The sequence below is a fragment of the Pseudoalteromonas sp. SG43-1 genome (assembly GCF_014164415.1).
GTDB lineage: Bacteria > Pseudomonadota > Gammaproteobacteria > Enterobacterales > Alteromonadaceae > Pseudoalteromonas > Pseudoalteromonas distincta.
The window spans coordinates 173,014-230,684 of record NZ_JACJFD010000001.1; the positions used below are offsets into that span (position 1 = coordinate 173,014).

The following is a 57,671-nucleotide window of genomic DNA, read 5'->3' on the forward strand; positions in this document are numbered from 1 at the left end:
AATATATTGGTGTTAATCAAGAAGACGAAGAGCTTGTTCTTGAAGACAATAAAATACTAACAATTGCTGAAATTTCTAAACGCAAAGCAAAAGAAGCAGAAGACCAAGAACTCAAACCTGAAGATTACGCATTATTTAGCCGCCATAACTTGTTAGCGCCGATTATTGCTAAATTTAAACAGCAAGCATCAGTGCAACAAGCAATGCAATTAGTTGAAATCAGCGGGAATGTAACTTTCCCTGGTATTTATCCACTAATGATTGGTGGTGAGGTAAGTGATTTAATAACAGCAGCCGGTGGTTTGCTGGAGTCTGCCTACGTAAAACAAGCTGAAATTACACGTATTGTAGCCAGCGATGGTTCTAAAATAGAACACTTACGATTTGACCTTGAAAGCGCCATGAAAGGCGACCTTCAAAGTAATATTACATTACAAAGTAAAGACAGCATCAACGTTTTTGCAATTCCAAACTGGCAAGAAAATGTAAAAGTAGAATTAAAAGGCGAGCTTAAATTTCCAGGCACGTACACTATACGCCGTGGTGAAACATTAACGGAATTACTTGATCGTGCGGGTGGTTTTTCACAATTTGCAGAGCAAAAAGCAGCTGTATTTACCCGTACGTCGATTAAAGAACAAGAGGAAAAACAACTCGCACGCTTATCTACAGAGCTTCGCCGTGATATAGCTTCTAAAAGCTTTCAAAATTCGGTAAGTAGTAGCACACTTTCTTATGAAGAAATGAACAAGCTGTTAAACGACCTCGCGAGTGTTGAAGCCGTAGGACGTTTAGTAATTGATTTACCTTTAATTGTAAATAATCAACAAAACTTAGTACTGCAAGATGGTGATACACTTTATGTACCAAGCAAGCGTGATTCAATTAGCGTAATTGGTGAAGTTAACTACTCCACATCACACCTATATAAAACAGGGGTGAGTGTTGATGATTATATTGCTCTAAGTGGTGGCCTTAAAGAGCGTGCCGCTGAAGATCGAATTTACATTATTAAAGCCAATGGTTCAGTGAAAATACCAAGTACAGGTGGCTGGTTTGCAGCAAATAATGCTGACCAGTTAGAACCAGGTGATACAATAGTGATACCAATGGATGCAGGACACATGGATAAGCTAACGCTTTGGAGTACTGCAACGCAGATTCTTTATCAGCTTGGTGTAGCAGTTGCAGCGATTGGTAGTCTTTAGTGGAATTCAGGCTTCCATTTATTAGATAAACTTTAAGAATAAATAGTTCGAGCTGTTTTTAGAATTATGATCAGCGAATAGCTAATTTTATGAGATTGATATGGAAAATGACTTAAATAATTATATGCAGAAAAATGAGCGAGGACACGCTTATCAAAATGCTGATGAACAGATTGATTTAGGAGAGCTATTCAGTGCGATCTGGCAAGGGAAGTGGATTATTATCATTATCACTTTCCTATTTACTGTCGTATCGGTATTTTATGCAATCAATCAACCAAATATTTATAAATCTGAAGCTCTACTGGCTCCTGCAGAGCAAGAGAAAAATGGCGGTTTAGGTGGGCTGGCTGGTCAATTTGGTGGATTAGCTAGCTTAGCTGGAGTTAATTTAGGTGGCATATCAAGTAATAAAAGTGAACTGGCTATCGAAATATTAAAATCTCGTCAGTTTACTAGTGAATTTATTAAAAAACATAATTTATTGCCTTATTTACTCGCTGTAGATTCATGGGAGTTAGAAAGTAATACGTTAAATTTTAATACTGAAATTTATAACCCTGATACGAATACGTGGGTACGTGATGTAAAAGCACCTAAAAAACCAGAGCCCTCAATGCAGGAAGCTTACAAAGAGTTTAGGGATATCATTACATTAAATACAGATAAAGAAACAGGTATGCTAAGGCTGGCTATACAACATAAATCACCAGTCATTGCTCAGCAGTGGGTAAATTGGTTAATAAACGATATTAATTCAGAGATGAAAAAACGTGATGTTGCTGAGGCAAATAAAAGTACTGAATTTTTAACTAAACAATTAGAAAAAACAAAAATAGCCGATATACGTACTATGTTATTTAAATTAATTGAAGAGCAAACAAAAACTATAATGTTTGCAAATGTTAGAGACGAATATGTATTTAAAACTATTGATCCAGCACTAGTACCAGAAGAAAAGTCAGGACCTAAACGAGCCTTGATTTGTATCCTAGGTATGTTTTTAGGTGGCATACTGTCTATAATATTTACATTATTAATGTACTTTTCTAAAAGAAAGTAAGCATAGTGTTTCTGGGTTAATACATACAGTTTATTGTATGTATGAAAAATAAATTTTAAATAACATGTATGTTATTAATTAGATTAATTAGATTAATTGGAATTTATGTTGTTAACGAAAAGTTTTAAATCAAAAAAAGAAGCCTTGAAACAAAGCATAATTTATGTTTTTTGCCCAGATGAGTGCGTTAATAATATTGTGGAAATAATTAATGAGCATTCATTTGATTTAGTAATTAATGATTATTCTATAATTGATTTTACTGAAAAAGTAATTTGTCATTATAGAAGTGCGCATTTGACTAAAGAGCAACGTGAATATTTAGTAAATGCGACAGAGTCTGGTGCCTGGGTAGAGCCATTAGTAAGCTATTTAGATGATAGATTAAAGTATACTGAAGTACGATTATTACATAGTAGTTACTTTTTACATCAAAAGGCATTTTCTATTTTATCGAATAAACGCACACAAATAACAAAACGTACTATAGATATAATAAGCGCTATATTGTTACTAATAATAACGTTACCGCTTTCTGTTCTAGCAGCCTTATTTATAAAGTTAGAAAGTCCTGGAGATATTCTATATAGGCAGAATCGAACAGGGCAATATAACAAGGAATTTAAAGTTTATAAATTTAGATCAATGCGTAATGACGCCGAAAAAAATGGCGCTCAATGGGCTAGTGAAAATGATGCACGCGTAACAAAGATTGGGAAGTTCATTCGCAAAACAAGAATAGATGAAATACCTCAACTTATAAATGTGCTGCAAGGAACTATGTCTATAGTTGGGCCAAGACCAGAGCGTGAAATATTTATAAAAGATTTAGAGAAAGCAATACCTTACTATCGTTTTCGCCATGCAGTTAAGCCCGGTGTTACTGGGCTTGCACAAGTAAGTTATCCGTATGGTGCATCGGTTGAAGATGCAATTTGGAAACACAAGTACGACATACATTATATTAAGCATCATTCCAGTATGTTAGATATAAAAATCTTATTGTTGACAATTAAGACCGTGATGTTTGGGATGGGTCGTTAAGTTTTAACGAAAAAAAGTAGGTAGTATGAAAATTTTAGTAACAGGCGGAGCTGGCTTTATTGGCTCAGCAGTAATTCGCCACATTATAAATAATACGAAAGATGAAGTTATTAACATCGATAAATTGACTTATGCAGGCAACTTAGAGTCACTTGAGGGCGTAAAAGATAGCGAACGTAATATCTTTGAACAAGTTGATATATGTGATCGTTTAGAGCTAGATCGAATTTTTAAAACCTATAAGCCAAATGTTGTAATGCATTTAGCGGCCGAAAGCCATGTTGATCGCTCTATAACTGGTCCCGCTGAGTTCATTCAGACAAATATTGTAGGTACTTACAACTTATTAGAAGCCGCGCGCAATTACTGGAATAATTTAGAAATTGGTGCTAAAGAAGCATTTAGATTCCACCATATTTCAACGGATGAAGTTTATGGAGATTTGCCTCATCCAGATGAGCAGGAAGGAGAGCTGCCATTATTTACCGAGCAAACGGCTTATTCACCAAGTAGCCCGTATTCAGCGAGTAAAGCATCTAGCGACCACTTAGTGCGTGCTTGGCTTCGCACCTATGGCTTTCCTACTATAATTACAAATTGCTCAAATAACTACGGCCCCTTTCATTTTCCTGAGAAGCTAATACCTTTAGTTATTTTAAATGCCCTTGAAGGTAAAAAATTGCCTATATATGGTAAAGGTGATCAAATCCGTGATTGGTTATATGTAGAAGATCATGCACGGGCTCTTTATAAAGTAGTAACCGAAGGTAAAATAGGCGAAACCTATAACATTGGCGGGCATAATGAAAAACAAAATATTGAGGTAGTACAAACTATTTGTAGTATTTTAGATAATCTAGTACCTAAGAAAACAAAATACGCAGAACAAATTACTTTTGTAGGTGACCGCCCTGGCCACGATAGGCGTTATGCAATCGACTCATCAAAAATGCAAAATGAATTAGCTTGGACGCCAGAAGAAACCTTTGAAACTGGTTTACATAAAACGGTCCAATGGTATTTAGATAATAGTTCGTGGTGTGAAAATGTGCAAGATGGTTCATACCAGCGCCAACGCCTTGGTACAATAGAATAATTAGGAGACACACATGAAAGGAATTATCTTAGCTGGGGGTTCTGGTACACGCCTTTATCCATTAACGCGTGGCGTTTCAAAACAGCTATTACCAGTCTATGACAAGCCGATGGTTTACTATCCAATATCAACATTAATGTTAGCAGGCATTCGCGATATATTAATAATTACCACGCCGGAAGATAATGAAAGCTTCAAGCGCTTATTAGGTGACGGTAGTGATTATGGTATAAATCTAAGTTACGCAGTACAGGCGTCACCAGACGGATTAGCTCAAGCATTTTTAATTGGTAAAGAGTTTATCGGTGACGATAGCGTATGTTTAGTACTTGGCGATAATATTTTCTATGGTCAATCTTTTAGTAAAACGCTTAAAAACGCTGCAAGTCGAGATACAGGAGCAACTGTATTTGGTTATCAAGTTAAAGATCCAGAGCGGTTTGGTGTTGTTGAATTCGACAAGGATATGAAGGCAGTATCTATTGAAGAGAAACCAGAAAAGCCGAAGTCTAATTATGCAGTAACTGGGCTTTATTTTTATGATAATCGCGTGGTTGAATTTGCAAAGAAAGTAAAGCCATCACATCGTGGAGAGCTTGAAATAACAACATTAAATGAGATGTACTTAAATGATGGTACTCTAAATGTTGAATTACTAGGGCGTGGTTTTGCATGGCTAGATACAGGCACTCATGAGAGTCTCCATGAGGCCTCGTCATTTGTACAAACTATCGAGAATGTGCAAGGCTTGAAAGTGGCATGTCTTGAAGAAATTGCATGGCGTAATAACTGGTTAAGTACAGAGCAGTTACTTAAAATAGCTAAACCAATGTTGAAAAATGAGTATGGGCAATACCTAAATCGTTTGGCCAAAGAGAAAAAGTAATGAAAGTACTTATTACTGGTAAAAATGGCCAGGTGGGGAGTAGTTTGATTGCACAACTAACCGCTATGCCTGCAATGGACTTTTTAGCATTAGGCCGTAAAGAGTTAGATATCACTAATTCTGAAGAGGTTAATAGGATTGTAACTGAGTTTAGACCAAATGTTATTATTAATGCTGCGGCCTACACAGCAGTAGATAAGGCTGAGTCTGAGCAAAGTATAGCTCATGCGATTAACTGCCAAGGGCCTAAAAACCTAGCTGTAATTGCTAAAGAGATTAATGCTGTAATTATTCATATTTCAACTGATTACGTTTTTTCCGGTGATAAAGAAGGTTTATATACTGAGAGTGATACAGTAAAACCGCAATGCGTTTATGGGCAAACTAAACTTGCAGGAGAGCAAGCTGTAGCAGAAGCCTGCGATGAGCACATTATATTACGTACTGCATGGGTTTTTAGTGAGTACGGCAGTAACTTTGTGAAAACAATGCTTCGTTTAACTCAAACGCGTTTAACATTAGGTGTAGTTGGTGACCAGTTTGGCGGGCCAACTTATGCAGGTGATATAGCTGCTGCAATTATTGATATCGCCGAGCAGCTACAAAAGGGTAGTCATCATTACGGGGTATATAATTACACAGGGTATCCATATGTTAGCTGGCAAGAGTTTGCAGTGCAGATATTCGAGAGTGCTTTAGCTAATAAGATGATTAATTCTCCTATCGCAGTAAACGCGATTACAACTGCAGAGTACCCAACACCAGCCAAACGTCCTGCCAACTCAAAACTTGATTGTTCTAAAATAGCCTCTGACTTTAGTATTATTCAAAGCGATTGGCATGCAGCATTGAAAGCACTCAAAAAATATCAATAGATAGGTTTTTTATGAAAGTAATAGATACAGAAATAGCGGATGTAAAAATTATTGAACCAACGAAGTTTGGAGATGATCGCGGTTTTTTTATGGAAACTTGGAATCAAAAGCAATTTGAAAGTCTAGTGACAAAAAAACCGACACAATTTGTGCAAGATAATCACTCTAAATCAAAACAAGGCATACTTAGAGGTCTACATTTTCAAAGGAAGAACACACAAGGTAAATTAGTACGTGTGATCTCAGGGGAGGTTTTTGATGTTGCAGTAGATATACGTAAAGACTCTGCGACATTCGGAAAATGGGTTGGTATTTATTTAAGCGCTGAAAATAATCGCCAGCTTTGGGTTCCAGAAGGGTTTGCTCATGGTTTTTATGTTACGAGTGAAGAAGCTGAATTTGTATACAAGTGCACAAATTATTATCACCCGGAGTCAGAGGTATCAATTGCGTGGAATGATAAAGTTCTAGATATTAAGTGGCCAATATCGGGGACTCCATTACTATCAGAAAAAGATAGTAATGGGATAGAAATAAATTCTCTGTAATTAAATAATTGTTTTTATTAGTAAGTATAAGTAAAGAACAGACTTATATGATTAGGATATAAAGGACCCAAATGAAAATTCTTGACTGTACATTAAGAGATGGTGGATATTACAATAATTGGGATTTTGAGCCAGAGTTAGTTCAAAGCTACTTACAGGCAGTCGCATTAAGCGGAATCTCATATGTCGAACTTGGCTTGCGTAACTTCCCAAAAAATGAATTTTTAGGTCCATTTGCATATAGCTCTGAAAATTACTTAAAGACTTTAGAATTACCTGATGGGGTAACTTATGGAGTAATGGTTGACGCAAAAACTATTTTATCTAGTCAATTGAGTATAGAAGCTGCTGTAAATGCACTATTTTGCGAAGAGAAAAATAGCTGCGTTAGTCTTGTGCGAATAGCTGCTCACTTTCATGAAGTCGAAGAATCTAAAGAAATAGCAAACCAACTAAAAAGTAAAGGCTATATCGTTGGTTATAATCTTATGCAAGCGGGTGGAAAGCCTGATTTAGAAATAGAAGAAAAAGCTAAAGAAATTAGTCAATGGGGAAGTGTGGATGCTCTTTATTTTGCTGATTCACTAGGGAATATGGATGCCAACGAAGTTCAACGAATCGTTAGGCTAATCCAAAAGCATTGGCTTGGTGACATGGGAATACATACTCATGATAACATGGGGCGTGGTCTTGCAAATAGCTTAACCGCACTTGAAGCTGGAGTTGAATGGCTTGACTCTACTGTTACAGGTATGGGACGAGGTGCAGGTAATACTCAAACAGAAAATTTAATGGCCGTATTAGCTGAAAAATATGTAGAACTGAAGCCAAATAAGATCTATGAGTTAGTCATTCGTTATTTTGAGTCAATGCAAAAACAATATGGCTGGGGAACTAACTTATTATATTTTTTAGGTGCACAGCAGAGTGTTCACCCCACCTATATACAAAACCTGTTATCAAACACACATATAGGGAAAGATGAAGTTGTTGGTGCTTTACAATACTTACTCCAACTAAACGGCACTAGCAAGTATGACGGTTCTGTATTAGAAGCTGCGTTGAGTCTTAACAAGAATACTTCAGAAGTTACAGGAGATGATGTCAGTGGCTTACTTGATGGTAGAGAAGTTCTATTAATCACTAATGCGAATTCTGTAGCTAAGCATAAAAAAGCTCTTGAGTTGTACATTAAAAATAATAAACCAATTGTGATCTCATTGAACATAAACAAAGTGCTAGATGATAGTTTTGTAGATTATATTGCAATCACACATAACCTTAAATTTTTAACTGAAAAAGAGAATTACTCTAATTTAAGTAAGCCAATTATTTATCCTGCTCATCGTTTTCCAGCCCAAGATGTTGAGCTTTTAGCCGATAATGGAAACATCAATTACGGTGTTGATATCGCTGATAATACCTTTAAAGTTGAAAAAACATCTTGCCTAATCCCGTCTGAACTAACAATAGCTTATGGCTTAGCATTTTCGATAGCCGCAGGTGCTAATAAAGTTACCTTTGCTGGCGTTGATGGTTATAATTCAAATGATTCAAGGCACTTAGAGATGATTGAGTTCTTCGATACTATTGAAAATGATCTACAAGACAACCTTGGCTTTATATCAATAACTCCAACAACTTACCCTATTAAAAAGGGAAGCGTATATGCTTATATTTGAGCCATACGATCTGATTATATTTGACTGTGACGGTGTTCTTCTTGATTCTAATAATATGAAAGTGGCTGCTATGAGAGCAGCCTTGTCCCTTTCAAATTACTTTTCAGACACACAGGTGGAAGCATTAGCGTCACAATTCAAAGAGAACTTTGGCATGAGTCGTTACCATCATGTTGCTAGTTTTACAGAAACATTAGATATTGATGGCGCCGAAAAACAAAAGTTAGAAGAGATGCTTTTATTAGCGTATGCAGAGCAAGTTGATAAATTCTATTTAGAAGTACCTGAAGCTTTAGGAATAAAAAGTACACTTTCCTCGCTAAAAGGTAAGCTTATGTACGTGGCTTCAGGGTCAGAGCAGAGTCAGCTAAGAACAGTATTAGAAAAAAGGAATTTTTCTAATTATTTTATTGAAGTTCTAGGCAGTCCAGTATCAAAGTCTCAGAATATTAAAAATATTTTAAATAGTGTGAGCCATATTAGTGCTGTAATGGTCGGTGATGCTCTTGCTGACTATGAAGCGGCTAAGAAAAACAATATAGATTTTATCTTCTATGCACCATTATCAAATGTTAAACAAAGTATGCTTGAGTTAAGTCAAAAACATGACTTTAAAGTTATACATAGTTTTAAGGGTTAACATGTCACTTAGTTACGCAATCGTTATTCCAGCTCGCTACGAGTCTAGCCGCTTCCCGGGTAAACCATTAACTATTATTGATGGCAAACCGATGATACAACATGTATGGGAGCGCTGTTGTCGTGCTGTTGACAAAGAATTAGTGTACATAGCTACTGATAATATTAAAATTGCCAATGCAGTAACAGAGTTTGGAGGCAAGTTTATCATGACTTCCTCACAGTGTTTAACGGGCACAGATCGACTTGCAGAGGCTAATGAAGTACTAAATTGTGATTTCATAATTAATGTACAAGGAGACGAGCCTTTAATCGATCCTAAAGACATAGTAACAGTAATAAATGAATACACCAGGCTGCCAAATAGAGTCATTAATGCTATGTCATTAATTGAGGATGAAGATGAATTTAGATCACCTAACATCCCTAAAGTAGTTGTGAGTAGCTCAAATAGATTAATGTATATGAGTCGTTCGCCAGTACCTATAACAAAGACGGGCGGGTTTGCTTTTGGCTATAAGCAGGTGTGTATTTATGCTTTTTCTAAAGAGCACTTAAGGTTTTTTATGGCTCATGCTGAAAAGTCTAAAGTAGAGGAAGTAGAGGATATTGAAATACTAAGGTTTATAGAGAGTGATATAAGCGTACAAATGGTTGAAGTAGCCAGTTCAAGTATTGCTGTAGATATCCCTGAGGATGTAAATAAGGTCATTTCCAAAATTAAAGCCAATAAAAAACTAGGCTAATTTGCAGAGATGAAAAATACAAAATATCTTATGCTACAAGATGCTTTAAAAAAAGTATTAACTATTGTCTTGTTTATTTTCTTAGTGAGAAACTTTTCTGAAGAGGAGTTTGGTACTTACCAACAAGTATTATTGGTTGTTAGTTTAGCTTCTATTTTATTTAGTGCAGGTGTACCAGTATCATTAACTTACTTTTATGGGCAATACGCTAAGTACTCGCAGCGACAGCAAATATTTAAACGTTTTTTTATTTTCCAACTCCTTTTGCTCTGCTTGGGCGCTATTTTATTAGCTTTATTTGCAAAACCTTTAGCTGAACTTATTAATAATCCTTTGATTGAAAAGTTCATCGTCATTATATTAGTACTTTTTGTGACTACAGCGACATTTGAATATTTTAAAAATTTGAGTGTAATAACAGGAGGTTTAAAAGGGTATTTATATTTAACAACATCAATACAGCTAATTACCGTACTTATAAATATATTTATTGTTATATTCTTAGATAATTTAGCTTATGTACTATTTTTTTCGGCTTTTAGTAATCTACTTTTATTTTTATTTTTACTATATGTAAATAAAAATAGTTTTTTATTGAGGGTTAACAGAGGGTTCGTTTCTTCTGTTGAGATTAAATATATAATAGCGATGGGATCCGTATCTCTAGTTGCTGTTTTAAATGGTTATATTGACCAGCTAATGGTGTCGTTTTTGATGGACGCGAGTAGCTTTGCTACTTTAAAAGTAGGAGCTTTTCAAATCCCATTTATTAGTATTATTACAGGCTCATTATTGACTGCGATGATACCTGTTATTTCTAAATTAATACGCTCAAATGACACTAACGGCGTTATTGCTGTGTGGAAGGAGTCGATAGAAAAAGCGACAGTGTTGCTGGTGCCCATCGTTATATTTTGTTTAATTTACAGTAATGAAATAATTTTAACTTTATTTGGCGAAAAGTACGAAAACTCAGTTATTGTTTTTCAGGTCTATATGTTTCAATGGTTGAGGGCTGTTGTTATTTTTGGTGGTGTAATGGGAGCTATAGGGTTAGAAAAAGCACTGTTTAAAAATACGCTAGTAACAACTACATTGAATGTGGTATTGAATTATTTTTTAATTTCAAAATATGGCGTTATTGGGGCTGCTTTCGCGACTACATTTTTAAACTTTTTTGGTGCTTACTTACTTATAAAACCAATAAATAAAAGGCTTAAGGTTAAATTTTCCTCTTATTTCCCAACCAAAATATATATAACTTCAACTTTATTGTCTGTTGGATTGGCATTCTTATTGAAATCTTATAATTTACTTTTTGAAGTTAATATATTTTCTCTAGGTATTATCGCGATTGTTTTTTATATATTAATGATTATTATCCAAATGAAAGTTTTTTATAAAAAAGTGTCATTACTTCAGTTAAAGGAAATGATTTGAAGAAGCTATTTGATAAGTATAAAACAGTAAAAAAACAATTGGCCTATGACCATAAAGGTTATCCAATTGAGAATATAGTATCTCTTGAATTGATTTCTTTGATTTATAAAAGAGAAAATTTCAATATTCGTCGAAGTTTGGTTTATTTTTTTGCGGTTCGTAAAATTAAAATACCGACGCAGAAAAAAGCACTTTTTTCTATAGGTGATTATAATCGCAAAGATTATTATGAGCTTTTAAAGCATGTTATGACAAGCTACCAAAATGAAAGTGATCTTGTTGATTTATCGAATTCTAAACGAAGTCTCACATTCTCGCTGTCCAATATATTTTCAGCATTTAAGATTGTCTTTTTTAGAAAGCTTGAGTTAAATTTTTTATCGAAAATAACCTTGGCAGCTTCAATCGCACATAACCTTAATAATATTGATTTTTTAGAAAAGCAAACACCGACTAACATTAAGCTTTTTTGTGCATTTTGCAGTAACCTTAATGAAGAAGCTGTACTAAATTACTTTTTCAAAAAAAACAATATACCTACCTATTCTTTACAGCATGGGTTGTGGTTTATTTACGATATCCCGCCGATAGACGCTATTGCTTATGAGAATGTTGTTGCTGATAAGTTACTTTGTTGGGGAGAGTATACCCGTGATGAATTCATAAAATATGGTATGGACGAGCGCAGGCTTGTAGTTGCAGGTTACCCTAAAAAAACAACTCCATTGATTTTACCTAAAAAAAGCCATAAAAAATTAAGAGTGCTCGTGTTGTTGGCTAGGAGTCAATTTGATGAAAATAATCTCAACTTAATCTCCTTGCTTTCTCAGTCGACTTTGAATATAGAGTTTGAATTTAAGCTTCATCCAGCGTTGATAGTAGAGAAGTATTCAGATCAGCTTAAGTCTGAAAGCTTTAATTTTGCGCCTGCAGGTACAGTCCAAGAGTTATTAAATTTAAACCGCTATGACTGTTCTATTTCTTATAATTCTACAGCTTACTATGATAGTTACATAAATAACTGTATCTGTTTAAGGTATCAAGATGCTGACGCAGATAACGCTATTAGCGTGCTTGATGATAGCTTTACTTCGGTCTCTGAATTTGAAAGTAAAATTAACTTAGTGCTTACAGCACAAAGTGACGAAAAGGTTTGGACTGAAATTGAAAAAAACCTTAAATATATATTAGGCTATAGGATCAACAATTATGAAAGTTTTTCTTAAATTTAAAAAGTTGTTATTGTTGCCTGTGTCTCTTAAAAAGCGTTATGTAGCGCATTTGTGGCTATTGGCCAAAGGTGCGTTAATTTATCGCTTTATATTTAGTCATTATGGAAAAGGAAGTATTGTATACAAACCTTTGTTTATAAGCTATGAGGCAGTAAAACTTGGTGAAAACGTATCAATTGGAGAGCATGCCCGAATAGAAGCAATAGATAGCTGGCTCGAAAGAAAATACACGCCCTCTATTTTAATTGAAAGCGGTGTACGCATTGAGCAGCGCTGTCATATTACCGCTGCAGGCCAGCTAGTTATTGGCAAAAACTCGTTAATATCATTCGATGTTATGATTCAAGATACCGATCACGAGTATCAAAATATTGAACTCCCGGTTAGTCAGCAGCCTCTGATCGTGAACAAAACTATAATTGGTGAGAGTTGTTTTATTGGCAGTGGTGCGAAAATAAGTGCCGGGACTACACTTGGAAAACATTGTGTTGTGGGTGCTAATGCGGTGGTTCGTGGTGATTTTCCTGACTATTGCGTTATTGTTGGAATACCTGCAAAGATTGTAAAAAGATATAATTTAGCTACGCAAGCGTGGCAAAAAACAAACTCTTTAGGGGACTTTGTTTAGGTCCTCGGTTGAAACAAAATACTTAAAGGTAAATGGTGGTGTGGTGTTAAATTATACAGTTATTGGTGGTCGTGGCTTTATTGGTAATGAAGTCTCAAAAAAGTTACTTGAAAATAACCATTCTATATATATTCCAGAAAGAAACGATATTGATTTGTTTTCTAAGCCATTAGGCACTGTAATTTTTTGTGCAGGGGCTGGTGATTGTAAAAATGCACCCTTGCAGGTTTTTAAGTCAAATTCATTATTGTTAGCTGAAATATTAGAGAAAGCGTCATTCGATAAACTGATTTATATTTCATCTACTCGCCTTTATATGGGGCAGGACAATACCCAAGAAAATGCAAATTTAGTCGTTTCTCATGGAGATGAAAGGCGTTTATTTAATTTATCTAAGTTAATTTCTGAAGAGCTCTGTTTGTTAAGCTCTAAAAAGGTTGTTATCATTCGACCCTCAAATGTTTATGGCTTGGCATTAAATAGCCCCCTTTTCTTACCTGCAATTACTCGTAACGCAATAAATAATAAACATGTTGATATGTACGTTACACCAGAATATGCAAAAGATTATATTTCTATCACTGATCTTGTTGATGCTATTTATCAACTTGCTGAAAAAGATAATCTAAGTGAAACAGTTTATAATATTGCGTCGGGTATAAATACAAAAGCTAAAGATATAGCTAACGTTCTGGAAAGTGAAACTGGTTGCAATATCAATTGGATAAATGGCTGTGTAGATGAGTATTTTCCAGTTAATGATATCTCTCGACTAAAAAAAGAAATAACATTTAATCCTCGAAATGTATTAGATGATATGAAAATTATGATTGATGATTTTAAAGATAAATTAATTTAGGTATTTCGAAGGTATTAAAATGGATTTTCAAGGTCGCAAAATATTATTTATAGGTATTGGCTTTTATGATTATGACAAATTAATTGTTGAAAAATTAAAGAACAAAGGAGCGGTAGTTAATTATATCTGCCAATCTCATCGTAATAGAGTAATGAACCAATTTGCTAAGTTTAAATCTGCGAGCCATATAGAAAAAAAACACTCAGAAAAGCATCTATTTCTCCAGCTAGATAATCAAACAAACTATGATTATATCTTCGTAATTAAAGGGGATAGGCTTTGCTCCCAACATATTGATATGTTGAAGAAAAACAACCCAGGTGCTACTTTTATCTTATATCATTGGGATAGTATCAGAAGGGTTGAAGGGGGGGCAAAAATTGCGAGCTTATTTGATAGAGTATGTAGCTTTGATCGTTTGGACTGCAATAAATATTCATTTGATTTTATACCCCTTTTCTATAGAAATAGAATTGAACGGAAAGCTACTTATAAATATGACATTTCTTTTGTGGGCTGGTTGCACTTTAACCGTTTAGACTTGCTAAAAGATATTGCATTAAAAATGGATGTTGTAAACAAGAGCTATAAGTTTTACTTGTTTACGAATCCAATAAACTGGTTTAGGTTAAATATTCTAAAAAGAATAACATTTATCCATAGGAAAACATTAGCTTATAGTGAATATTCGGAAATTGTGAGTAATTCTAATGCGATTTTAGATTTCCATCATCCAAAGCAAGATGGACTTACAATGCGAACAATTGAAGCATTAGGTGCAAATAGAAAAATTATTACGACGAATTCAGATATCAGGCATTACGATTTTTATGAATTTAAAAATGTATTTATTTTAGATGATGATGTAGAAATACAGAGCCTTATTAACTTTATTAATGAGGATTTTTCGCCTGTTCCTGAGTCTATTTTATATCAATACTCGATGGATGCATGGCTTGATAAAATATTTTCCTTTTAGCACGTCGCTGTTGGATCTAATGTTGTACGGTGGGCTCTGTCGCTGAGAGCCACGCCATACAAAAGGTGGGTTTTAAAAAATTCATCTTTTTCTATTAAAATAATTTATAAGTAGCTACCAGTGATAAATTCTTTCCTTTTTGTAATCATCACCTTTGTCGTCACTAGAAATCTACCTTTTTCTACCCTTGCACCTATCGCTAACTTTTGCGTCTTGTGCCTTGTCATAATTGGCTTTCTTCATTGGTTCAAAAAAAGAGACAAATATATCGGTTTAGCTTTTTTACTGATTACATTTCTCGCTTCATATAGCTTATTTTTTTTAGAAAATGATCCGTTACTTATTATGCGGTTTTATATAATTTTACTGTCTTTACTATGTGTACATTTCATTCCATTTAATAGCTTAAAATCATTAAATATCGTAATTGGACTGCATATTCTTCAAGGTATTGTTATTATGGCTATATCTTTGTACCTTTATTCGACTTGGGAAGTATCAAGTTATTTACCAATTAGGCATTGGTTTTTAAATAACGGTTTTGGTGATGTGTATACATATGGAAACGGCTTCTTCCGAGTTCAAATTAAAGGAAATGCTCTTATTCCTTTTTTTGCCATGGTATCTAATTTTTTATATTTGAAAACACAACAAAAAAAGTATCGATTTAGTGAAGCCTTCCTTTTGCTTGCAACACTCTTTGCTGGCAACTTTATGTACCTAATTGGTTGCGGCTTTTATTACATTTGTGCTTTCTTGATGCAAACTAACTATTTAAGTAAGGTTAGGGGGTTGAAGAATATAACGTTATTGTTTGCATCTATTTTAATCGTACCGATAGCGGTTACCTCTGCTGTGAATGTGATTGAAAAAAAGTCCACTGGACAAGTCTCATCTATTGGTACTCGTATAGATCAGGCTGAAGTATTGCTTTCTGATATGAGCGATGATGTATTTACTGTACTAGCTGGTAAGGGGCTGGGCAATACGCTCGATGTTACGACAAGTGCGAGAGATTATACTGGTAATATTTATTTTGAACTACAAGGCGTCTATTTTTTAAATCAATTAGGCTTTATCTTTTTAGCATTATATATATTAGCTTTGTTTTATCTCTATAGTAAATTTATATATTTTAACCATTTAGGTTTAATTTATTTATCCTATGTTGGTTATGCTATATCAAACCCGTACATTTTGGATACTAATCATATAATTGTAATTATAACACTCTGTTTATTAAGTAGGTTAATCAGAGCCAATATGTTAGTGACTGGAAAATTCAGTAGGAATGTATATTAAGTAGTTTTAGTGTTTATAAATAGAAAAAATTAAAGTGCGAAATTAACTGGTTTTTTCTTAGATGTTTACTAAGGCAAGTGTTTATTTATATAAATGTGATTGAGTTATAATTATGAATGAAAAAGTTTTTTCTGTATTAGTCTTATATAATGCAACCCAAACTGAAGCTGAAGTAGCTGTCAATAGATTAGTTGAGTTGGGTACACAAGTGGTTGTCTGCAATAATTCAAAATATGATGTTGAAATAAATATAAGCGATTGTGTAAAAGTATTTAATTTTAGGGAAAATTTAGGAATTGCAAAAGCTCAGTCATTAGGAATGGATTGGGCTTTTAATAATGGTGCTGACTTTGTATTGCAGATGGATCAAGACAGTGAGCCTGACAGAAATCTACCTAGTAAATTACTAGAGTGCTATCATGAATTAACACAAAATAATTATTCTGTAGGTTTAGTCGGTTGTCAGGATTATGATAAAGATACGTTAGAAGTCAATGAAGCCAAGGTTTCTAAAGGGCAAAGTGTTTATTGTTCAGAGTATATCTCCGTGTCTAGTGTTTTAAGCTCAGGTAGCCTAATTCCAAAAGAAGTATATTTGCAGGTTGGAGGAATGGATGACGATTTATTTATCGATGCAGTTGATTTTGAATACTGCTGGAGAATCAAAGCTGCCGGCTATTTAGTTATAAAAAATAACAAAGCAAAACTTGCTCATAAATTAGGCGATGGCAATAAGAAGATACTGCTTTTTATTAATGTAGGTGTTTGTAGTCCTATTCGACATTATTACCAATTTAGAAATACTCTACTTTTAATGAAACGTGGTTACGTGCCTATTTATTGGAAAATATCTAGTTTAGCAAAGCTACTTTTTAAACTATTTATTTATCCATTCACATTACCAGACGGGTATGTACGTTTTAAATACATGTTAAAGGGGATTAAAGATAGCTTGATGGGGCGAGTAGGTATAGTTACATGAATTTTTCTGTACTAATGTCAGTATATTGCAAAGAAAATGCATTATTCTTGGATGAAGCGCTAAGGAGTATTTACAATCAAACTTTAAAGCCGACCGAGGTTGTACTCGTTCAAGATGGACCTCTCTCCAGAGAACTATATGCTGTTATTAAGAGCTGGAAATCTAAATTAAACATAGTCGATGTTTTAATGAAAGAGAATGTTGGTTTGGGGGCAGCTCTAAATGAAGGTTTGAAATATTGTCGTTACGATTTTGTAGCCAGAATGGATACTGACGATATTGCCCTTGAAGAACGCTTTGAGCAGCAGCTTTCTATTTTGACATCTTTAAACGTTGATGTTTGTGGCTCGTGGATTAGCGAATTTGACGATGATCCAAGTATCATCTTATCAATAAGAGAGGTTCCCGAAAAACATTGCGATATAGTTAAATTCTCTAAGTCAAAAAATCCAATCAATCATCCATCAGTTATGTTCAAAAAAAGGGTGGTAGAGCAAAGTGGTGGCTATCAGAATGTGTTGTATTTTGAAGATTACTTCTTATGGTTGAATTTAATTAAAGCGGGATTTGTTTTTTACAATATACCTGCAGCGTTAGTGCATATGAGAGCTGGTTTTAATCAATTATCTAGACGAAGTGGTTATTTATACTTCAAGCGAGAGCTGTATTTTTATAAGTGTTGCTATAAAAATAAATTATTGCCTAAAGGGCATATACTAAAAAGCTTAACATTAAGAATGCCTATAAGGCTTCTACCTAAGGTTATTATTGCAAAAATTTATACATTGATTAGAAATAGTAAAACCTAGGAGTAATCCCTTTTTTAAGTAAGTTTTGTAGCATAATGAGTTTTTCGTGGCTTCTATGTTATTTTGATCCTTGTGTTACAGGAAAAATAAGTAATTAAAAATAGAATAAACTTCAGTTTATAACTCACGCTCGTTAAACTCATCAGCAGCTTAGGTAGAATAATTGAATTGCCCTTAATAAAAGAATCTAAGGGCATTAAATGCTTTGTATTTATCCGTTTATTACATCATTGTTAGAAACCACTTACCCTCGAAGTTGAATGTTCTGTTGTATCCTAACTTCGGAAAATAAATATATTCTAGTTTGTATTCGGTAGACTCAGTTGTGATAGATACGGCATTAACTTTTTTATTTATAAGTATTATTTCCGATTTCTATAAATATTTGTTCGTCTAAAACTGCTTTATACCTTGCTGCCAAAGCAGCTTTTGCATCATCATCGCCATGTACAATTTTTATATGGCTTGGCTTTTTATACATACCCGTTACAAACTTAATTAATCCGCTTTGATCGGCATGGGCACTGTACCCGCTAATTGTATGTACTTTTGCGTTTATAGTAATGCGAGCATCATTTATAAAAACATACCCATTACGCGGGCCATATTTTTGAATTTCGCGGCCTAACGTTTTGTTTCCTTGGTAACCTACAAACAATACATCGGTGGTTTTGTCATTTAAAAATCGCTCAAGATAATTAACTATACGCCCACCAGTGCACATACCGCTTGCTGCTAATATTATGGCTGGTGTTGGCCGCGAACTTAAATAGTTGATAATAGCCAAATGCTCTTTGTGTGAATCAACCGTAGTTAGGTTTTTAAAATCGAGCGGGTGCCTACCGTTTGCAACTTTGCGTTTGGCCTCGCTATCCCATAGGTATTTAAACTTTTTGTATTGCTCAGTAAAATTGGCTGCCATAGGGGAGTCGAGTATTACGTGAATGTCTCGCCAATTAGACTTTTTAGATGAGCTATGTATGAGTTGCTCCAGCTCATATAGCAGCTCTTGTGTACGCCCAATACTAAAAGCTGGCACTAACACCACGCCATTATCGCTAACAGCGCGTTCGATAATGTTTTTTAGCGTTTGAGTGCGCTCTTTACGGCCTTGATGATTTTTATCGCCGTAGGTTGATTCAATAACTAGAGTGTCGGCTTTGTAGGGCGGCTTAGGCGAAGGGAGTAACGGGGTATAGGGCGCGCCCAAGTCTCCCGAAAATACAACGCGATGTTTGTTGTTATTGCTATTTGTAATATCAATTTCAACGTAGGCAGAACCTAATATATGCCCAGCACGCTGAAACCGCGCTTTAGCTTTATTGAGCCCTTTGCAAGGTAGTTCAAACCACGCTTTATAGTCAACAGCTACTATACGTTTATTTAATAAGCTTAAGCAGGCAGCTATAATTTTAGGGTCGCGGGTTACACCTACTTTTAAAGCATCTTCTATTACTAAAGGTAATAAACTGGCTGATGCAATACTTGTAAAAATAGGGCCTTTAAAACCGGCAGCTAATAAGTAAGGAATTCTACCAACATGGTCAATATGGCAATGGGTAACAATAAGGGCAGTAACATGGGTAATATTAAACTCAATTGAAAGATCGACTTTAGAGTCTTCGCCTTGAAATAACCCGCAATCAATAAGCACACCTGTTTGCTCGTTAACTACCAGCTCGTGGCACGAACCGGTAACTCCATTAACCGCTCCGTGGTGAAGTATTTGCATTGCGCTTCCTTGTTATCAAGTTGTTACATTGAATTTTAAGGTAGAAGCAAAGCCATAAATATTCAAGGTTATAACGCTTGAGCTAAATTAATAACCCCACCTGCAAATATGAACCAACCTGTAAGTGCGAATTTACTTTGCGATTTTATCATTTTTATCACTTTGCGTTCTTACTTAGATATTAATTTTTAGATCATATTAATTCAGGTTTTTAATAAATTTATTACCTTTTCCTAAACTTTTGTTTAGCTCGTTCTAAACATTGCTTTATAAGCGCTAAACCAGCGTTAAAGCCTTTATTTCTCTTAAATTCAATAACATTGTTTACCAATGTGAGTGGCTATTAACCACTAAGGCTTATTTACATAGGCACTCTATGGTGGTTATAATGCCGCCGTTATTTAGTTTAGCGTTGTGTTTTTTGCAACTTAGTTATGTGTTAAGGACTATTATGGAAAGTTGGTATTTAGTCGTATGCAAACCTAAGCAAGAAGAGAGAGCTAAAACTAACTTGCAAAATCAAGGGATTGAAGCGTTTTACCCCAAATTAACTACCGAAAGGTTGGTTAAAGGTCGGCGTACCGTCAAACAAACCGCTTTATTCCCTAATTATTTATTTGTATGCCTTGAGTCAAAAAACGGTAATTTTTCTGCTGTAAAAAATACACGTGGAATTGGTGGCTTTGTATCCTATGGATCACAGTATCAATTAGTTTCTACACATATAATTAATCAGCTAAAAAATGAGCGTTCACACACCACAGAATCACTAATACCAAAAGCAGGTGATGTAGTAAGTGTGAATAACGATTCATTTAATAATATACAAGCAATATACAAAGAGCCAGACGGCGACCTGCGCAGTATTTTACTAATTAACTTACTCAATCAAAAAATTGAAGTAAGTGTAGATAATAAAGATATTAAGCAATAATAACTAAAAGCGTAACACCGTAAAAAATAGCTATATATCAGTACATAGGAACTGTAACCTAAGGGCGGAAGCGTGCCTAAAACACTGTGGTTAATTACTTGTAGACGCACAGCTTGCTGGCGTGACGAGCAAAGCTCGTAATAGAACTTCTTCACAAAGAGGTCAAGGACACTGCGCTTTAGAGAAGTAAACAGCCATAAAGTACTTGTTTAAATGGCTTCTCATTTACTCCACATTCGCTTCTCTTTGTGCAATCATATTTTAAGTGATTTATTCACAAAGAGGTTAAGAGGGCGCTGCGCTTTAGAGAAGTAAACAGCCATAAAGTACTTATTTAAATGTCTTCTCATTTACTCCTCATTCGCTTCTCTTTGTGCAATCATATTTAAGTGATTTATTCACAAAGAGGTTAAGAGGGCGCTGCGCTTTAGAGAAGTAAACAGCCACAAGTACTTATTTAAATGGCTTCTCATTTACTCCTCATTTGCTTCTCTTTGTGCAATTATCAATAAATGTGTTTCAAAAAGAAGTTATGAGCACGCTGCGCTTTTAACGTTGAAGCCCCGTGGCAAAGTTTAACACCGTGGTTACGGTCACTCGTAGACGAGTAGCTTGCTGGCGTAACGAGCAAAGCTCGTAATAAGGGTTATTCACAAAAGGGTTAAGAGCACGCTGCGCTTTAGAGAAATAAAAAGTCATAAAGCATTCGTTTAAATGGCTTCTCATTTACTCCTCATTCGCTTCTCTTTGTGCAATAAATCTTTAAGTGGTTAATCTGAAGAGGTCGAGGGCGCTGCGCTTTAGAGAAGTAAACAGCTATAAAGCACTTGTTTAAATGGTTCCTGATTCACTTCTCTTTGTGCAATTGGTGATGAATGCGTTAAGTGTTTTACTAAAAACGGCTTTCAATTAAATTTATTCATAAATGCCTTGCGAAAACACTGATATAATTTCAGTGCTAATTAAAAACTTAGTTACAAAGCTTTTACAAAGCAAAGGCTATTGCTTCACAATAGTGCGCATGCTTTAATTAGTCGGCTAAAATACAAGTGCTCACCAAGGTTGGTGAGTAAGTGCAATATTTAAAATAATTTTGGGATTCTACAATGGCGTTAAGCTGTAAATCACTCGCATCAATACTCGCAATACTAAGCATGACCGGCTGTACAATAGTACCAGGCAGTCACTTTGAAGGTATAGACTCAGGCGAGCAAACACAAAACCTCGAACAAGATCTCGAAAAAGTAAACATTCAAATAATCGACTCGCTACTAATAAATAAACAAAATCAAGCGCGTATAGCTGCTAAACCAATTTCAAGCACCGCTGGTTTAAATGTAAGTAACTACGAATACAAACTAGGTGTTGGCGACGTACTAACAATAGGCGTATGGGATCACCCAGAGCTAACAATACCCGCAGCAGTACAACGTACCGCAGAGTTTGACGGCTTCCGTATACAACGAGACGGCACCATTACTTACGCCTACGCACCAAATATACCCGCAGCAGGTAAAACAATAAGCCAAGTACGTAATGAGCTTGTAAAACGCCTAAGTCGAGTAATAGAAGACCCGCAAGTAGATATAAAGATAGTTGGTTTTAAAAGCCAAAAAACATATGTGACGGGTGAGGTAAAACAACCCGGTGTATATCCAATCACAGAGAACCCTCTTACCTTAATTGATGCCCTAAACCAAGCGGGCGGCTTAACTGATGCAGCCGATTGGCGCACAGTAACATTTACCCGTGGCAACAAAACAGAAGTTATAAAACTTGATGACTTTTATGCCCATGGTGACATTTCGCAAAACCGTTTATTGCAACATGGCGACATTGTGCATGTACACCGAAACGATGCACAAAAAATATTTGTATTGGGTGATGTTAAAAAAGCAGGTTCAGTAACGCTTAACCGTTATGGTTTAAACTTGGCCGAAGCGCTAAGCGACTCGGGCGGCTTAAACGAAGCAACAGCCGACGCTAACGGCGTATTTGTACTGCGTAAAAGCAACGTAGAGCAAACCGGTGTTATTGCAAACGTATACCAATTATACGCTAAAAATATAGCGGCAATGGTATTAGCTGAGCAGTTTGAACTACAACCGCGCGATATTGTATATGTAACATCGGCACCGCTTGCCCGTTGGAACCGTGTAATAAGCTTACTGTTACCGTCAATCGCGACTGTAGATAGTGTTGACGATATAACTGCAAACTAAGGGTTTTTTAAAGATGTTTGATTCAGTTTTAGTAGTGTGTGCAGGTAACATTTGCCGCAGCCCAACAGGTGAGTATGTTTTAAAGCAAAAGCTTGAAGGCAAAAATATTAAAGTATCGTCAGCAGGTTTAACCGCGCTTGAAGGCAAACCAGCAGATGCAAAAGCAAAGCAAATAGCACTTGCACATGGTATCAATATGGATACTCACCAAGGGCAACAGCTTACATCAAGCTTAGTTGCGCAAAACAGCGTAATACTCGTAATGGAAGAACGCCATTTAAACGACGTACATGCTCGCTACCCAGAGGCGCGCGGTAAAACGTTTTTACTAGGTAAGTGGATTAATAACGCTGAAATACCAGATCCTTACCGCCAAAGCCAAGAGGCTTTTGAACACGTTTATACATTAATCGACAGCGCGTGTAGCGCTTGGCAAAAGTATTTATAAGGAATGGCTAATTTAATGAATACCCAGCCGAATAACAGCGCTAGTAGCGCGAATAGTAAAAGCACTAATAACACGCAAGAAATTGATTTAATGGCGCTACTAGGCGCATTGCTCGATCGCAAATATTTTATAGTAGCCGTAACTGCGCTGTTTATGTTTGTAGGTGTTATTTATGCTGTATTAAGTACCCCTGTTTACCAAGCAACAGCCATGATACAAGTTGAAGACGGCGGCGCATCAGTCCCTGGTTTTGACGATATGGCAGGCATGTTCGAAAGTACATCGGCCGCAGTAACCGAAATAGAGCTACTAAAGTCGCGCAGTATAATAGGTGAGGCCGTTGATACGTTAAAGCTTGATATAATAGCAGAGCCTAAATTATTTCCGTTTATAGGGAGCCGAGCTTACCGTACTTTTACCCCAATGGAAGATGGCGATTTAGCTGAGCCAAGCTTTGGTGCTAATAGCTACGCATGGGGCGGTGAGAGCATAAATGTATTTAGATTTGACGTACCACGCTTTGCAATCAATAAAGAATTTACAGTTGTAGCACAAGCTAACAATAGTCTTGCACTTTTAAATGAAGACGGTGAGAAAATATTATCGGGTAAAGTAGGCGAGGAGCTTACAAACGGTAAGTTTAACTTAACCATTCGTACTTTAAATGCTCGCCCTGGTACAGAGTTTACAATTACCCGTAAAGATCGCTTAAATACTATTTTAGACCTTCAAACTGCAATTGGTGCAAGCGAAAAAGGTAAAGACTCAGGCATAATTAATTTAAGCTTACAAAGTACTAAGCCAAGCTACGCTGAAAAAGTACTTGATAAAGTAGCGGCTATTTATGTACGCCGCAATGTTGAGCGCAACAGCGCTGAAGCACAAAAGTCGCTTGAGTTTTTAGAAGTACAATTACCTGAAATTAAAAAACAGTTAGAGTTCGCAGAGCAACGCTTTAACGATTACCAAATTAAACGCCAGTCAATAGACATAACGCTTGAGACTCAAGGCGTGCTTGAGCAAGTAGTAAAGCTTGAAACCAAACTACAAGAGCTAAACCTAAAACGTTTAGAGCTTGGCCGTAAATTTAAAAAAGACCACCCAGCATACCAAGGTATAATTGAGCAAATTCAAGCAGTAGAAAGCCAAAAAAATGAGCTAATTGGCGAGGTAGGTAACCTACCCGAAACCCAACAAGAGTTATTGCGCTTAAAGCGCGATGTTGAAGTAAGCAACCAAATTTATACGTTGCTACTAAGCAAAACCCAAGAGCTTGATATAGTACGCGCCGGTACCGTAGGTAATGTACGTGTTATAGACTACGCCGAGGTAAATACCAGTAAACCAGTAAAACCTAAAAAAGCGCTAATAGTAGTAATGGCAACTATGCTAGGTGGCATGCTTGCAGTGGCTATTGTACTTATACAAAAAGCCATGCACAAAGGGGTAGAAGACCCAAGCGAGATTGAAGGCCTAGGCATACCTGTATACGCAAGTGTACCCCACTCAGACTACCAAGATAAACTAACCGGCTTTACAGGGCGCAAAAATAAAGCAGGGAAAGCAAAAAGCTTACTAGCGCTTGATAACCCAGCAGACCTTTCAATAGAGGCACTACGCAGCCTACGTACAAGCTTACACTTTGCGATGATGGAGGCTAAAAACAACATTATTGCTATATCGGGCCCAAGCCCGGGTGTGGGTAAATCGTTTATATCGGTTAACTTAGCGGCAGTACTAGCACAGAGTGGTAAAAAGGTACTAATTATTGATGCCGACATGCGTAAAGGCTACTTACAAACACAGTTTGGTTTAAAGTGGGACGATGGCTTAAGCGATTATCTATCAGGCCGTTTAAACCTAGATCAAGTTACTAAATCAACTAAAGTTGAAGGCTTGAGCGTTATTACGCGCGGACAAATACCGCCAAACCCTTCTGAGCTATTAATGCATAGCAATTTTAGCAAATTAGTTGAAGAAGTAAGCGCCGCTTACGATATTATAATTATTGATACTCCTCCAATACTGGCAGTAACCGACCCGGCTATAGTGAGTGCGCATACAGGCACTACCTTATTAGTAGCGCGTTTTGGCCAAAACCACTTGCGTGAAATAGACCTAACTCGCAACCGTTTTGAACAAAATGGAATAGACGTAAAAGGGCTTGTATTTAACGGTGTAGTTAAAAAAGCGAGTAACGCTTATGGGTATTACGGTTATTACAACTATGAATATAAATCCGATAAATAAAGCCGTTTATTTATATAGATTTTACAGGGTTTATAATGAAAATTAAAATATTACATCATCAAAAGTACTTCGGGCAAAGTTTACCTACATTTAAAAGTATGGATTTAAACTTGTTGGAAACCTCTTTACAAAAACTTGGCTTTAGTACTTCTTTAATTAGTTTTGAAGAGTTGCAAAGTGAGGTTCCATCAAATGATACGTTTTACTTATGTGGCAGTCATCAAAATTTGGATGTGAAAAGCTACTTGGACGATGTGCTGGATTTAGAGTGTTTTGAAAATAAAATTATACCTAACAGGCGATTAGTAAAGGCGCATGAAAATAAAGGTTTTCAAGGGGTGCTAGCAAAAGCATTAGGGCTTCCCTATGAGGAACAGTTGTACTTTATTGAACCTCAGAGTTTAAATGAAACAAAGGTTATTAAACTAGTTAATGGTGCAGGTAGCGGCGGCGTTAAGCTATGTAATAATAACAAAGAGTTAAAGGCGTTTTTATTTAAAGCCTTAGCATTAAAGCTAGGGGTAAAAAGGTTGGCGTACTTTTTAAGGGCCAAGTTTAATAGCGTACGCAAAATTAATTATCATAAAGAAGCGCTTTCATATTACACCCCTAAAGAAAAATATATTACTCAAGATTTTGTAGCTGGTCTAACCTGTGATTTTAAAGTGCTGGTTTTCATGAATAAGCTATTTGTGCTCAAAAGAAATACAAAAAAAGGGGATTTTAGAGCAAGTGGTAGTGGCTTGTTTGACTTTATAGATGCGCCGAATGATATGCTCGAATTTGCTTTTCAATTTCGTAAAGAGTTAGATACACCTTACGTTTCTATGGATATTATAGAAAAAGGTAATGGTTATAGTTGTATAGAATATCAGTGCGTTCACTTTGGGCCTTATACACAAATGGAGGCAGAGCATTACTATTTATTTGACAATAACACTTGGCTAAAAAAGCATAATAACACCAAACTTGAGCCACTTATTGCGGATTCCCTATACTTATTTTTAAAGTGCAAAAAAGTTGTTTAAAAAAACTCTGGGCTTAAGCAGTGCGCTGGCGGTAAGCCAGTTAATTAATTTTATAGCTATGACTCTAGGCTCTAAATTATTTGGGCCTGATGTTTTTGGTCAATATATGTTTGTTAACTCTATTTCGCTAACATTTGCTGTACTTGTTTGCCTGAGGGGCGATCATTTTATTTTAGCCAAAAATGACATAAGCTTAGAAAAAACCATAAACACTTTTTTATCAATATCTATACTTATTTTAATCATATGTATTTCTATTGTTGTAGTTTATTGGGTTACAGTTGGTGCTAATTATGCGCAAGTTTCACTCATACTAGCTGGTATTTTACTGGCTGGCGCTAACGCTAACTTCCAATTACTAGGTAGTGCGCTAATCAAAACTGAAAAACTTAAAGTATTCAGTTACTCATCAATAATAAAACCAACCATAATGTGTTTAGGTCAAATATTCATTTTTATGCTTGCGCCATTATTGGCATTTGCGATGATTTTACCTAGGCTGCTTGGAGATATATCTGCTTTTTTAATCAGGTTTCGTACCATAAAAAATACTCCTTTTGTCTTCGACAAAGATCAAGTGGCATTTATTAAAAGTAATTATAAATATTGCGTTGTCGGTACAATAGCTAGTTTTTTGAATGTTTTATCTCAACAGATGCCGATGTTACTCTTACCAATATTATTTGGTTATGCGGCATTAGGCTATTTTTCATTAGCGTTTTCTTTGGTTGTGATACCTGTAACACTTTTGCTTTCACCTTTGAGAAGCTTATTAATTAAAGAGTATGCAAGTCACAATTCAAAGAATAAAGTCTTTAATAAGTTTACATTACTACTCATGCCAATAAGCATAGTGGGAGTTTTATTTGCCTTTTTTGCTTCTGAGCCTATTGTTTTAGCAATTTGGGGAAAAGAGTGGTTGCAAACAGCTTTATATATAAAATTAATTAGTATTTGGGCTGCCAGTGGTTTGTTAAATGCGCCTAGTTTTGCCTATATTATTGCCACAGAAAAACAGGAATACCTTTTATATTTAGAAGTGTTATTTATTTTTATAAAAATTGCTATTTTAGGTGGTGCTTATTTTTTAGGTACGGGCTTGGTGTTTACATGCATTTATATTGTTTTAAGTGGTGTTTTTTATAACCTAATTTTAATTATTTTTGCAAAGGTTAAAGTTTATAATGAATGTAATAAAAGAAATACAGCTTGACCTTAAAGTCAATAAAGGTAATGGTTTTTTCACAAAATTAATTTTTATAACATATAGGCTTGGCAAGGCTTGTCCCTATAGAATATTGCGCATTTTTATTACTGTTTTTCATAAGTTATTTTGCTTGATAGTAGGTTGTTCTATTCCTTATGGTTGTGATATTGGGTCATCTGTGTGCTTTAAGCATGGCTTTTTCGGGGTATTCATTTCTAAGGGCGCGCGTATTGGGAATGGTTGCATAATTCTTCATCATGTAACCATAGGATCGCAATACTTGGATGGTATGAGTGCACCAACTTTAAGAGAGCAAGTTCAAGTTGGTGCTGGTGCTGTTATTATTGGGGATATTGAAGTGGCTTCGTTGACTAAAGTATCGCCGAATGCATTCTTAAATAAGAGTACAAAGGTTAATTCTAAAGTTTTTGCTGTAAGCCAAGAAAAATGAAAAGTTTAAAAAATATTATCTACTTTATATTAATTTCAAGAGTTTTTTATTGCCTTTTTGCCATTTTTGTTTATTCAAAATTTTCTCAGTTAGGTGACACATCTGGATATTTAGAAGGTGCTTATCTCTATAGAAATGATTTTACCAGTACCGCATACTTAATGTCCTTGATAGGTTCGACTCTTGGTAATTTTGGGAGTGCTTTGCTATCTATTCTAATTTCTACCTTTTCAATTGTATTTCTTTACCTAAAGTTGGAACCTTATTTGAGTAGTAATGGGAGGCGGTTTTTTCTTTTTATTACTATAACTCCTTCTTTTGGTATGTGGACATCAGTGTATTCTAAAGAGTGTATTTTACTGCTTTTTTTTTCTTTGGCAGTGGGGTTGTTGATAGATTTATGTGAAAGGAAAAAAATTAGCTTAATAAGATTAGTTATAGTTTTTGCAATTGTAACATTCATGAAACCACATTATTCTATTAGTCTTTATTTAACATTGCTTGTCATTTATTTAGATAGATCGGGAGTTGAAGGTTTATATTTACTAGTCTTAACTATTATATGTAGTGCCCTAGCTTGTTTTTTTGCTTGGTATCTATCCGATACTGTATATGAATATACACAGCTTTTGAGTAATAGTTACTTCGTTAATGGCGCCAGTACTAGAGAAAATGACTTTTGGCTAGAGCAATATGACTTTTTTCTTTATGCCCCAGTAGGTATCGTAAAGTCTTTTATAGGCCCTACACTTTTTGAAGCCGTGAATCGAATTATGTTTATGCCATATTTTTTAGAAGGGCTTTTTATATTTACTTCGTTGGTAGTGTTTTCTTACAAAAGCGTATTTTATAAAAATAAACTTAATGTATTTCATTTAGCTATTTTCTTATCATTTACTCTAGTTTTAATATTTTCACATTATCCTGTTGGAATAATGAATCCAGGCTCATCAATTAGGTACCGCTCTGGATTTGTATTCCCAATGATTTGTTTCATTTTATTTATAGCAAGTAACAAGTATAGATGCATAGCTGGGAGGAAGGATTGAAAAAAATTATTTTCATAAATAATTTAGGGTTAGGGGGGGCTGAGCGAGTTGTATCCAGGTTGTTTGTAAATGATGATGTTCGTAACTCTACAATTCTTTGGACTTTATTTCCTGACTCATTCTATGATGTAGGTAGAACAGCAAGAGTAAACTTACAGCAGGGAAAATTTTCGCTTTTTTACACGATTAAAAATCTTTTAGAGTTAGACAAAGGAACTATAGTACAAGCTCATTTAAACCTTCCAATAATGTATAGTGCTTTTGCAAAGTTCTTAGGTGCTAAATTTGAATTTCAAGCTGTGCATTGCTTTGCATACAGTAGCTTTTATAAGCGCAGAGGTTTTAAAGGCAAAATACACAGGCTTGCCTTTGGGTTACTTTTAAAAAACGTGCACACTCACATTTTCAAAGCAAAAGAAATGGTGGATGATTTTGAAGATGTATTTGGGTGGCAGCCTTCTCGCTATTCTGTAATTTACAACCCTTACGATATTGAAAAAATAACCTTAAGTGCTCAACAACCACTACTGACTAATGAGCAATTGGATAATAACAAAATGAATGTTGCAGTGGTGGGGCGATTAAATGAGTCGAAACGTGTTTTCGATATTATTAATATAGCCAATGAAACAGCTAGCTTTGCGGTATATCACTTTTTTGGCGATGGCCCATTGCGAGAGGAATTAACAGCAAAAATAAAAGCGAAGGGTATAAATAATATTGTATTGCATGGAATGGTGAGTAACCCATTTAAGTATGTAAGGCAGTGCGGGGTTTATTTGTCTTTATCTGAGTCTGAAGGGTTTCCTAATGCGTTAGTTGAGGCGATGATTTGTGGTGCAATCCCCATACATTCTGATTGTAAAACTGGCCCTAAAGAAATTTTATGCGATGACTTTGAGTCGTTTAACTTAAAAAAGGGTGATTTTAATATTGCAGACAGAGGATTACTGTTTGGTGTTGGTGATAAATCTGCAGCACTAAAGGCTATTACCCATGTTTACAATAACCGTATTGAACTAAATGAGTTATTTAGACAACCGCATCTAGAATACATTCAAAGTGTTGCACTTGATACTATTTTAAATAAGTACTCAAAAATATTAAAAATTACTGATTAAGTCTGGTCGTTAATATGAACAAAAAAATAAAATACTTTATACGTGATTTAATAAGATTAATATTAAGGCCCAAAGGTTATACTTTTATGCGTTTTTTAAAGACTCATAAGTACATTCCTAACTTTAATGCCCCTCAAACCTTTTCAGAAAAGTTAATTGTTAGAAAGTTTAGTATCGAGCCAAATCAGCTTTCTAAATATGTTGATAAGTTTACTGTTAGGGAGCATGTTAAGCGTACTATTGGTGAGCAGTATTTAATTCCTCTTATTAAAAGTGTTACTCATTTAACTGTTAATGACTTTGAAAATTTACCTAAAAGCTTTGTGATAAAAACAAGTAACGGTGGTGGAGGTGAAAACGTTTTAATTGTTGAAGATAAAACAGAGCTTGATTTAGATAAAATATGTAAACAGTTTAACGCTTACTTAAAAATTAAAGTGGGTAAAATAGTTGACGAGCACTTTTACGATGTAGAAACACCAAGAATAATTTTCGAAAAGTTAATTAAATTAGGTGATGGTGGTTACCCGTCAGATTTTAAATTACACATATTTCAAGGCGAATCTAATAATAGTGAAAAAGTAATAGTGCAGGTGGATGCTGATCGATTTGAAAATCATAAAAGGTCTCTTTATAACGAGGATTTAGAGTTACTTGATTATAATATTCAGCCTAAATATGACACTTTAGGTGGTAGTTACCACTTCCCAAGCAATATGCAAGATTTAATATCGCTTGCTAAAAAGCTAGCGAGCCCATTTAAGTATGTAAGAGTAGATATGTACAATGTTGATGGTGTTATATATTTTGGTGAGTTAACATTTTGTCATGGAAGTGGCTGGGAACCAATGAGTTCTAAAAGTGTTGACCAGTTATGGGGTAGTTATTGGCATGAATTTAAGTAGTTTGGAGAGATTTTGAAAACTATAGCAATTAGTGCTAATACTAGCTGGTACTTATATAATTTTAGAAAAAACACAATTTTAGCTATGCTAGCTGAAGGCTATAAAGTTCATGCTATTGCACCTGAAGATGGTTACTCTAAAAAGCTTAAAGAGTTAGGCTGCAATTTTATTAATATTAGGATTGATAGTGGTGGCACAAACCCAGTAAACGACCTAAAAACCTTTCATGACTTTTATAAAATCTACAGTCATAACAACATTAATACGGTTTTAAACTTTACGCCTAAAAATAATATTTATAGTACCTTAGCTGCAAGGTTAGCTGGGGTTAAAACTATTAATAATATTGCGGGTTTAGGTACTTTATTTATTAACGAAAGCATCCCCTCTAAAGTAGCTAGGGTTTTGTACAAATATAGCCAAAGCAAAGCTGATTTTATTTTTTTCCAAAATGAAGACGACAGAGCTTTATTTAAGCAACATAAAATTGCACAAAATGTTACAAGTGATCGCTTACCTGGTTCGGGAGCTGACTTATCGCGTTTTACTGTAACTCCGGCTCCTGACGATGGTGTAATACGTTTTTTACTTATAGCGCGTATGCTTTTTGATAAAGGGATTGCACAATACGTTGAAGCGGCAAGAATACTTAAAAACACATACGGCAATACTGTTGAATTTAGGTTGCTAGGTTTTTTAGATGTTGATAATCCTTCAGCTGTTTCAAAAGCACAAATGAGTGATTGGGTAGATGAAGGCATAGTTAATTATTTAGGTACATCAGATTTTGTTGAGGCTGAGATAGCACAGGTAGACTGTATGGTTTTGCCATCTTATTACCGTGAAGGCGTTCCTAAGTCGTTACTTGAAGCAGGAGCTATGGGCAAACCTATAGTAACAACTGATAATGTTGGTTGTAGAGAAACTATTGATAATGGCGTTAATGGTTTTATTTGCGAACCCCGAAGCACTAAAAGCCTAACTGATGCTCTAGATAAAATAATAACCATGTCACATTCTGAACGCCTTAAACTTGGTATTAATAGCCGCCGTAAAATGGAAAATGAATTTGATGAAAAAATAGTGATAAAAAAATACCTACTTGCTTTAAATAGTCTCTAGCATTTTGTTGTCAATTTTAGTAAGTAATTGCCTACCTCTATATCGGAATTCTATATGTTTTTAGATCTCTCGTTTACCTTTTTTATTGCTTTTGCCAGTTTGTTTTTAATGAGAAAAGCAGCTCGAAAAATAGGTTTAGTCGACAAGCCATCTGGCCGTAAAATGCACACAGGCAATATACCTCTTGTTGGGGGGGTGGCTATATGTATTACCATAGTACAATACATATACTCACACCCAGGGATGATTAACCACGCTAATTTGTATATGTGCTGTATTGTGGGTTTAACGGCTGTTGGTGCATTAGACGATAGGTATGACTTAAGTGTAAAAATACGCATGTTGGTACAAACTCTTATATCTATAGCAATGATTTATTTTGCCAAAGCAGAGTTGGTTACACTTGGAGATATATTAGGGTTTGGTGATATTAGCTTGAGCTATGGTTACGTAGGTGGCTTAATTACTATATTAGCTGTTATTGGCTGTATAAATGCCTTTAATATGGTTGATGGTATTGATGGACTATTAGGTGGCCTTTCGGTAGTTACATTTGGTGCAATTGGTATTTTGCTAAGTATAAGTAACGAGCAAAGTTTAAGTTATTTATGCCTCTTACTCGTTGTATGTATGATCCCTTATATAGTTATGAACCTAGGCCTAATAGGTCGTGAGCGTAAAGTATTTATGGGTGATGCCGGCAGTATGATGATTGGATTTACTGTTATTTGGCTATTAATTGGTGCAAGCCAAACCGCAGGGAACCCTATGATACGCCCAGTAACCGCATTGTGGCTTATTGCATTACCTTTAATGGATATGGTTGCAATAATGGTACGCCGTGTTAAACAGGGTAAATCTCCATTTAAGCCCGATCGAGAGCATTTACACCATATATGCCAACGCTTAGGCTGCTCGCCTACACAAACACTTATTTTAATATGTTCAATTGCATCTGTATTTGCTGTTATTGGTATAATTGGCGAGATTTTTGTTATACCAGAATTTTTAATGTTTTATAGTTTTATATTTGTATTTACAGCTTACCTGCTTGTACTAATTAATTACTGTAAAATTATAAACTTTTTTAGGCGTAAGTTAGACCTACCAGAAAAACAATACTCTGCGAGTAAGTAAAACTATTAGAGCGCGAAGTAAATTCGCACCTACAGGTGACATATATCGTAGGTGAGGTTTTATACCTCGCTTTTTATAATGTTAAATTACATAACCGCGCAGTAAATTAGAGAGTATTGATTGGTGTATATTCCAATATTTTCATCTCTTTCTAATTTTTATTATTCTGTAAAAACCTTTAGTAATATCATTTGATATTACATTTTGGCTAAAGTCTTTTAGCTAGAGCCTAATTTATAACTCTGGTAGAATCATTACATTAATTATTAACTAATCTTAAAGGATTAATATGAAAATTGCCGTAGTAGGTACAGGCTATGTAGGCCTTTCTAACGCTATGTTGCTAGCACAACACAATGAAGTGGTCGCATTAGATATAGACGAAAAAAAAATCGCATTTTTAAATGACAAAAAATCACCAATTGTTGATACCGAAATTAGTGAGTTTTTAACACGTAGTGATTTAAACTTCACAGCAACTACCGACAAAGTAGCAGCATACAAAAACGCAGACTTTGTAATTATTGCTACACCAACTGATTACGATGTAGAAAACAATTACTTTAATACAAGCTCTGTAGAGGCTGTAATTAAAGATGCGATAGCGCATAACCCAAATGCAGTTATGGTTATTAAGTCGACTATACCCGTTGGTTTTACGCAAGGTATTAAAGAGACGTTAGGTGTTAGTAACTTAATATTTTCGCCAGAGTTTTTACGTGAAGGTAAAGCGCTACACGATAACCTTTACCCATCGCGTATTGTTGTTGGTGAGCAAAGTGAGCGCGCGAGTGTATTTGCAAGCTTACTTAAGCAAGGCGCTATCAAAGAAGATATTGAAGTACTTTTTACTGACTCAACAGAAGCCGAAGCTATTAAGTTGTTCTCAAACACTTATTTAGCAATGCGTGTAGCTTACTTTAATGAGCTTGATAGCTACGCTGAAGCGCATGGCTTAAACTCTAAGCAAATTATACAGGGCGTTAGCTTAGACCCGCGTATTGGTGATCATTACAATAATCCATCGTTTGGATATGGCGGCTATTGCTTACCAAAAGATACTAAGCAACTACGTGCAAATTATGCAAATGTACCAAACAACATTATTGGTGCGATTGTTGATGCTAACACGACGCGTAAAGACTTTATTGCCGACTCAATAATTAAGCGTAGCCCAAAAGTGGTTGGTGTATATCGTTTAGTAATGAAAACAGGGTCTGATAACTTCAGAGCTTCTGCTATTCAAGGCATTATGAAGCGTATTAAAGCTAAAGGTATTGAGGTAGTAGTTTACGAACCAGTACTAGAAGAAAGCGAATTTTACCACTCTCGCGTAATTAAAGACCTAAATGAATTTAAGCAAATATCTGACGTTGTTGTATCTAACCGTATGGTTGAAGAGCTTAGTGATATTGCAGACAAAGTTTATACACGCGATTTATTTGGTAGTGATTAATAAACAAAGTTTAAAGGCTAAAGGCAAAGGTTAAAGGCTTATAGTTGAAATTAGTGTTTTTTGTGCGTGAGCAAGCTTCACGCCTACGACTCAGCCGTATAATTGCGATGTTATTGTTGTAGGCGCCTTGCTTGCTGGCTCGTTTAGGCTTTTTTCGTGCGTGCGCAAACTTTACGCCTACGACTCAGTCGTATAATTACGATGTTATTGTTGCTGGCGCGTTAGCAAATAAGCATAGCTTTAAAAAGTTAAAGGCATTGAGGTAAAAGTACGGACCTGAATAGAAGAGTCTAGGCAGTTATCAAAAATGATATCTGCCTTAATGAAAACTATTGAAACTTGGGATTAGGCTTTTAGTCTTCAACTTTCAACTTTCAACTTTCAACTTTATCAGCTTAAAGATTAGGAAATTATGAAATATTTAGTAACGGGTGCTGCTGGTTTTATTGGCGCGGCAACATGTCAAAAATTGTTAGCGGCTGGCCATGTAGTAGTCGGTATTGATAACCTTAACGATTATTACGATGTAAATTTAAAACTAGCTCGTTTAGCGCAGTTTGAAAGCCATGAAGCGTTTACATTTATTAAGCTTGATATAAGTGAACGCCCAGCAATGAGCGAGTTATTTAAAACACAGCAGTTTGATAAAGTAATACATTTAGCGGCGCAAGCCGGTGTTAGGTATTCAATAGAAAACCCTGATGCTTATGCAGACTCTAATTTAGTAGGGCACTTAAATGTGCTTGAAGGATGTCGTAATACTAAAGTTAAGCACTTGGTTTATGCTTCATCTAGCTCTGTATATGGCTTAAACGAAAAAACACCGTTTGAAACAACCGACAGTGTTGATCACCCAGTGTCGTTTTATGCTGCAACTAAAAAAGCGAATGAACTAATGGCGCATAGCTATTCTCATTTATATAGCCTACCTACAACAGGCTTACGCTTTTTTACCGTTTATGGCCCATGGGGTCGCCCAGATATGGCACCGTATATTTTTACTAAAAAAATACTTGCCGGCGACACTATTGATATAAATAACAACGGCGATATGTGGCGTGACTTTACTTACATTGATGACATTGTCGAAGGTGTTGTTCGTGCTGCTGATGTTATACCAGTTGCAAATCCAGGTTGGAGAGTTGAAAACGGTTCGCCAGCTTCTAGCTCTGCTCCGTATGCGGTTTATAATATTGGCCACGGTAGCCCAATAAACCTAATGAAGTTTATTGAAGCCATTGAGGCTGAGTTAGGTACTGAAGCTAAAAAGAACTTCCGTGAAATGCAAGCCGGCGATGTTTATAAAACTTATGCTGATACTACGGATTTATTTAATGCAACAGGCTATAAAGCGCAAGTTGGTGTTAAGCAAGGCGTTAGTGAGCTTATTAAGTGGTATAAAAGCTTTTATAAATAAAGGTTATAATTTGTAAGTCATTTAAAAACACTGTTTTCATTTGAGACAGTGTTTTTTATTGGCTTTTAATAAAGTTAGGTTAGCTGAGCGCGAAGTAAATTCGCACCTACAAGGTGTTAAAAATTGGCAAATACACCTAACCTAGCAAACGTTTCCCCGTATACATCCTTTCCTTGATACAGCTCAGCTCCCCAACTTTTAGCGCCCATTATTGGTTTGCTTAATTTCCGCGTATAGGCTGTTTGTAACTCATAACTTGTTTTATAACCATCACGTTTATTTTCAAGCATACGAATAGTGGTATTTAAGCTTTCTATTTTACTTAATTGCCAATGCCAATTTACGCTCATAGATTTAGCTGGTGTGTAATCGGTGTAGTCATGCTCATCACCTAGCCAATGGCCAATAACATTACCTGAATTACGGTTGCCATCAAGGTAAAGACGGTTGTTATACCAACCTTTTTGTAAGTTACTATGCTCAAAACGTAGGCTGTGGTTATTAGCAATAAAAGGTAAGTAGAGTCCAAAACTGTAGGCATTATTACGAGATCCACCTAACGTGTCTTCAAGCGCAACCTCGCCATAAAACTCATAAGGAAGTGCGTAAATACTATTGTTGTAGGCAAATGTTATGGATCCTAGTTGATCTCCAAGCTCAAAGTTTTCTCCAAACTCATCGGCATCATCACGACCAACATTGTCTTTGCTGCCAGGGCTAAAAAATCCCTCAGTAAAATCTTTTAAAGTAACGCTTCGCGGACCGCCACCAAACTGCATCAAACGGCTTAAGCCTATTGTTAAATTATCGGTTGCTGCAAAGCTAGTGTGTAAGCCAAATAAATAAGGCTTGCCTGGCTCATACACATTAGCGACTCCTGTTTGTCTTCCTTCTTTTAAAATTCCGCTTTGCTCTGTCATTTTACTAATAAACATATCGTAACGAATTTTAAAGCTGGTTATTGGCTCTACATTACTTAGGGTTATTGAAGGGGTTGTTTTAGCTTGTGTACTTAATAGCATCGCGCTGTCGTTAAAAGGTGAATACCAATGTTCTCGGTAGCCTACATCTAACTGCGCATATTTATTACCAAGGTAAAAAAAGCTTTGTGTAGGTAATATTTCGTCTTCATTGGCTATGCCGGCAACACTTACACCAAAGTAACGCCCGAAGTTAGCATAAGCACCACCTTCAACAATTAAGTTGGTTTTAGTGGTTTGGCCGCGTTGGTTTGGCAGTGTTTTATCTTTTGTGCCAGCAGCAAGTGTTACTTTGGCAAATGTACCTGCATCGCTTTGAATATAGGGGCTAAGTTGGTACGAAAGTGTTTGATATAACTCTGGATAAGTATGCCTTACTGTTTGCAGCACTCTATAAATATCGTGCGCTTTATAAGGCTTACTCATAATATGTGTATTTTTACTTACGGCTAAAAGTCGTTGTACTTGGTGCTCAAGTTCTGGGGCTTGATTTAAAGGTAAATAAGGTGATACGCCACCTTTAGCAACAGCATTTGCACTGATTGCCATCCCGATAAACAGTGATATTTTTTTGAGCATAATTATTCCGTTAGCAAAATTTGTTTAAGTAAAAACGTTAACGCGAGGTTAGCAATAAACGCCTAAGTAAGGAAGAAAAAAGCGATATATTAGTGGGGATATATAGGAGTAAGCTATCATTCGCAGGTGATAGACTATTCGTTAAATTCGAGCGCATTCTTGCATGTAGTGTTTTGCTATAAAGCAGGCGGTGAACGCATTTAATAAGTTATACCTACAAAAAATAGATTTATAAGTTATTTATTCACAAAGAGGTTAAGAGGGCGCTGCGCTTTAGAGAAGTAAAAATACATAATTACTATTATTTTAATGTCTTCTCATTTACTCCTCTTTTGCTTCTCTTTGTGCAATAGGGTTTTAAGTAATTTATTCACAAAGAGGTTAAGAGGGCGCTGCACTTTAGTGAAGGCAAAAGTAGGTAATATAAATGTTTAAAATTGCGTTTTTACGTGAGTAAGAGCGGCGCTTACCGGTAAGGTTTTATACCTCACTTTAAAGTCCTGATAAATAAAAACCCCGATGGTACATAGTACCATCGGGGTTTTTTAATCGTTTTAGTAAACTTAAACTTTAAATTCGTCTACCGACAAGCGAAGCTCTTCAGCAAGTTTTGCTACTTCTGAACTTGAAATATTAGTTTGATTTGCGCCTTCGGCTGTTTGCTCTGCAATGGCTACAATCGACTCAAGGCGTTCGCTAATTTCTTGTGCTACTTGTTGTTGCTCAAGTGCGGCAGTCGAAATCTCTTCACTTACGTCGTGGGCTTGCGAAACCGCAAATGTAATCGAATCAAGTGCGCTACTTGCTAGGTCGGTTTGCTCAACACACGATACAGCGCGTTGCTTACCTTTGCTCATTGCCGTTACGGCAGCTTCAGCGCCTGTTTGTAGCGATTCAATCATTGATTGTATCTCTTGGGTCGACTCTTGAGTTTTACTTGCTAGAGAGCGTACTTCGTCAGCTACAACAGCAAAGCCTCGGCCGTATTCACCTGCACGTGCAGCTTCAATTGCGGCATTTAGTGCAAGTAGGTTAGTTTGATCCGCTATTCCGCGTATTACATCTAAAATGCTGCCTATTGATGCGCTATCTTGATGCAGTTTATTAATGACTTGTGAGGCGTCGTCTACTTCACGCGCTAGCTGTTCAATCGTTGCTTTATTGTTATTCGAAATACCTTTAACGCGTTCAGCTTCTTTATCAGCATTTTTAATTTCGCTAAGCGCTTGTTGAGCGCTGTTACTAACTGTTTGCGATGTACTGCTCATTTCGGTTGTTGCAGTAGCTGCTTGTTCAACTTGTGCTTGTTGGTTACGAATTGCTTGGCTTGATTCTGAGGTAATGGCCGATGTTTGCTCTGATGCTGCTGCAAGCTGAGTAGAGCGCGAAATAATACCTTTAATTAGGCTGCGTAGGCTGTCAATTAGTGTATTACAACTTTTAGATAGTTCGCCAAACTCGTCTTGAGCACTGTCGTCTAAACGTTGTGTCATGTCGCCACTGGCAACAATATCTAAAATGCGATTAACTTCTGCAAGTGGTTTAGTAATGCGGCTAACAGTAATAATGGCAATCACAATTGCTAAAAGAGTGGCTATAACCATGCCAACCCACGTCCATAAATTAGCTGAGTCAACGTCGCTGCGCACACCTTGTTGTAATTTAAACGCAACGTCACTCGCTTGATTAACTAGTTCGTCAATTTGGTTAAGTGCCATTTTGGTGGCTTGCTCTGACTGCGCAAGCTCTGATTGCGTAAGCGTAATCGAATCAATTAAACGTTTTTTGTTTGCTGCTAAGCTGTTACTGCCCTTTATGTTATTTTCTAAAATATCAACATATTCTTTTAGGCTTGAATATAAGTCGCTATGCGTTTGCTCTATTGCTGGCTTAATTAAATCAACGGTGCGTACTACTTCTTCAAGGTAATACGTTTGCTCGTTTTTAACAATATCGAGAGTGTTAAGCGTTTTAACAGTTAGCATGTCGGTGCTGTTACTAACTACCGACATAAAGTTGTTTTCTAAATTATTTGCAGCTTGATAAGCGCGAGGGTGGTTTTGTTCAAACCCATCAATGTCGGTAATGTCGAGTACAACAGAGTTAGCATCTTCTGCACTTAGTTCTATATTTTCTAATTGTGCTTTTAATGTTTTATTTAATGCTAGCTGCTTGCCTTTGTCTTCTAATAAATTTTCAACGGTGCTTAAAAAGCTTAAATAGGTTTTTTCTACATTTTGGCTGCTTTGATTAAGTGCAGCATCGTTTTTTACTACGTCTTGAAGCTCACGGTGCAGCGTGTTGAATTGCTGTTTTTGTTCAAGGACTTGTGCTTTTATTGGCGCAAGCTCATTGGCTGATGTCGTGTAAAAGCTCGCTTGTGCGGCTTTACTCATTAAAATAAATTCGGCTTGTAGCTCAGAGCTTTTATTTAATGCTGGGAGTGATAGTTGGTTCACTTTTTGAGTGGAACGGTCAATATTTGCAATTTTTATTAAGGAATTACCACCAATTATTAGTAATAATAGTGTGATAAATATAAAACCACCCCAAATACGCTGGCTTACTGTCAGGTTCATAAGATTTCCACTCAAAAAGTACTTCAATTAAGACTTATCGGCGTTTGTACCAATAAGTTAAGTAATTAAAATCAATTACTTTAATTAATTTTAACTATTAATTGATAAATCTAACAGATGTATTGTTTTTTTTCAGTTTATTTAGACGAAAGGTGGGAATTTTCTACAATTACTTTTTTAGTACTCAGCTCCATTAGGCTCATGGTGTTACCCCATACGCAGCCTGTATCTAGGGCGTGAACCCGTGAATTACCTGTTCTACCTTCAAGTGCGGCCCAGTGGCCAAAAATAATATCGTGTTTAGATTTAGCTATATTGGGGTGGTTAAACCAAGGAGTGAGAGTTTCGCTGTCGGTTATTGCACCCTTTGCATTAAGCTCGAGTTTGTTATCACTTGTTAAAAAACGCATGCGGGTAAAGTAATTAACTATGTATCTAAACTTTGCAAAGTCATCAAGGGTGTTAGACCACCTAGCGGGGTGAGCCTGGTACATGTGTTCAAAAAACGCTTTTGCGTTACTTGATTGATAACAGCTTTGTGTAAATTGAGCTTGTTTTAGCGCATCTTCAACAGACCAATCGGGATTTAACCCCGCGTGAGATATAAAGCAGTTATGTTTTTTAAGCTCTAAAGCCAAAGGCTGGGTTTGTAAAAAAGCGATGTAGTTAGCCAATTTAGGGCTTTCAAATATTGAGTTTAATTTATCTTTTGGATTAGTGGGTTTGTTAAGAAAGTAGCAGGCAACCATGTGAAGGTCGTGATTGCCTAAAGTGATGGTCATGCTATTTTGATGTTGATAAATATAGTCTAAGCAGGCTAGGGAGTCTGGCCCGCGAGCAACTATGTCGCCAACTAAATATAGGTGATCTTTACTTGGGTTAAAATCAACCCGTTGTAAAAGGGTATTAAATTCACTAAAACACCCTTGTAAATCACCTATCGCATAATCTGCCATCTAAGTGCTTAATGCAAAATGTTAGGGCAAGCCAAACGAAACACATTAATAGGCGCCTGAAACTCAGAGCCAAACTCGTTGCGTAACGTGTAATGGCCTTGCATAGTGCCTACAGGTGTATCTAAAATTGCACCGCTGGTGTATTTATAGCTTTCGCCTGGGCCAATATCTGGCATTTCGCCAACAACGCCTTCGCCTTCAACTTCTACTTGTTTGCCATTTGCATCGGTAATTAACCAATAGCGGCTCAGTAATTTTGCACTGCATAAACTATGGTTTTTAATTGTTACCGAGTAAGCAAATACGTATTTTTCAAGCTCAGGTTGAGATTGGCCTTCTACGTAAAATGTTTCTACAGATACCTTTACAGGCGATCCAATGTTACTGCTTGTTGTCATAAATCCAGTTAGCTATATCAATAAATTGTTGTAAAGATAAGCGCTCAGCACGCAGCGTTATATCAATGCCAATGCTAGTTAGTTCTTCTGCGGTAAGTAAGTTACCTAAACTATTTCGTAGCGTTTTACGGCGCTGGTTAAATGCTTCTAAACACACGGTGTTTAAAATTTTAACGCTTTTTGCTGTACGTTGCTCTGGCTTTTTAGGTATTAAACGAATAACAGCAGAGTCAACTTTTGGCGCTGGTTTAAAGCACTCAGGTGGTACTTCAACAACCGGCATTGCATTACAGTAGTATTGAGTCATTACGCTTAAGCGACCAAATGTTTTACTACCTGGGCCTGCTACCATGCGTTTTACTACTTCTTTTTGAAGCATAAAGTGCATGTGCTCAATATGATCTGAAAATTCAAAAAGGTGAAACAATAACGGTGTCGAAATATTGTAAGGTAAGTTACCAAACACTTTTAATTTTTTGTCATCGCGAACCAAGCTTGCAAAGTCAAACGTCATTGCATCGCCTTGGTTAACGGTTAATTTAGGACCCAAAAATGGGTGTTCAATTAATCGTTGTGCTAAGTCTTTATCTAATTCAACAACCGTTAAATGGCCGCTTAAGTCGGCTACTGGCTCAGTAATTGCGCCAAGGCCTGGGCCAATTTCTACTAAGTTGTCTTCTGGTTTAGGATCAATCGCAGAGACTATTTTATCGATGATAGATTCATCAAATAAAAAGTTTTGCCCAAAACGCTTACGAGCGCGGTGTCCTAAATGTACTTTATCGGTCATTGATTTTGTGCTTTTTCTTGGGCGAGCTTAATTGCTTCGCGGATCGCTAATTCAAAACTGCCAACGTCAGCTGTACCAGTCCCTGCTAAATCGAGAGCAGTACCGTGGTCAACTGAGGTGCGGATAAATGGTAAGCCAAGGGTAATATTTACCGATTTACCAAATCCTTTGTATTTTAGCACAGGTAATCCCTGATCGTGATACATAGCAAGTACTGCATCTGCTTCAGATAGGTATTTATGTTGAAATAAGGTATCGGCCGGTAGTGGGCCAATTAAATTCATCCCTTCGCTTCTAAGTATTTCAAGCGTTGGGGTGATTGTTTCTATTTCTTCACGGCCTAAATGGCCATCTTCACCTGCATGTGGGTTTAAGCCACACACTAAAATACGTGGTTTTTCTATCCCAAACTTAGTTTGTAAGTCGTGATTTAAAATACCCGCTACTTTAGTTAAGCGCTCAGGAGTAATGGCACGCGACACATACGCAAGTGGAATATGCGTGGTTACAAGTGCAACGCGTAAACCTTCAGTTGCAAGCATCATAACTACATCTGCAGTATTTGATTGCTGCGCAAAATACTCAGTATGTCCGCTAAATGAAATGCCCGCTTTGTTAATAATGCCTTTGTGAACAGGGCCCGTAACAACTGCATCGAACGTGCCATCCATGTTTTTTTCGCTTGCTATACGCAAGGTATCTAACACGTATTGGCCGTTACCGTCGTTTAGTACGCCAAGCTCTACATCCGCACCTAAATCAACCTGATGAATATACAAACTGCCCGCAGGTGCTGCTATGGCGGGGGCATTATCATCAAATTCAATTAAATTTATTGTTAAGCCTAAATGCTTTGCACGCTCTTTTAATAGTTTGCCATCAGCAATCGCTATAAGTTGAGCGTCCCACGCTTGCTGAGCAAGCGTGAGTAGCAGATCTGGGCCAATACCGGCTGGTTCACCCGGTGTAATAGCAATTCTTAGAGTCATATTTATTGGTCTATAGGGAAAATTTCAACGTGAGCTTGCTCGCGCATTTCTTGCTGCCAGTTAAAACTTTCTTCCTTAAATTTACGGTTAAACAACATGCCATGAGCACGGTTACGTTTAGCTAGTTCAGTTTTATCAGCTACACGTTTGCCAAGTAACTGCACAATATGCCAACCAAACTGTGTTCTAAACGGTTCGCTTATTTCATTTTCTTTAAGAGAAAGTAATGTATCTTTAAACGCAGGTACGTAGGTAGTTGGATCTGTCCAATCGTACTCGCCACCTTTAAGTGCAGAGCCAGGATCTTCTGAGTACTCTTTAGCAAGTTCACCAAAGTCGGCTGTTCCTGCGCGTAAGTCTTTTGCAAAGCCTGCAAGCATTGAGCGTGCTTTTTCTTCACTTAAAATAATTGAAGGTTTAATAAGTATATGGCGTGAACGTACTTCAGTTGTTTCTACAACTTGTAGACCACGAACGTCTTGTACTTTAATGATATGAAAACCAGCACCAGAACGAAGTGGGCCAACAATAGCGCCTTTCTTTTGGCCTTTTACTGCTTCAGCAAAAAGCGATGGCATTTCGTTAATGCCCATGTAACCAAGTTGTCCACCTTCAAGTGCTTTAGAGCCGCTTGATGATGAAATAGCAATACGCTTAAACTCTTGGCCATCGTTTAATAGCTCAATAACCTTATCTGCACGTGTTTTTGCATCAGCAATTTCGTCAGCTGTCGCATCGTTAGGGATATCTATTAAAATATGACCAATGTCGTACTCTTCAGCACTTTGACCTTGGGTTTCCATAATTTTTAAAAGGTTATCAACTTCTTGTTCGCTAATATAAATACGACGATCAACGCTTGCACGTGTTACTTGCTGCGTTGTGATTTCTTTACGAATTTCTTCACGGTAAGCTTGAAAGCTTTCGCCCGAACCTTCAATAGTGCGGCGTAAGTCGGCGATTGTTCCGCCTTGCTCTTTTGCCATGTTAGCGAGAGTTTGATCGAGTTGGCTGTCTGAGATTTGTAACCCCATACGCTCAGCCATTTGCATCATAAGCGCTTGATTAACTAAACGCTCTACAGCTTGTACACGAAGTGTTTCATCTTTTGGTAATTGCTGGCCTTGTTCTTGTGCTTGCTTTTTAACACGATCAATTATGGTGTCTACTTCGCTTTTTAAAATTACGCCTTGGTTTACAACGCCAATAACTTTATCTATTTCTACTGGTGCAGCCATTACACTTTGACAAAGGCTGGCACTTAAAACTGCTGATGTTAATAATTTTTTTAAATTCATATTCTTTTTACTACTCTTGCTGATAGTACTCTAGTTACTAAGAAAATACGGTCTACGATAGCCAAAAATACCTTGTTGTAATAATTTTTGTGCATCATAACGGCTTTTACTGCCAAGTCCTTTTAATACAAAATTCAAACTAATACCTGAATCAAAAGTTGCTTGTTCTTGTCCTATTGACTGATTTAAATCAGTTTCAATTTGGCGATGGCCAGTAATTTGGATAGCCCAACAGCATGATTCATACTGTAATCCGCTCAATACTTCGATACTTCTGTTGTTTTCAAGATCTCGATGATAGCTCGCAATAAATTGCCATTCGTCGCTAATAGGAATACTTGTAAATACACCTGCTTGCTCGATTGTATTTCCTGAGACATCATTTGCATAGCGATGGTTCAATTGTACTAGCTGATTATTATCACCTTTATAATCAAGCGTTACATTTGACTGTACCATTTGCTTGCCATCTGTATCATATTGAATACCTCCAGCGAGGTACCAACGGCGGTGCCAATGTAACATGGTTTGAGCTGCAAATAGTGCATTATAATTAGTGTCTGAGTTTAAGCCTTGCTCTGTTGGCTTGGCATCGTCACTTAAATAAAATATTTGGCCCGCACTAAAGTTAAACACTTCTTCTTGTTTTTTATCAAATAAGCGCGTTGTAGCACCTAAAGTAAACTGATTAGCAGCTGCTATACGGTCAACACCCGAAAAGCGCACGTCTCTAAATAAACCATAATAATCATCTTGCAGTTTGGTTGTATCAAACAAGCCAATGTCTGACTGATCTTTATTAGGTGTATATAAATACTGAATTTGCGGCTCTAGTGTTTGTATACCATCTTCAAAAAAGTAAGATGCGTCACGCTCAAAGTTAAGCTGAGAGTACAAACGTACTTTTGGGATAGTACGCGATGCGGTATCGCTATATTGCGTGCCGGTTAAGTTTCCGCTTTGCTTATAATTTGTTTGTAATAAGCTCACTTCAGACAAAAAAGACCACGCATGCGTAGCGTAGTTGTAGCGTGCTTTTGGCTCTACGTGTACACGAGTTGCGCTGTCTATGGCCACTTCTGATGAATCATTAGTAAAATGACTAATCTCGCCCGACACACTAAAGTCAAAATTATCAAAACGCCAAGGCGCTGTTTGCGTAAAATTAACTTGTGGTATTGCAGTGTATGACTCTAAGTGATCGCCGAGTACTTCAAAGTTTTGCACTTTAATATCGGTGCGCCATGTATCACCTAAATGGGTAAGTGAACCAGTACGATACAATTGAGTATCGGTTTTACTTGCGTAGTTTGAAGTTAAGTCGGTGATGTAGTTATCATCGCTCACATTGGTTACATCAACGTTTGCGCGCCAGTTTTCACCTAGGTAGCTTTGCTGTTGCCAATGAAACATGTAGCGTTCATTCAAATCAGGCTCAGAATCATCACTATCTAAGTATTCAATCCCTACTAAGCCTTCGTGTTGCTCTGTTAGGTATCTAAATTCTGTTTGTAATTGCAGCCCTTTGTTAGACATATAACGAGGCGTAATAGTGGCATCAAAATTAGGTGCAATATTTAAATAATACGGTGTAATTGTTTCAAGGCCGTATTTGTCAGAGCTTGAAATAGTCGGGGTAAGTAGGCCCGATTTACGGCGTTCATCTAGCGGGAATGTAAAATAAGGTAAATATAAAACCGGTGTATCTAAAATACGCAATACGGCGTTATATGTTTCGCCCCAACCTTCTTCGCGTGAAAGGTTTATTTCGTCAGCTTCAATTTCCCATGCTGGGGTGTCACTTGGGCAAGTAGTAAAGCTTGCATTCATGAGTAATAGGCCAGACTGATTAACAGTGAGCTTTTCAGCGCCGCCTTTACCTTGTTGTTCGGTTAGGCTGTAGTCGGCGCCTAACAAACTGACTTCTGAATTATTTAAATCGGCATTTAATCCGGTGCTGTTTACTTTACTTACGTAGTCTTGATAAGTAATTGGCCCCGTTGCATTTAATAAACCACGCTGTTTGTCTATCAACGCAGTTTGTGCGGACAAACTCATCTTAAGGGTGTTAATATCAACATTGCCGGTAAATTCAGCGCTTTGAGTGCCAAGTAGCTCAACATCATCAGCTTGGATATCAACTTCACCAAGGTTAAGGCCTTCAAGTGGTTGCCAAGCTCTGGTTTGCATTGAAATGCCACAAAGGTTGTGTGCCAGTTCAGTTTCGGCAAGCGATGGTGCGCTAACTACGCTTAGCATCAATATGCCCCAGGTTTTGCTCATTTATCGACCTTAATACTTTGTGTTTAATATAATATACACATAATAAAGGAAAATAATGGCAATTACAGTAATTGACCTATAAAAATAGATATCTAATAAAATGACACGCTTTGAGAATTTACAACAATTTATAAACACACACCTTAATGCCAAGTCGCATACTTTAAACGCGATCACGGGGGATGCTAGCTTTCGCCGTTATTATCGTTTAAATCACGATAATAAACATTTAATAGTGATGGACTCAGATCCAAAAAAAGTGAATAACGAACCTTACCTTTCGCTAAACCAGGTGTTTGTTGAGCAAGGTTTTTTACTTCCCACTATTATTGCAAGCGATGAGAAACAGGGCTTTTTTATTCTCAGTGACTTAGGCTGTACGCACCTAGCTGACATGCTTGATGATGCAAACCGCACCGAGCATTACCAAGCATTAATTAGTTTAAGTGCTCAGTGGGCAAAAACGCCCACAGCTTCTGCTATGCAAGCGTATAACGAAGATTTTATAAAGCTAGAGCTTGATATATTTAGCCAGTGGTTAGTAAGCGACTTTATTAATGAGTCACTCAGTGCAGAACAAAAAATAATGTGGCAAACAAGTTCAGAGCTATTAATAAAGGCGATGCTTGAGCAACCTACGGTTACCGTTCATCGTGATTACCATAGCCGTAACATTATGAACAGTAACGGCCAGTGGGCCATTATAGATTATCAAGATGCTGTACGCGGGCCGCTTTGCTACGATTTAGTATCGCTACTGCGCGATTGTTACTTTAAATTGCCAGAGCAAGAATTAACAAGTTTACTTGATTTTGCTTATCAAGAATTTACAGTTCAAAATTTACTGACTAACACTTCATTCGATGAGTTTAAATATTGGTTTGATTTAACCGGATTACAGCGCCACTTAAAGGCTGCGGGTATATTTTGTCGATTGTATTTACGCGATGGTAAAACAGGTTATTTAGATAATATATTACCGACGCTTGATTACATTATTGAAGTAGCAGCAATTTACCCAGAGCTTAAAGCATTGAGTGAGTGGACAAAAAATACCATAGTGCCAAAAGTGACTGAAAAGTTGGCAAAGGAGCACTCATGAAAGCGATGATTTTAGCTGCAGGGCGCGGGCAAAGAATGATGCCGCTTACGCAAAATATGCCAAAGCCAATGTTAAAAGTGGCAGAAAAACCACTTATTGAGCATCATATAAATAACCTTAAAGCAGCCGGCATTACCGATATTGTAATAAACCTTGCGTGGCAGGGTGATAAAATAAAAGATTACTTTAAAGATGGCAGTCAATTTGGCGTAAATATACTTTATAGCCAAGAAGTTGAAGGTGGCCTTGAAACAGCCGGCGGTATTATTGAAGCGTTACCGTTGTTGGGCGACTCGTTCATTGTAATAAATGGCGATGTATACACCGACTATGATGTAAGTGCGCTAATGCAACTTCATTTGCAACCCGGTGAGGCGCACATAGTGCTTATAGAAAACCCGCCACACAATCCTGATGGCGACTTTGCATTGAGCCATTTGTCGGCCGAGAGTCAAAAATATACCTTTTCGGGGATTGGCCGCTATCAGGCTGATTTTTTTAAAGGATTAACGCAAGGTATTCGCCCTTTAGGGCCTATTTTACGTGAAAAGCTAAATGAACATTTAGTCTCTACTGAGCTCTATATAGGGCAATGGGATGACATTGGTACACCAGAGCGTTTAAACCAATTAAACACGCGCCTTGAGGCGTAACAACTCAATTTTTAAGAAGGCAGTATTATAGATGTGGGGAAAAATTCTCGGTTTTTGTTTTGGCTTTATGTTTGGCAAAATATTTGGTGCTATTTTAGGTTTATACCTAGGTCATTTATTTGATAAAAGCTTAAAAAATAACTTTGATAAAGCAGGCGGTTTTTCTAGCTTATTTAGTGGTGACGATGTTCACGAGCGCCAAGCTTTATTCTTTTCAAGTTGCTTTGCTGTCATGGGGCACATTGCAAAATCGAATGGCCGAGTGAGCGAAATACACATAAAAGCGGCTAACTTGTTCATGGACGAAATGGGCTTAAAGGGCGAAGAACGCCGCGAAGCACAACATGCATTTCAGTCAGGTAAAGAGGGCGACTTTTCACTTAAAGAAACCGTACACGATTTTAAAGAACGCTTTGCTAAACGAAACGATCTAATACAGTTGTTTTTAGAAATACAAATACAAATGGCGTTTTCTGACGGGGTATTAGCCGAACAAGAAAAGCAATTATTAGCAGAAGTAAGTAAACAGCTAGGCATTTCTAAAACACACTTTGCATTTGTATTAAAACGTTATCAAGCTGAGTTTAACTTTAGAAAGCAACAACAGCGCTTTAATCAGCAGCAACAAAGCCAAGGTCAAAGCAGTAGTTACCGTGAGGGGTCTGGCCACCATGTACCGCCAAATAATAATATGAACCGTGCGCAAGCATTGGCGTTATTAGGCTTAAATAGCGATGCAACGCAACGTGACATAAAAGTAGCGTACCGTAAACTTATGTCGCAACATCATCCAGATAAATTAGTATCGCAAGGTTTACCAAAGCACATGATGGAATTGGCTGTTAAAAAGAGCCAAGATATTCAAGCCGCTTATGAGTATTTAAAAAAGTCGGCGTAAAAAACCGTCTATTTCTTTTGTTAGGCGTGCGTGTTGACCAGGTTGATCGCGCAGGCCAAACAATTGGCGTTGGCGGTAATCAAATTTTGCATTTCGGTTAACCCAGCGCTGACGATTTTTAAGGCTCATTAAAATGTCTGTGCTGTCATTTGCGTAGTAAATATCAAGCAAGGCGGGTGTAACAAGTGACGCTGTTTGGCTCAAACTTTCGTTACGCTTAGTATTAGGTAAGTAACTGCTTAAACTTATAAACGCATCTAGTTTCTCATCTGGAAAATCTGCATAGTACTCCAACAACACACCCGCACTTGTACCTTGTGCAATAACCACTATATTACTCGAATCTTCCATAGCGGTTTGATACAGTGCATTAAACCGAGAAATGAGATTTATTTTATAGTCATCAAGTATGTCGTCAGTTACTTTTTCAATTGCATTAACGTAATGAGGTTCTTCTTTTATTTTTGCAGGCTGTGATTGTGAGTTTGTTGCTGTGTCGGGTGATGCAGGTTCATCGGCTTTACTAGGCGCTGTATCTTCTTCGTTAGGCGTAGCTTTGGCCATTTTACTTGCTTGCCAATCAATGTCGGGCACTGTCATTGCGTAGGTGCTGTAGCCTAAATTATTAAGCTCTTTACGCAAGTAGCCCATACCGGAGTTATTGGTAGGTGAAGAATGCCAGTCGGGTATAAGTATTACGATACCTCTAAAATTACTACTCATATATTCGCTGTAAAGGCTTAAAAATTCTGTTTCACCCGCTAATATTGGCTTTATTTCATCACTTGGAAGTAGTCGCTCAATGTCGCTATTTTCAATGCTTGATAAACTAGGTGGGGCAATATGTTCAGCCGCGCAGGCAGGGTTAGCTAAAAGTAGCGCACAGCTCAGCTGTATATAAAAAGCTGCTTTTAAAAACCGTGAAAATAGCATAACGCACCTAACTAATGACAATTAGTTAGGTATCGGCAAGGTTATCTAAAAGTTTAATAATTTACGAAGTATTTGCGCCGGTTAAAATTCTGGCTCAGCTTCAAAAGTAAGTACTTGCTCAGTTTTAGGGTGCTTTAATTGCAGCATTTGTGCATGTAACTGTAAGCGAGGAGCCTCAGCAAGTGCCTCTTTATGGGCGTAAAGCCTGTCACCTAAGATAGGATGACCCAGGCTTAGCATATGCACACGTAGTTGATGCGAGCGACCAGTGATGGGGGTTAGCTCTACACGGGTTGCATTTTCTTCACGCTCAAGTATTTTAAAATGCGTAAGTGAAGGTTTACCTCTGTCGTGATCAACCATTTGTTTAGGGCGATTAGGCCAATCACAAATAAGGGGTAAATCTACTGATCCTGTTTCAGCTTCAAGTTGTCCGTATACACGTGCTATGTAACGTTTAGCTGTTTCGCGCTCTTGAAACTGCATACTTAAATGTCTGTGCGCTGCTTTATTCATGGCAAGGCACAGTATGCCAGAAGTCGCCATATCTAAGCGGTGCACTATTCTTGCTGTTGGAAAAACACGATTAACACGATTAATTAAGCTGTCGGCATGTTTAGGATCTTTACCTGGGACAGTTAATAACTCACTTGGTTTATTAACTATCAGTAAATCGTCATCCTGAAAAAGTATCGTTAAATACGGACTCATGGGGGGATTGTAGTTAACTAACACGGCCGACCTTAGTAATTTTGAAGGGCGCTATTTTAGTAGAGCAAGCCAACAGGCTCAAGTAAAAGTTTGGCTATATTGTTTTAGTTAGGGCGTGTTGAACGTTGGTGGTTGAATTTGCAGTAGTATGTTTGGTTTTTAGGCAAGGCAGAGCCTATGTAGTGTGGTTATTCCCCATAATTAGGCGATAACGCAGCATAAATGCCAAACATGCTCTGCCCTTTGGGTTCTTTCTAGGGGCGATTAACTCTTTGTTGCTCGATTTTTACTTAGCCCACTAGGTTACAAACCTCGCGCCGCGATTAAATCGCCCCTAGATTGAACAAATTTCAATCCACAAAGCTCAACACGCCCTAGTATATCCAAACTTAGGCTCCTTTAAAGCGCTTTTATAACTTAATTTCTTCGGGTGTTAATAATCGATATTCACCACTGGCCAAGTTTTCATCTAGGGTAATCCCCGCAATCTGCTCGCGATGTAACTCAACCACTTTGTTATCTACCGCGTAAAGCATACGCTTAACTTGATGATACTTTCCTTCACTTATTGATAAACGCAGTCCGTAATTAGCAAGTCGTTCGGCAATAGCTGGGCGGGTTAAATCTTTTTCGTTATGCAGCATGACACCTATGCGTAATTGCTCAAGTGCTTCATCGGTAATAGGCTCTTGCGTTTCGACTAGGTAGGTTTTAAATTTATTGCTTTTAGGTGACGTGATTTTATGTGACCAATCGCCATCATTAGTAATAATAACTAACCCTGTAGTATCTATATCAAGGCGACCTGCCACGTGAAAGTCGCTCATATTTGGCTCATCAAGTAAGTCAAAAACAGTTTTATGTAGCTCGTCACTGTTAGCACATACATAGCCAACAGGTTTATTTAGCATGTAATAGCGCTTACCTAAAAATACCAAAGGCGTACCTTGGTGCAGTACTTCATCTTGCTGGGCTAGCTGAAAATTATGTGATGTGATTACTTCGCCATTAACGCTTACTTCTTTTCGCTTAATACTGGCGCGAGCTTGCGTGCGCGGTATTTCAGCTAAGTGGCTAATAAATTTATCTAAGCGGCAAGGGAATTTCATTTTGGTTCACATTTTTAGTCGGCTACAATGGGCGCGATTATAGCCGATAGTGAAATACCATGACAGTGCACAGCACACAAATTTTAAGCCTTTACCAAGCAAAAATAGACACAGGTGAACTGTGTTTTGATGCTGCGCAGCAAAATGCGGTGGAAGCTTTAAATACGCTAAGCGAGCAACTTCAAGCTCACACATCATGGTGGCAAAAAGCGCCCTTAATAAAAGGCGTTTACTTATATGGACCCGTAGGGCGCGGTAAATCCATGTTAATGGATTTATTTTATAAAAACCTACCTACTGAGCAAAAGCAGCGGCTGCATTTTCATCATTTTATAGCGCAAGTGCATGCCCAACTTACGCAGCTACAAGGTCAAAAAAATCCATTAACTCTGATTGCAAAACAGTGGGCTAAAAATATTCGAGTACTGTGTTTTGACGAGTTTTTTGTGAGCGACATTGGCGATGCTATGATCATGGCGAGATTGTTCAATGCGTTGTTTGAACAAGGTGTTGTGCTGGTGGCCACATCGAACGCAAAGCCAGAGCAGCTTTATTACAACGGCCTACAACGAGCGCGGTTTTTACCTACTATTGATTTAATTAATAACCATTGTCATATAATTAACGTGGCAGGGGAGGACGATCACCGCTTTAGATATGGTAAAAACAGCCGTCACTATTTTATTAATTTATCAAATCACGATTATAAAAATGAGTTTTTAGCTTCGTATCCAGTAGTAACATGCAACAATACAATTACTGTGCATGGGCGCAATTTACCTTATTTATTAAGAGCCGATAATGCCTTGATGATTGATTTTATGGCGCTATGTTCAGGCCCACGCAGTGCTAACGATTATATGTATTTAGCAACGCAATTTAATGTGTTATATGTATCGAACGTGCCGCAAATGGGTGTTAAAGCAACGGGTAAAGTTATTGTTCACGGTATAGAAGATAGCTACCAACGCGAAAAACAAACGCTTGATGAGCACACATTTGACGACGAAGCACGGCGCTTCATTGCCTTAGTCGATGAATTTTACGATTGCCATAAATTGCTAGTAATAAATGCGCAAACCGACATTGAACATTTATATAAAGGTAAAAAGTTGAGCTTTGAATATGCGCGCACGCAATCACGCATAGTCGAAATGCAAAATTGGTAACGCTTTAATATATATTGCAAACGAGCTTGCTCACGCGAAAAGCGTAGCTTTTAATATTTATAGCTGATTACTTTGCTACTAATTGGTTTCTCTAAAGCGCAGCGCCCTCTAAACCTCTTTGTGAATAAATCACTTAAGATCTTATTGCACAAAGAGGGGTAAATGAGAAAACATCAAAGCATAGAAATTACGAGCTTTGCTCGTCACAGCCAGCAAGCTGTGCTTATACAAGTAAATTTAACCACGGCGTTAAACTTACCCTTCTTGGCGCACTATATTCTCAAGGGCGCGAATATTAGTAATTAAGTCCTGGCGTTGTGGGTTGGCTTGTAATGCTTTTCTAAGATGCTTTAGCGCACTCGGGTAGTCTTTAGAATCAATCGCTATTTGCGATAATCCAAGCCACGCCGATAGTTGGTAATCAGGCAGAGCTTGTGCACGAACGTACATAAGTTTTGCTTGGGTAAGTTGGCCTTTACTACGATATATACTCGCTAAACTAAGTAGGGCATCACCTAAATTCGGGTTTATTTTAAGTGCATTATTTAAGCTTCTAAGAGCACGTTTAGTATTACCTTGTTGCATAGCAATTTGTGCGCTGTATACAGAAAACTGCGCTTGTTCATCACGGGGTAGCTGCTTAGTTAATCTTTTTGCGCTGCCTATTAGCTCTTTAGCTAAATCCCATTTTTGTTGAGATACAAGCCAGCCTAAAGTTTGCATCGTGGTATTAATAACCTCAACTTGCTGCTGTTTAGTGGCGTGTTTTAAACCTTGCTTTAATAAACTCACAGCGCGTTCAGTGCTGCCTTCACTTAAATGCAGCTGGGCTGCTAAAAGCTGGTTACTGGTATCTTTAGGGTTGAGTTTTAAGGCCACTTCAATAGCAGCAAGCGCTTGCTTTTTTTGATCAAGCTGTAATGCTATTTGTGCACGTTGCAGCCAAAGTTCAGCTTTATCAGGGCTTTTATTAAGTAATTCTTTTAGTAATGCACTTGCCTGACTTAAATCACCCGATTCAATTAACGCAAACAATAGACCTTGTTGATATTGGCTTGTTTCTGGCGCTAGCATAAGCGCTTGGCGGTAGGCCGCTACTGCGCTCCAAGGTTGGTTGTGCTGTACGTGTATATAAGCAAGTTGCGCATAACTTTGTGCATCAGCTTGGCCAAGTTCAATACTGTGAACTAGATGTGTTTGCGCTTTATCATACTTTGCTTGTTGCATGTATAAAAGGCTCAAACCTTGGTGAGCTTTTACTAAATCAGGTGATGCTTTTAAACATGCTAAATAAGCGGCTTCTGCTTTATCAAAATCTTTTGTTGAAAGCAGTACTTGTGCACGTAATAAGTTTAAAGCAGTGCTATCTTGGCTTATATCTCGGCCTTTAAATAGCGCCGCAACTTCACTGTAATTACCGGTTTGTAATAGTGGTTGTACTTGGCGAGCAAAACCGCGCTCGGTAGGCTCAATAAGAACCTCTGTAGGGCCTAGTAATTTATTATTTATAGCCAACTGCCATGTTGGATCGCTAGGCGATAACGTTACTTTTAGTGGCGCACTTTTTAATGTCGTACTAGCAGCGCTTGCATGCACGCTACTTACACCTAATAAAGGGAGTGAGCACATTAAAGTAGTGATAACTGCGCGAGTTAATGGTTTTAGCGTTTTAAATATATTCATATTTTTCATTTTAATAGGCTTAAGGTTTAAATTCGATTGGCCAAATAAAGCGAGCGCGTACGGTTTCACCTTCTTTTTTAGGTGCACTAAAGCGGCTTTGTTTAATAATTTTGTCGATAGCTGGTTTAAGTTCAGGGTATGGGTTTTGTACTACCTCAATTAAACTTAACTTGCCACTTTCATCAATAAATACATCGAGTTTTACAGTAAATACATCAACACCTCGGCGGGTTAAGCTTTTTGGTAAAACGGCCTTGACGGGAGTAAGTAAAGTGGGGAGACCATCGAGTTGATTTAAGCTAAATGCATCCCAATTTACACTCATTGATTGCCATTGTGGCGCGCTTACTTTTACGTTGGGTGTATCGGGTTTTACAATACTTAAATCACTCTTTATCTTAATTTTTACGGCTTGAATTGACGCGCCTGCACCTTCTACCGCTAAGCTTTGCATTGGCTCACTTGTTTGCTGTTGTGATATTGATGGAGGTGGCGGAGGTGGCAGTGCCACCATGGCAATCTCACGTACAACCACTTTGTCTTGTATATGGTGTTCAGCAAGTTGCCCAAGCCATAAAAGCAGTAATGCAGCACTAAGCACAATGAGGCTAAGGCCAAATGCAAACAGCGGATGGCGATTGTTTTTTGTTTTTTGAAGCGAGTTAATCGTGTGCATACTATTGCTTGGTCGCTAAGTTAACTTGCGCCGCGCCTGCCAGCTTTGCTTCGTCAATTACTTGAACAAGTAACTCAGTAGGTACTGTTTTATCAGCTTGAATAACCACAGGACGTTGTTGCTGTTTTAACATTTGCTCGACACTACTACGCACACCAGCAACACCAATTTGGCTGCCATCAAAAAATACTTGTTGGTTGTCGGTTATTGCTAAAAATATAACTTGCTGCTCAAGAAGACTAGCCGATACGGCTTGTGGTTTATCAACCTCAACGCCGCTTTCGCGTACAAATACGGTTGTAACAATAAAAAATATTAGCAATATAAATACCACATCAAGTAGCGGCGACATATCGATATGTTGCCCCGCTTCTTGCTCTAGCTTGTGCTTTAAACGTGATTGCATAGTGTTACCCTAACTGCTTACTTAACGTATGTAATTTAGGATTACGCTGCGAATACGCTAAATACGCTTGCATTAACCACGCAGGAATAGCGCACACAAGACCCAATTGAGTTGTTAGTAATGCGTCACCAATGGCGTCACTCATTAACTCGTTATGGCCCAGCGCCATTACTTTAAATGTATCAAGCAAACCAACAATGGTGCCTAATAAACCAAGTAGCGGAAGCGCTGCAGTTAAAATAGAGCTAACTTCTTGCCAATAACCTTTGCGCTGCGCTTGGTATTGTTTAAGGTGCAGTAAGTCATGAAAAATCAGCTGGTATACAAATAAAGCGAGTAAAAGAATACACCAGCAAATAGGGTTACTAACGATTTTCTCAAACATTGGTTTCTCCTTTCTCTAGTTGACTTAGCTGTAATGCAAAGCCTTCTAGTTGGCTGTAATACGCTTTTGCTTTACGCGATAACAGTGCATTTAAAACGAGTGCAGGTATAGCAACAACTAAACCTAACTCGGTAGTTATAAGTGCTTGTGCAATACCGCCCGATACAACTTCTGGATCGCCTGAGCCAAACAAGGTCATCATTTTAAATGTTTCGATCATGCCGCTAACAGTGCCTAATAACCCAAGTAGTGGGGCTACTGCTGCAGTAACGGCAATAGCGCCAATAAAGTTATCGAGTTTATGCTTATCATGAATTAACTGATTAAATAATTGATCGTCTCGTACTTGTCCTTTTTCGCTTTGCAGCGTTAAGTTAAATAGCTGCTGCTGCATGCCTGCAAATTCACTGCTATTTTCAGCTTTAAAAAGTTGCTGTAATTGCATTTGAGAGTGCATTTTAATTTTACTTAAACGTAGTAGCTGTGCGGCTTTTAATAGCGCAATGGTAAGTGCAAAGCAGGCAAATAAAATAATAGGGATAGCCCATAAACCGCCTTTTTCTAGGTGTTCAAGCGGACTTTCTTGTTGGGCTTGGC

The 57,671-nt window shown here is 37.1% G+C and carries 54 protein-coding genes (2 of these 54 only partly in view); 36 read left to right on the forward strand and 18 right to left on the reverse strand.

Annotation, left to right across the window (positions count from 1 at the left end):
* From H5159_RS00695 to H5159_RS00780, 18 genes are all read left to right on the forward strand, one after another.
* Positions 1-1,208, forward strand: the 3' portion of a protein-coding gene (locus H5159_RS00695; RefSeq protein ID WP_182779510.1) for an SLBB domain-containing protein. Its footprint begins 1,471 nt before the window's first position; only the last 1,208 of its 2,679 coding nucleotides appear in the window; its start codon lies beyond the left edge, outside the window; it ends in the stop codon at positions 1,206-1,208.
* A gap of 100 nt (positions 1,209-1,308) precedes the next feature.
* Positions 1,309-2,271, forward strand: a complete 963-nt coding sequence (locus H5159_RS00700; protein WP_182779511.1) for a Wzz/FepE/Etk N-terminal domain-containing protein — start codon at positions 1,309-1,311, stop codon at positions 2,269-2,271.
* 105 nt (positions 2,272-2,376) lie between these two features.
* The gene (locus H5159_RS00705) at positions 2,377-3,315 is read left to right on the forward strand and encodes an exopolysaccharide biosynthesis polyprenyl glycosylphosphotransferase (RefSeq protein ID WP_182779512.1); all 939 of its coding nucleotides are present in this window, start codon (positions 2,377-2,379) and stop codon (positions 3,313-3,315) included.
* 25 nt (positions 3,316-3,340) lie between these two features.
* Positions 3,341-4,411, forward strand: a complete 1,071-nt coding sequence (gene rfbB, locus H5159_RS00710) for a dTDP-glucose 4,6-dehydratase (RefSeq protein ID WP_182779513.1) — start codon at positions 3,341-3,343, stop codon at positions 4,409-4,411.
* A 13-nt stretch (positions 4,412-4,424) separates the two neighbouring features.
* Positions 4,425-5,297, forward strand: coding sequence for a glucose-1-phosphate thymidylyltransferase RfbA (gene rfbA / locus H5159_RS00715; RefSeq protein ID WP_096792415.1), 873 nt, complete (start codon positions 4,425-4,427; stop codon positions 5,295-5,297).
* Positions 5,297-6,172 (forward strand): dTDP-4-dehydrorhamnose reductase, encoded by an 876-nt coding sequence (gene rfbD, locus H5159_RS00720; protein WP_182779514.1) that lies wholly within the window; start codon positions 5,297-5,299, stop codon positions 6,170-6,172. Before rfbA ends, rfbD begins: the two co-directional genes overlap by 1 nt.
* Positions 6,173-6,183: 11 nt before the next feature.
* Positions 6,184-6,720 carry a dTDP-4-dehydrorhamnose 3,5-epimerase gene (gene rfbC, locus H5159_RS00725; protein ID WP_096792417.1) on the forward strand — a complete coding sequence of 179 codons (537 nt, stop codon included), beginning with the start codon at positions 6,184-6,186 and terminating at the stop codon, positions 6,718-6,720.
* A gap of 71 nt (positions 6,721-6,791) precedes the next feature.
* The gene (locus tag H5159_RS00730; RefSeq protein ID WP_182754148.1) at positions 6,792-8,402 is read left to right on the forward strand and encodes an aldolase catalytic domain-containing protein; all 1,611 of its coding nucleotides are present in this window, start codon (positions 6,792-6,794) and stop codon (positions 8,400-8,402) included.
* Complete coding sequence (locus H5159_RS00735; protein ID WP_182779515.1) at positions 8,389-9,042, forward strand: HAD family hydrolase; 654 nt, start codon at positions 8,389-8,391, stop codon at positions 9,040-9,042. The genes H5159_RS00730 and H5159_RS00735 overlap by 14 nt, the downstream gene beginning before the upstream one ends.
* Position 9,043: 1 nt before the next feature.
* Complete coding sequence (gene kdsB, locus H5159_RS00740; protein WP_165728155.1) at positions 9,044-9,787, forward strand: 3-deoxy-manno-octulosonate cytidylyltransferase; 744 nt, start codon at positions 9,044-9,046, stop codon at positions 9,785-9,787.
* A gap of 9 nt (positions 9,788-9,796) precedes the next feature.
* On the forward strand, positions 9,797-11,227 hold the full coding sequence (locus H5159_RS00745) for an oligosaccharide flippase family protein (RefSeq protein ID WP_096792421.1): 1,431 nt from the start codon (positions 9,797-9,799) through the stop codon (positions 11,225-11,227).
* Positions 11,224-12,453, forward strand: a complete 1,230-nt coding sequence (locus tag H5159_RS00750) for a hypothetical protein (RefSeq protein WP_182779516.1) — start codon at positions 11,224-11,226, stop codon at positions 12,451-12,453. The genes H5159_RS00745 and H5159_RS00750 overlap by 4 nt, the downstream gene beginning before the upstream one ends.
* Positions 12,437-13,087 carry an acyltransferase gene (locus H5159_RS00755; RefSeq protein ID WP_096792423.1) on the forward strand — a complete coding sequence of 217 codons (651 nt, stop codon included), beginning with the start codon at positions 12,437-12,439 and terminating at the stop codon, positions 13,085-13,087. Before H5159_RS00750 ends, H5159_RS00755 begins: the two co-directional genes overlap by 17 nt.
* Before the next feature lie 43 nt (positions 13,088-13,130).
* The gene (locus H5159_RS00760; RefSeq protein ID WP_165728158.1) at positions 13,131-13,946 is read left to right on the forward strand and encodes an NAD(P)-dependent oxidoreductase; all 816 of its coding nucleotides are present in this window, start codon (positions 13,131-13,133) and stop codon (positions 13,944-13,946) included.
* Positions 13,947-13,965: 19 nt separating this feature from the next.
* Positions 13,966-14,925, forward strand: coding sequence for a hypothetical protein (locus tag H5159_RS00765; protein WP_096792424.1), 960 nt, complete (start codon positions 13,966-13,968; stop codon positions 14,923-14,925).
* 459 nt (positions 14,926-15,384) lie between these two features.
* Entirely contained in the window at positions 15,385-16,227 is an 843-nt protein-coding gene (locus H5159_RS00770) for a hypothetical protein (protein WP_182779517.1), read from the forward strand.
* A gap of 112 nt (positions 16,228-16,339) precedes the next feature.
* Entirely contained in the window at positions 16,340-17,209 is an 870-nt protein-coding gene (locus tag H5159_RS00775) for a glycosyltransferase family 2 protein (RefSeq protein WP_096792426.1), read from the forward strand.
* Positions 17,206-18,018 (forward strand): glycosyltransferase, encoded by an 813-nt coding sequence (locus tag H5159_RS00780; protein ID WP_182754162.1) that lies wholly within the window; start codon positions 17,206-17,208, stop codon positions 18,016-18,018. Before H5159_RS00775 ends, H5159_RS00780 begins: the two co-directional genes overlap by 4 nt.
* 349 nt (positions 18,019-18,367) lie before the next feature.
* Here the strand turns inward: H5159_RS00780 and H5159_RS00785 are convergent, their stop codons facing one another.
* Positions 18,368-19,750 (reverse strand): MBL fold metallo-hydrolase RNA specificity domain-containing protein, encoded by a 1,383-nt coding sequence (locus H5159_RS00785; protein ID WP_182779518.1) that lies wholly within the window; start codon positions 19,748-19,750, stop codon positions 18,368-18,370.
* Between the two features lie 451 nt (positions 19,751-20,201).
* Between H5159_RS00785 and rfaH the strand changes: the two genes are divergently transcribed.
* Positions 20,202-20,684, forward strand: a complete 483-nt coding sequence (gene rfaH / locus H5159_RS00790) for a transcription/translation regulatory transformer protein RfaH (protein ID WP_182754168.1) — start codon at positions 20,202-20,204, stop codon at positions 20,682-20,684.
* A 549-nt stretch (positions 20,685-21,233) separates the two neighbouring features.
* Here rfaH and H5159_RS00795 read toward each other — a convergent pair.
* Positions 21,234-21,383 (reverse strand): hypothetical protein, encoded by a 150-nt coding sequence (locus H5159_RS00795; RefSeq protein WP_182779519.1) that lies wholly within the window; start codon positions 21,381-21,383, stop codon positions 21,234-21,236.
* A gap of 407 nt (positions 21,384-21,790) precedes the next feature.
* On the opposite strand from H5159_RS00795, the gene H5159_RS00800 reads away from it, so the two are divergent.
* The 13 genes from H5159_RS00800 to H5159_RS00860 all read left to right on the forward strand — a co-directional run bounded on the left by H5159_RS00800 (position 21,791) and on the right by H5159_RS00860 (position 36,497).
* Complete coding sequence (locus H5159_RS00800; RefSeq protein ID WP_182779520.1) at positions 21,791-22,906, forward strand: polysaccharide export protein; 1,116 nt, start codon at positions 21,791-21,793, stop codon at positions 22,904-22,906.
* 13 nt (positions 22,907-22,919) lie between these two features.
* On the forward strand, positions 22,920-23,354 hold the full coding sequence (locus tag H5159_RS00805) for a low molecular weight protein-tyrosine-phosphatase (RefSeq protein WP_182779521.1): 435 nt from the start codon (positions 22,920-22,922) through the stop codon (positions 23,352-23,354).
* Between the two features lie 15 nt (positions 23,355-23,369).
* Positions 23,370-25,604 carry a polysaccharide biosynthesis tyrosine autokinase gene (locus tag H5159_RS00810; RefSeq protein ID WP_182779522.1) on the forward strand — a complete coding sequence of 745 codons (2,235 nt, stop codon included), beginning with the start codon at positions 23,370-23,372 and terminating at the stop codon, positions 25,602-25,604.
* A gap of 35 nt (positions 25,605-25,639) precedes the next feature.
* Complete coding sequence (locus H5159_RS00815) at positions 25,640-26,632, forward strand: hypothetical protein (protein WP_182779523.1); 993 nt, start codon at positions 25,640-25,642, stop codon at positions 26,630-26,632.
* Positions 26,625-27,845: an oligosaccharide flippase family protein gene (locus tag H5159_RS00820; RefSeq protein WP_182779524.1), complete on the forward strand. Its 1,221-nt coding sequence runs from the start codon at positions 26,625-26,627 to the stop codon at positions 27,843-27,845. Before H5159_RS00815 ends, H5159_RS00820 begins: the two co-directional genes overlap by 8 nt.
* The gene (locus tag H5159_RS00825; RefSeq protein WP_182779525.1) at positions 27,817-28,290 is read left to right on the forward strand and encodes a hypothetical protein; all 474 of its coding nucleotides are present in this window, start codon (positions 27,817-27,819) and stop codon (positions 28,288-28,290) included. Before H5159_RS00820 ends, H5159_RS00825 begins: the two co-directional genes overlap by 29 nt.
* Positions 28,287-29,339, forward strand: coding sequence for a hypothetical protein (locus H5159_RS00830; protein ID WP_182779526.1), 1,053 nt, complete (start codon positions 28,287-28,289; stop codon positions 29,337-29,339). Before H5159_RS00825 ends, H5159_RS00830 begins: the two co-directional genes overlap by 4 nt.
* Positions 29,336-30,460, forward strand: coding sequence for a glycosyltransferase (locus tag H5159_RS00835; protein WP_182779527.1), 1,125 nt, complete (start codon positions 29,336-29,338; stop codon positions 30,458-30,460). Before H5159_RS00830 ends, H5159_RS00835 begins: the two co-directional genes overlap by 4 nt.
* An 86-nt stretch (positions 30,461-30,546) precedes the next feature.
* Complete coding sequence (locus tag H5159_RS00840) at positions 30,547-31,365, forward strand: ATP-grasp fold amidoligase family protein (RefSeq protein ID WP_220496415.1); 819 nt, start codon at positions 30,547-30,549, stop codon at positions 31,363-31,365.
* 12 nt (positions 31,366-31,377) lie between these two features.
* The gene (locus H5159_RS00845; protein ID WP_182779529.1) at positions 31,378-32,487 is read left to right on the forward strand and encodes a glycosyltransferase family 4 protein; all 1,110 of its coding nucleotides are present in this window, start codon (positions 31,378-31,380) and stop codon (positions 32,485-32,487) included.
* A gap of 54 nt (positions 32,488-32,541) precedes the next feature.
* Complete coding sequence (gene wecA / locus H5159_RS00850) at positions 32,542-33,624, forward strand: UDP-N-acetylglucosamine--undecaprenyl-phosphate N-acetylglucosaminephosphotransferase (protein ID WP_182779530.1); 1,083 nt, start codon at positions 32,542-32,544, stop codon at positions 33,622-33,624.
* 289 nt (positions 33,625-33,913) lie between these two features.
* Positions 33,914-35,080, forward strand: coding sequence for a nucleotide sugar dehydrogenase (locus H5159_RS00855; RefSeq protein ID WP_182779531.1), 1,167 nt, complete (start codon positions 33,914-33,916; stop codon positions 35,078-35,080).
* Positions 35,081-35,492: 412 nt separating this feature from the next.
* Positions 35,493-36,497 (forward strand): NAD-dependent epimerase, encoded by a 1,005-nt coding sequence (locus tag H5159_RS00860; RefSeq protein ID WP_182779532.1) that lies wholly within the window; start codon positions 35,493-35,495, stop codon positions 36,495-36,497.
* A 116-nt stretch (positions 36,498-36,613) separates the two neighbouring features.
* Here the strand turns inward: H5159_RS00860 and H5159_RS00865 are convergent, their stop codons facing one another.
* From H5159_RS00865 to lptD, 8 genes are all read right to left on the reverse strand, one after another.
* Positions 36,614-38,056 carry a capsule assembly Wzi family protein gene (locus H5159_RS00865; protein ID WP_182779533.1) on the reverse strand — a complete coding sequence of 481 codons (1,443 nt, stop codon included), beginning with the start codon at positions 38,054-38,056 and terminating at the stop codon, positions 36,614-36,616.
* A gap of 563 nt (positions 38,057-38,619) precedes the next feature.
* The gene (locus tag H5159_RS00870) at positions 38,620-40,635 is read right to left on the reverse strand and encodes a methyl-accepting chemotaxis protein (protein ID WP_182779534.1); all 2,016 of its coding nucleotides are present in this window, start codon (positions 40,633-40,635) and stop codon (positions 38,620-38,622) included.
* Between the two features lie 137 nt (positions 40,636-40,772).
* Complete coding sequence (locus tag H5159_RS00875; RefSeq protein WP_182779535.1) at positions 40,773-41,591, reverse strand: symmetrical bis(5'-nucleosyl)-tetraphosphatase; 819 nt, start codon at positions 41,589-41,591, stop codon at positions 40,773-40,775.
* Positions 41,592-41,599: 8 nt separating this feature from the next.
* Positions 41,600-41,989, reverse strand: coding sequence for a Co2+/Mg2+ efflux protein ApaG (gene apaG / locus H5159_RS00880; RefSeq protein ID WP_002960839.1), 390 nt, complete (start codon positions 41,987-41,989; stop codon positions 41,600-41,602).
* Positions 41,973-42,779 carry a 16S rRNA (adenine(1518)-N(6)/adenine(1519)-N(6))-dimethyltransferase RsmA gene (gene rsmA, locus H5159_RS00885; RefSeq protein WP_002960838.1) on the reverse strand — a complete coding sequence of 269 codons (807 nt, stop codon included), beginning with the start codon at positions 42,777-42,779 and terminating at the stop codon, positions 41,973-41,975. Before rsmA ends, apaG begins: the two co-directional genes overlap by 17 nt.
* Entirely contained in the window at positions 42,776-43,768 is a 993-nt protein-coding gene (pdxA, locus tag H5159_RS00890) for a 4-hydroxythreonine-4-phosphate dehydrogenase PdxA (RefSeq protein WP_024589800.1), read from the reverse strand. Before pdxA ends, rsmA begins: the two co-directional genes overlap by 4 nt.
* Positions 43,769-43,770: 2 nt before the next feature.
* On the reverse strand, positions 43,771-45,066 hold the full coding sequence (gene surA / locus H5159_RS00895) for a peptidylprolyl isomerase SurA (RefSeq protein ID WP_002960833.1): 1,296 nt from the start codon (positions 45,064-45,066) through the stop codon (positions 43,771-43,773).
* Between the two features lie 30 nt (positions 45,067-45,096).
* The gene (gene lptD / locus H5159_RS00900) at positions 45,097-47,349 is read right to left on the reverse strand and encodes an LPS assembly protein LptD (protein ID WP_182779536.1); all 2,253 of its coding nucleotides are present in this window, start codon (positions 47,347-47,349) and stop codon (positions 45,097-45,099) included.
* Between the two features lie 100 nt (positions 47,350-47,449).
* Here lptD and H5159_RS00905 point away from each other — a divergent pair, with 100 nt between their 5' ends.
* The 3 genes from H5159_RS00905 to djlA are packed head-to-tail and all read left to right on the forward strand — an operon-like array spanning position 47,450 to position 50,002.
* Positions 47,450-48,451, forward strand: coding sequence for an aminoglycoside phosphotransferase family protein (locus H5159_RS00905; protein WP_182779537.1), 1,002 nt, complete (start codon positions 47,450-47,452; stop codon positions 48,449-48,451).
* On the forward strand, positions 48,448-49,104 hold the full coding sequence (murU, locus tag H5159_RS00910) for an N-acetylmuramate alpha-1-phosphate uridylyltransferase MurU (RefSeq protein ID WP_039485522.1): 657 nt from the start codon (positions 48,448-48,450) through the stop codon (positions 49,102-49,104). The genes H5159_RS00905 and murU overlap by 4 nt, the downstream gene beginning before the upstream one ends.
* Before the next feature lie 31 nt (positions 49,105-49,135).
* Entirely contained in the window at positions 49,136-50,002 is an 867-nt protein-coding gene (gene djlA / locus H5159_RS00915) for a co-chaperone DjlA (protein ID WP_165724335.1), read from the forward strand.
* Here the strand turns inward: djlA and H5159_RS00920 are convergent.
* From H5159_RS00920 to rsuA, 3 genes are all read right to left on the reverse strand, one after another.
* Positions 49,985-50,935 carry a DUF3530 family protein gene (locus tag H5159_RS00920; protein ID WP_182779538.1) on the reverse strand — a complete coding sequence of 317 codons (951 nt, stop codon included), beginning with the start codon at positions 50,933-50,935 and terminating at the stop codon, positions 49,985-49,987. The genes djlA and H5159_RS00920 overlap by 18 nt on opposite strands.
* Positions 50,936-51,016: 81 nt before the next feature.
* On the reverse strand, positions 51,017-51,670 hold the full coding sequence (gene rluA / locus H5159_RS00925) for a bifunctional tRNA pseudouridine(32) synthase/23S rRNA pseudouridine(746) synthase RluA (RefSeq protein WP_182779539.1): 654 nt from the start codon (positions 51,668-51,670) through the stop codon (positions 51,017-51,019).
* A gap of 386 nt (positions 51,671-52,056) precedes the next feature.
* Positions 52,057-52,755 (reverse strand): 16S rRNA pseudouridine(516) synthase RsuA, encoded by a 699-nt coding sequence (gene rsuA, locus H5159_RS00930; RefSeq protein ID WP_182779540.1) that lies wholly within the window; start codon positions 52,753-52,755, stop codon positions 52,057-52,059.
* Between the two features lie 59 nt (positions 52,756-52,814).
* Between rsuA and zapE the strand changes: the two genes are divergently transcribed.
* Positions 52,815-53,924 (forward strand): cell division protein ZapE, encoded by a 1,110-nt coding sequence (gene zapE / locus H5159_RS00935; protein ID WP_182779541.1) that lies wholly within the window; start codon positions 52,815-52,817, stop codon positions 53,922-53,924.
* Between the two features lie 255 nt (positions 53,925-54,179).
* On the opposite strand, the gene H5159_RS00940 is transcribed toward zapE, so the two are convergent.
* The 5 genes in view from H5159_RS00940 to H5159_RS00960 are tightly spaced (at most 19 nt apart) and all read right to left on the reverse strand, a layout consistent with a single transcriptional unit that may run on beyond the window.
* Positions 54,180-55,607 (reverse strand): tetratricopeptide repeat protein, encoded by a 1,428-nt coding sequence (locus H5159_RS00940; protein ID WP_182779542.1) that lies wholly within the window; start codon positions 55,605-55,607, stop codon positions 54,180-54,182.
* A 19-nt stretch (positions 55,608-55,626) separates the two neighbouring features.
* Entirely contained in the window at positions 55,627-56,283 is a 657-nt protein-coding gene (locus H5159_RS00945) for an energy transducer TonB (protein ID WP_154904278.1), read from the reverse strand.
* 1 nt (position 56,284) lies between these two features.
* Entirely contained in the window at positions 56,285-56,689 is a 405-nt protein-coding gene (locus H5159_RS00950) for a biopolymer transporter ExbD (RefSeq protein ID WP_182779543.1), read from the reverse strand.
* A 4-nt stretch (positions 56,690-56,693) separates the two neighbouring features.
* Complete coding sequence (locus tag H5159_RS00955; RefSeq protein ID WP_002960812.1) at positions 56,694-57,074, reverse strand: MotA/TolQ/ExbB proton channel family protein; 381 nt, start codon at positions 57,072-57,074, stop codon at positions 56,694-56,696.
* Positions 57,067-57,671 carry the 3' portion of a MotA/TolQ/ExbB proton channel family protein gene (locus H5159_RS00960; RefSeq protein WP_154904277.1) on the reverse strand. 721 nt of this gene lie beyond the right edge of the window, so only the last 605 of its 1,326 coding nucleotides appear in the window; the start codon falls outside the window, past its right edge; the stop codon is at positions 57,067-57,069. Before H5159_RS00960 ends, H5159_RS00955 begins: the two co-directional genes overlap by 8 nt.

What these genes read in the sequence shown, in the direction of transcription:
- H5159_RS00825 (WP_182779525.1), top strand. Translation starts at nt 27,817, where the DNA reads ATGAATGTAATAAAAGAAATACAGCTTGACCTTAAAGTCAATAAAGGT.
- surA (WP_002960833.1), bottom strand. Translation starts at nt 45,066, where the DNA reads ATGAATTTAAAAAAATTATTAACATCAGCAGTTTTAAGTGCCAGCCTT.
- rfbC (WP_096792417.1), top strand. Translation starts at nt 6,184, where the DNA reads ATGAAAGTAATAGATACAGAAATAGCGGATGTAAAAATTATTGAACCA.
- H5159_RS00745 (WP_096792421.1), top strand. Translation starts at nt 9,797, where the DNA reads ATGAAAAATACAAAATATCTTATGCTACAAGATGCTTTAAAAAAAGTA.
- rsmA (WP_002960838.1), bottom strand. Translation starts at nt 42,779, where the DNA reads ATGACCGATAAAGTACATTTAGGACACCGCGCTCGTAAGCGTTTTGGG.
- H5159_RS00855 (WP_182779531.1), top strand. Translation starts at nt 33,914, where the DNA reads ATGAAAATTGCCGTAGTAGGTACAGGCTATGTAGGCCTTTCTAACGCT.
- H5159_RS00805 (WP_182779521.1), top strand. Translation starts at nt 22,920, where the DNA reads ATGTTTGATTCAGTTTTAGTAGTGTGTGCAGGTAACATTTGCCGCAGC.
- H5159_RS00770 (WP_182779517.1), top strand. Translation starts at nt 15,385, where the DNA reads ATGGCTATATCTTTGTACCTTTATTCGACTTGGGAAGTATCAAGTTAT.
- H5159_RS00765 (WP_096792424.1), top strand. Translation starts at nt 13,966, where the DNA reads ATGGATTTTCAAGGTCGCAAAATATTATTTATAGGTATTGGCTTTTAT.
- H5159_RS00840 (WP_220496415.1), top strand. Translation starts at nt 30,547, where the DNA reads ATGCGTTTTTTAAAGACTCATAAGTACATTCCTAACTTTAATGCCCCT.
- H5159_RS00700 (WP_182779511.1), top strand. Translation starts at nt 1,309, where the DNA reads ATGGAAAATGACTTAAATAATTATATGCAGAAAAATGAGCGAGGACAC.
- H5159_RS00810 (WP_182779522.1), top strand. Translation starts at nt 23,370, where the DNA reads ATGAATACCCAGCCGAATAACAGCGCTAGTAGCGCGAATAGTAAAAGC.
- H5159_RS00830 (WP_182779526.1), top strand. Translation starts at nt 28,287, where the DNA reads ATGAAAAGTTTAAAAAATATTATCTACTTTATATTAATTTCAAGAGTT.
- H5159_RS00755 (WP_096792423.1), top strand. Translation starts at nt 12,437, where the DNA reads ATGAAAGTTTTTCTTAAATTTAAAAAGTTGTTATTGTTGCCTGTGTCT.
- H5159_RS00865 (WP_182779533.1), bottom strand. Translation starts at nt 38,056, where the DNA reads ATGCTCAAAAAAATATCACTGTTTATCGGGATGGCAATCAGTGCAAAT.
- H5159_RS00775 (WP_096792426.1), top strand. Translation starts at nt 16,340, where the DNA reads ATGAATGAAAAAGTTTTTTCTGTATTAGTCTTATATAATGCAACCCAA.
- H5159_RS00730 (WP_182754148.1), top strand. Translation starts at nt 6,792, where the DNA reads ATGAAAATTCTTGACTGTACATTAAGAGATGGTGGATATTACAATAAT.
- rfaH (WP_182754168.1), top strand. Translation starts at nt 20,202, where the DNA reads ATGGAAAGTTGGTATTTAGTCGTATGCAAACCTAAGCAAGAAGAGAGA.
- H5159_RS00870 (WP_182779534.1), bottom strand. Translation starts at nt 40,635, where the DNA reads ATGAACCTGACAGTAAGCCAGCGTATTTGGGGTGGTTTTATATTTATC.
- lptD (WP_182779536.1), bottom strand. Translation starts at nt 47,349, where the DNA reads ATGAGCAAAACCTGGGGCATATTGATGCTAAGCGTAGTTAGCGCACCA.
- apaG (WP_002960839.1), bottom strand. Translation starts at nt 41,989, where the DNA reads ATGACAACAAGCAGTAACATTGGATCGCCTGTAAAGGTATCTGTAGAA.
- rsuA (WP_182779540.1), bottom strand. Translation starts at nt 52,755, where the DNA reads ATGAAATTCCCTTGCCGCTTAGATAAATTTATTAGCCACTTAGCTGAA.
- H5159_RS00735 (WP_182779515.1), top strand. Translation starts at nt 8,389, where the DNA reads ATGCTTATATTTGAGCCATACGATCTGATTATATTTGACTGTGACGGT.
- djlA (WP_165724335.1), top strand. Translation starts at nt 49,136, where the DNA reads ATGTGGGGAAAAATTCTCGGTTTTTGTTTTGGCTTTATGTTTGGCAAA.
- H5159_RS00945 (WP_154904278.1), bottom strand. Translation starts at nt 56,283, where the DNA reads ATGCACACGATTAACTCGCTTCAAAAAACAAAAAACAATCGCCATCCG.
- H5159_RS00940 (WP_182779542.1), bottom strand. Translation starts at nt 55,607, where the DNA reads ATGAATATATTTAAAACGCTAAAACCATTAACTCGCGCAGTTATCACT.
- H5159_RS00800 (WP_182779520.1), top strand. Translation starts at nt 21,791, where the DNA reads ATGGCGTTAAGCTGTAAATCACTCGCATCAATACTCGCAATACTAAGC.
- H5159_RS00950 (WP_182779543.1), bottom strand. Translation starts at nt 56,689, where the DNA reads ATGCAATCACGTTTAAAGCACAAGCTAGAGCAAGAAGCGGGGCAACAT.
- rfbA (WP_096792415.1), top strand. Translation starts at nt 4,425, where the DNA reads ATGAAAGGAATTATCTTAGCTGGGGGTTCTGGTACACGCCTTTATCCA.
- rfbB (WP_182779513.1), top strand. Translation starts at nt 3,341, where the DNA reads ATGAAAATTTTAGTAACAGGCGGAGCTGGCTTTATTGGCTCAGCAGTA.
- H5159_RS00795 (WP_182779519.1), bottom strand. Translation starts at nt 21,383, where the DNA reads ATGACTTTTTATTTCTCTAAAGCGCAGCGTGCTCTTAACCCTTTTGTG.
- kdsB (WP_165728155.1), top strand. Translation starts at nt 9,044, where the DNA reads ATGTCACTTAGTTACGCAATCGTTATTCCAGCTCGCTACGAGTCTAGC.
- zapE (WP_182779541.1), top strand. Translation starts at nt 52,815, where the DNA reads ATGACAGTGCACAGCACACAAATTTTAAGCCTTTACCAAGCAAAAATA.
- H5159_RS00815 (WP_182779523.1), top strand. Translation starts at nt 25,640, where the DNA reads ATGAAAATTAAAATATTACATCATCAAAAGTACTTCGGGCAAAGTTTA.
- rfbD (WP_182779514.1), top strand. Translation starts at nt 5,297, where the DNA reads ATGAAAGTACTTATTACTGGTAAAAATGGCCAGGTGGGGAGTAGTTTG.
- H5159_RS00705 (WP_182779512.1), top strand. Translation starts at nt 2,377, where the DNA reads ATGTTGTTAACGAAAAGTTTTAAATCAAAAAAAGAAGCCTTGAAACAA.
- murU (WP_039485522.1), top strand. Translation starts at nt 48,448, where the DNA reads ATGAAAGCGATGATTTTAGCTGCAGGGCGCGGGCAAAGAATGATGCCG.
- H5159_RS00780 (WP_182754162.1), top strand. Translation starts at nt 17,206, where the DNA reads ATGAATTTTTCTGTACTAATGTCAGTATATTGCAAAGAAAATGCATTA.
- wecA (WP_182779530.1), top strand. Translation starts at nt 32,542, where the DNA reads ATGTTTTTAGATCTCTCGTTTACCTTTTTTATTGCTTTTGCCAGTTTG.
- H5159_RS00785 (WP_182779518.1), bottom strand. Translation starts at nt 19,750, where the DNA reads ATGCAAATACTTCACCACGGAGCGGTTAATGGAGTTACCGGTTCGTGC.
- H5159_RS00920 (WP_182779538.1), bottom strand. Translation starts at nt 50,935, where the DNA reads ATGCTATTTTCACGGTTTTTAAAAGCAGCTTTTTATATACAGCTGAGC.
- H5159_RS00905 (WP_182779537.1), top strand. Translation starts at nt 47,450, where the DNA reads ATGACACGCTTTGAGAATTTACAACAATTTATAAACACACACCTTAAT.
- pdxA (WP_024589800.1), bottom strand. Translation starts at nt 43,768, where the DNA reads ATGACTCTAAGAATTGCTATTACACCGGGTGAACCAGCCGGTATTGGC.
- H5159_RS00955 (WP_002960812.1), bottom strand. Translation starts at nt 57,074, where the DNA reads ATGTTTGAGAAAATCGTTAGTAACCCTATTTGCTGGTGTATTCTTTTA.
- H5159_RS00860 (WP_182779532.1), top strand. Translation starts at nt 35,493, where the DNA reads ATGAAATATTTAGTAACGGGTGCTGCTGGTTTTATTGGCGCGGCAACA.
- H5159_RS00875 (WP_182779535.1), bottom strand. Translation starts at nt 41,591, where the DNA reads ATGGCAGATTATGCGATAGGTGATTTACAAGGGTGTTTTAGTGAATTT.